General features: G+C 68.2%; 55 protein-coding genes and 1 tRNA gene (1 of these 56 running past the window's edge). 26 read left to right on the top strand and 30 right to left on the bottom strand.

The features are described from left to right. Together QH196_RS30230 and QH196_RS30225 are read right to left on the bottom strand one after the other, a co-directional pair. Positions 1 to 442, bottom strand: the beginning of a protein-coding gene (locus QH196_RS30230; protein ID WP_280419258.1) for an MsnO8 family LLM class oxidoreductase. It extends 527 nt beyond the left edge of the window; only the first 442 of its 969 coding nucleotides appear in the window; it begins with the start codon at positions 440 to 442; its stop codon lies off the left edge, out of view. Between the two features lie 36 nt (positions 443 to 478). After that, a complete protein-coding gene (locus QH196_RS30225) occupies positions 479 to 1,459 on the bottom strand; it encodes an alpha/beta hydrolase family protein (RefSeq protein ID WP_280419257.1) in 981 nt (326 codons plus the stop codon). Positions 1,460 to 1,527: 68 nt separating this feature from the next. On the opposite strand from QH196_RS30225, the gene QH196_RS30220 reads away from it, so the two are divergent. Beyond that, complete coding sequence (locus QH196_RS30220; protein WP_280419256.1) at positions 1,528 to 2,097, top strand: helix-turn-helix domain-containing protein; 570 nt, start codon at positions 1,528 to 1,530, stop codon at positions 2,095 to 2,097. Between the two features lie 59 nt (positions 2,098 to 2,156). Here the strand turns inward: QH196_RS30220 and QH196_RS30215 are convergent, their stop codons facing one another. Beyond that, entirely contained in the window at positions 2,157 to 2,753 is a 597-nt protein-coding gene (locus tag QH196_RS30215; protein WP_280419255.1) for a DUF1707 SHOCT-like domain-containing protein, read from the bottom strand. A 167-nt stretch (positions 2,754 to 2,920) separates the two neighbouring features. Between QH196_RS30215 and QH196_RS30210 the strand changes: the two genes are divergently transcribed. The 6 genes from QH196_RS30210 (at position 2,921) to QH196_RS30185 (ending at position 6,907) form a co-directional block, all read left to right on the top strand. Further along, on the top strand, positions 2,921 to 3,109 hold the full coding sequence (locus QH196_RS30210; RefSeq protein ID WP_280419254.1) for a hypothetical protein: 189 nt from the start codon (positions 2,921 to 2,923) through the stop codon (positions 3,107 to 3,109). Positions 3,110 to 3,158: 49 nt separating this feature from the next. Further along, on the top strand, positions 3,159 to 3,650 hold the full coding sequence (locus QH196_RS30205; RefSeq protein ID WP_280419253.1) for a GNAT family N-acetyltransferase: 492 nt from the start codon (positions 3,159 to 3,161) through the stop codon (positions 3,648 to 3,650). 117 nt (positions 3,651 to 3,767) lie between these two features. Then, complete coding sequence (locus QH196_RS30200) at positions 3,768 to 4,166, top strand: TOBE domain-containing protein (RefSeq protein ID WP_280419252.1); 399 nt, start codon at positions 3,768 to 3,770, stop codon at positions 4,164 to 4,166. 7 nt (positions 4,167 to 4,173) lie between these two features. Then, positions 4,174 to 4,965 (top strand): molybdate ABC transporter substrate-binding protein, encoded by a 792-nt coding sequence (modA, locus tag QH196_RS30195; RefSeq protein ID WP_280419251.1) that lies wholly within the window; start codon positions 4,174 to 4,176, stop codon positions 4,963 to 4,965. 83 nt (positions 4,966 to 5,048) lie between these two features. Beyond that, entirely contained in the window at positions 5,049 to 5,861 is an 813-nt protein-coding gene (gene modB, locus QH196_RS30190) for a molybdate ABC transporter permease subunit (RefSeq protein WP_280419250.1), read from the top strand. Next, positions 5,858 to 6,907, top strand: a complete 1,050-nt coding sequence (locus QH196_RS30185) for a sulfate/molybdate ABC transporter ATP-binding protein (RefSeq protein ID WP_280419249.1) — start codon at positions 5,858 to 5,860, stop codon at positions 6,905 to 6,907. Before modB ends, QH196_RS30185 begins: the two co-directional genes overlap by 4 nt. Before the next feature lie 197 nt (positions 6,908 to 7,104). Here QH196_RS30185 and QH196_RS30180 read toward each other — a convergent pair whose 3' ends face one another. After that, positions 7,105 to 7,566 carry a MarR family winged helix-turn-helix transcriptional regulator gene (locus QH196_RS30180; protein ID WP_280419248.1) on the bottom strand — a complete coding sequence of 154 codons (462 nt, stop codon included), beginning with the start codon at positions 7,564 to 7,566 and terminating at the stop codon, positions 7,105 to 7,107. A 92-nt stretch (positions 7,567 to 7,658) separates the two neighbouring features. On the opposite strand from QH196_RS30180, the gene QH196_RS30175 reads away from it, so the two are divergent. Next, positions 7,659 to 8,231 carry a YceI family protein gene (locus QH196_RS30175; protein ID WP_280419247.1) on the top strand — a complete coding sequence of 191 codons (573 nt, stop codon included), beginning with the start codon at positions 7,659 to 7,661 and terminating at the stop codon, positions 8,229 to 8,231. 20 nt (positions 8,232 to 8,251) lie between these two features. On the opposite strand, the gene QH196_RS30170 is transcribed toward QH196_RS30175, so the two are convergent. After that, a complete protein-coding gene (locus tag QH196_RS30170; protein WP_280419246.1) occupies positions 8,252 to 8,662 on the bottom strand; it encodes a hypothetical protein in 411 nt (136 codons plus the stop codon). Between the two features lie 114 nt (positions 8,663 to 8,776). Here QH196_RS30170 and QH196_RS30165 point away from each other — a divergent pair, with 114 nt between their 5' ends. Beyond that, positions 8,777 to 9,613, top strand: a complete 837-nt coding sequence (locus QH196_RS30165) for a helix-turn-helix domain-containing protein (protein WP_280419245.1) — start codon at positions 8,777 to 8,779, stop codon at positions 9,611 to 9,613. Positions 9,614 to 9,688: 75 nt separating this feature from the next. On the opposite strand, the gene QH196_RS30160 is transcribed toward QH196_RS30165, so the two are convergent. From QH196_RS30160 to cobC, 4 genes are all read right to left on the bottom strand, one after another. Further along, positions 9,689 to 10,912 carry a bifunctional RNase H/acid phosphatase gene (locus QH196_RS30160; RefSeq protein WP_280419244.1) on the bottom strand — a complete coding sequence of 408 codons (1,224 nt, stop codon included), beginning with the start codon at positions 10,910 to 10,912 and terminating at the stop codon, positions 9,689 to 9,691. Between the two features lie 49 nt (positions 10,913 to 10,961). Next, entirely contained in the window at positions 10,962 to 11,699 is a 738-nt protein-coding gene (locus tag QH196_RS30155; RefSeq protein WP_280419243.1) for a zinc ribbon domain-containing protein, read from the bottom strand. A gap of 115 nt (positions 11,700 to 11,814) precedes the next feature. Further along, on the bottom strand, positions 11,815 to 12,936 hold the full coding sequence (locus tag QH196_RS30150; protein ID WP_280419242.1) for a Nif3-like dinuclear metal center hexameric protein: 1,122 nt from the start codon (positions 12,934 to 12,936) through the stop codon (positions 11,815 to 11,817). Positions 12,937 to 13,452: 516 nt separating this feature from the next. Beyond that, a complete protein-coding gene (gene cobC, locus QH196_RS30145; protein WP_280419241.1) occupies positions 13,453 to 14,496 on the bottom strand; it encodes an Rv2231c family pyridoxal phosphate-dependent protein CobC in 1,044 nt (347 codons plus the stop codon). A gap of 43 nt (positions 14,497 to 14,539) precedes the next feature. Here cobC and QH196_RS30140 point away from each other — a divergent pair, with 43 nt between their 5' ends. Further along, positions 14,540 to 15,043 (top strand): low molecular weight protein-tyrosine-phosphatase, encoded by a 504-nt coding sequence (locus QH196_RS30140; RefSeq protein WP_280419240.1) that lies wholly within the window; start codon positions 14,540 to 14,542, stop codon positions 15,041 to 15,043. Continuing rightward, positions 15,043 to 15,888 (top strand): SURF1 family cytochrome oxidase biogenesis protein, encoded by an 846-nt coding sequence (locus QH196_RS30135; protein ID WP_280419239.1) that lies wholly within the window; start codon positions 15,043 to 15,045, stop codon positions 15,886 to 15,888. Before QH196_RS30140 ends, QH196_RS30135 begins: the two co-directional genes overlap by 1 nt. A 168-nt stretch (positions 15,889 to 16,056) precedes the next feature. Here the strand turns inward: QH196_RS30135 and QH196_RS30130 are convergent, their stop codons facing one another. Further along, positions 16,057 to 16,989, bottom strand: a complete 933-nt coding sequence (locus tag QH196_RS30130; RefSeq protein WP_280419238.1) for a cobalamin biosynthesis protein — start codon at positions 16,987 to 16,989, stop codon at positions 16,057 to 16,059. Between the two features lie 492 nt (positions 16,990 to 17,481). Here QH196_RS30130 and sigJ point away from each other — a divergent pair, with 492 nt between their 5' ends. The 4 genes from sigJ to QH196_RS30110 all read left to right on the top strand — a co-directional run bounded on the left by sigJ (position 17,482) and on the right by QH196_RS30110 (position 20,167). Continuing rightward, positions 17,482 to 18,432, top strand: coding sequence for an RNA polymerase sigma factor SigJ (gene sigJ, locus QH196_RS30125; protein ID WP_280419237.1), 951 nt, complete (start codon positions 17,482 to 17,484; stop codon positions 18,430 to 18,432). Positions 18,433 to 18,606: 174 nt separating this feature from the next. Next, complete coding sequence (locus tag QH196_RS30120; protein ID WP_280419236.1) at positions 18,607 to 19,122, top strand: gamma carbonic anhydrase family protein; 516 nt, start codon at positions 18,607 to 18,609, stop codon at positions 19,120 to 19,122. A 170-nt stretch (positions 19,123 to 19,292) separates the two neighbouring features. Then, the gene (locus tag QH196_RS30115; protein WP_280419235.1) at positions 19,293 to 19,478 is read left to right on the top strand and encodes a hypothetical protein; all 186 of its coding nucleotides are present in this window, start codon (positions 19,293 to 19,295) and stop codon (positions 19,476 to 19,478) included. A gap of 65 nt (positions 19,479 to 19,543) precedes the next feature. After that, positions 19,544 to 20,167: a TetR/AcrR family transcriptional regulator gene (locus QH196_RS30110; protein ID WP_280419234.1), complete on the top strand. Its 624-nt coding sequence runs from the start codon at positions 19,544 to 19,546 to the stop codon at positions 20,165 to 20,167. A 6-nt stretch (positions 20,168 to 20,173) separates the two neighbouring features. Here the strand turns inward: QH196_RS30110 and QH196_RS30105 are convergent, their stop codons facing one another. From QH196_RS30105 to aceE, 7 genes are all read right to left on the bottom strand, one after another. Continuing rightward, positions 20,174 to 21,982 carry an Eco57I restriction-modification methylase domain-containing protein gene (locus QH196_RS30105; protein ID WP_280419233.1) on the bottom strand — a complete coding sequence of 603 codons (1,809 nt, stop codon included), beginning with the start codon at positions 21,980 to 21,982 and terminating at the stop codon, positions 20,174 to 20,176. A 253-nt stretch (positions 21,983 to 22,235) separates the two neighbouring features. Beyond that, the gene (locus tag QH196_RS30100; protein ID WP_280419232.1) at positions 22,236 to 23,669 is read right to left on the bottom strand and encodes an acyl-CoA carboxylase subunit beta; all 1,434 of its coding nucleotides are present in this window, start codon (positions 23,667 to 23,669) and stop codon (positions 22,236 to 22,238) included. Between the two features lie 178 nt (positions 23,670 to 23,847). Continuing rightward, on the bottom strand, positions 23,848 to 25,098 hold the full coding sequence (locus QH196_RS30095; RefSeq protein WP_280419231.1) for a KasA/KasB family beta-ketoacyl-ACP synthase: 1,251 nt from the start codon (positions 25,096 to 25,098) through the stop codon (positions 23,848 to 23,850). Positions 25,099 to 25,108: 10 nt separating this feature from the next. Beyond that, positions 25,109 to 25,411 (bottom strand): meromycolate extension acyl carrier protein AcpM, encoded by a 303-nt coding sequence (acpM, locus tag QH196_RS30090; protein WP_033244933.1) that lies wholly within the window; start codon positions 25,409 to 25,411, stop codon positions 25,109 to 25,111. Positions 25,412 to 25,539: 128 nt separating this feature from the next. Next, positions 25,540 to 26,454, bottom strand: a complete 915-nt coding sequence (locus QH196_RS30085; protein WP_280419230.1) for an ACP S-malonyltransferase — start codon at positions 26,452 to 26,454, stop codon at positions 25,540 to 25,542. Between the two features lie 128 nt (positions 26,455 to 26,582). Next, entirely contained in the window at positions 26,583 to 27,917 is a 1,335-nt protein-coding gene (locus QH196_RS30080) for a PucR family transcriptional regulator (protein ID WP_280419264.1), read from the bottom strand. A 10-nt stretch (positions 27,918 to 27,927) separates the two neighbouring features. Next, complete coding sequence (aceE, locus tag QH196_RS30075; protein WP_348538121.1) at positions 27,928 to 30,699, bottom strand: pyruvate dehydrogenase (acetyl-transferring), homodimeric type; 2,772 nt, start codon at positions 30,697 to 30,699, stop codon at positions 27,928 to 27,930. Between the two features lie 283 nt (positions 30,700 to 30,982). On the opposite strand from aceE, the gene QH196_RS30070 reads away from it, so the two are divergent. The 4 genes from QH196_RS30070 to QH196_RS30055 all read left to right on the top strand — a co-directional run bounded on the left by QH196_RS30070 (position 30,983) and on the right by QH196_RS30055 (position 32,725). Then, positions 30,983 to 31,537 carry a hypothetical protein gene (locus QH196_RS30070; protein WP_280419228.1) on the top strand — a complete coding sequence of 185 codons (555 nt, stop codon included), beginning with the start codon at positions 30,983 to 30,985 and terminating at the stop codon, positions 31,535 to 31,537. 130 nt (positions 31,538 to 31,667) lie between these two features. Continuing rightward, positions 31,668 to 32,090: a DUF3052 domain-containing protein gene (locus tag QH196_RS30065; protein WP_033244929.1), complete on the top strand. Its 423-nt coding sequence runs from the start codon at positions 31,668 to 31,670 to the stop codon at positions 32,088 to 32,090. A gap of 64 nt (positions 32,091 to 32,154) precedes the next feature. After that, on the top strand, positions 32,155 to 32,619 hold the full coding sequence (locus QH196_RS30060; protein WP_280419227.1) for a peroxiredoxin: 465 nt from the start codon (positions 32,155 to 32,157) through the stop codon (positions 32,617 to 32,619). 31 nt (positions 32,620 to 32,650) lie between these two features. After that, positions 32,651 to 32,725, top strand: a tRNA-Val gene (locus QH196_RS30055). A gap of 242 nt (positions 32,726 to 32,967) precedes the next feature. Here QH196_RS30055 and QH196_RS30050 read toward each other — a convergent pair. The 4 genes from QH196_RS30050 to QH196_RS30035 form a co-directional block, all read right to left on the bottom strand. Beyond that, positions 32,968 to 34,071 carry a GGDEF domain-containing protein gene (locus QH196_RS30050; RefSeq protein ID WP_280419226.1) on the bottom strand — a complete coding sequence of 368 codons (1,104 nt, stop codon included), beginning with the start codon at positions 34,069 to 34,071 and terminating at the stop codon, positions 32,968 to 32,970. Between the two features lie 222 nt (positions 34,072 to 34,293). Then, positions 34,294 to 37,068: a P-loop NTPase fold protein gene (locus QH196_RS30045; RefSeq protein ID WP_280419225.1), complete on the bottom strand. Its 2,775-nt coding sequence runs from the start codon at positions 37,066 to 37,068 to the stop codon at positions 34,294 to 34,296. A 289-nt stretch (positions 37,069 to 37,357) separates the two neighbouring features. Further along, complete coding sequence (locus QH196_RS30040; protein WP_280419224.1) at positions 37,358 to 38,608, bottom strand: MFS transporter; 1,251 nt, start codon at positions 38,606 to 38,608, stop codon at positions 37,358 to 37,360. A gap of 366 nt (positions 38,609 to 38,974) precedes the next feature. After that, the gene (locus QH196_RS30035; protein WP_280419223.1) at positions 38,975 to 39,592 is read right to left on the bottom strand and encodes a TetR/AcrR family transcriptional regulator; all 618 of its coding nucleotides are present in this window, start codon (positions 39,590 to 39,592) and stop codon (positions 38,975 to 38,977) included. Between the two features lie 98 nt (positions 39,593 to 39,690). On the opposite strand from QH196_RS30035, the gene QH196_RS30030 reads away from it, so the two are divergent. After that, complete coding sequence (locus tag QH196_RS30030; protein ID WP_280419222.1) at positions 39,691 to 40,158, top strand: hypothetical protein; 468 nt, start codon at positions 39,691 to 39,693, stop codon at positions 40,156 to 40,158. A gap of 218 nt (positions 40,159 to 40,376) precedes the next feature. Here the strand turns inward: QH196_RS30030 and QH196_RS30025 are convergent, their stop codons facing one another. The 4 genes from QH196_RS30025 to QH196_RS30010 form a co-directional block, all read right to left on the bottom strand. Beyond that, positions 40,377 to 40,910, bottom strand: coding sequence for a DUF3145 domain-containing protein (locus QH196_RS30025; RefSeq protein ID WP_280419221.1), 534 nt, complete (start codon positions 40,908 to 40,910; stop codon positions 40,377 to 40,379). 95 nt (positions 40,911 to 41,005) lie between these two features. Then, on the bottom strand, positions 41,006 to 41,836 hold the full coding sequence (locus QH196_RS30020) for a serine hydrolase domain-containing protein (protein WP_280419220.1): 831 nt from the start codon (positions 41,834 to 41,836) through the stop codon (positions 41,006 to 41,008). A 352-nt stretch (positions 41,837 to 42,188) separates the two neighbouring features. Next, positions 42,189 to 43,319 (bottom strand): NDMA-dependent alcohol dehydrogenase, encoded by a 1,131-nt coding sequence (locus QH196_RS30015; protein ID WP_062976225.1) that lies wholly within the window; start codon positions 43,317 to 43,319, stop codon positions 42,189 to 42,191. Positions 43,320 to 43,609: 290 nt separating this feature from the next. Then, positions 43,610 to 44,674 carry a phosphotransferase family protein gene (locus QH196_RS30010; protein ID WP_280419219.1) on the bottom strand — a complete coding sequence of 355 codons (1,065 nt, stop codon included), beginning with the start codon at positions 44,672 to 44,674 and terminating at the stop codon, positions 43,610 to 43,612. 78 nt (positions 44,675 to 44,752) lie between these two features. Between QH196_RS30010 and pabB the strand changes: the two genes are divergently transcribed. Further along, complete coding sequence (pabB, locus tag QH196_RS30005) at positions 44,753 to 46,345, top strand: aminodeoxychorismate synthase component I (RefSeq protein ID WP_280419218.1); 1,593 nt, start codon at positions 44,753 to 44,755, stop codon at positions 46,343 to 46,345. Continuing rightward, on the top strand, positions 46,327 to 46,710 hold the full coding sequence (locus QH196_RS30000; protein ID WP_280419217.1) for a hypothetical protein: 384 nt from the start codon (positions 46,327 to 46,329) through the stop codon (positions 46,708 to 46,710). Before pabB ends, QH196_RS30000 begins: the two co-directional genes overlap by 19 nt. A gap of 15 nt (positions 46,711 to 46,725) precedes the next feature. Here the strand turns inward: QH196_RS30000 and QH196_RS29995 are convergent, their stop codons facing one another. After that, complete coding sequence (locus QH196_RS29995) at positions 46,726 to 47,220, bottom strand: hypothetical protein (protein WP_280419216.1); 495 nt, start codon at positions 47,218 to 47,220, stop codon at positions 46,726 to 46,728. A gap of 88 nt (positions 47,221 to 47,308) precedes the next feature. Between QH196_RS29995 and QH196_RS29990 the strand changes: the two genes are divergently transcribed. After that, positions 47,309 to 49,648 (top strand): TerD family protein, encoded by a 2,340-nt coding sequence (locus QH196_RS29990; protein ID WP_280419215.1) that lies wholly within the window; start codon positions 47,309 to 47,311, stop codon positions 49,646 to 49,648. Positions 49,649 to 49,673: 25 nt separating this feature from the next. Here the strand turns inward: QH196_RS29990 and QH196_RS29985 are convergent, their stop codons facing one another. Continuing rightward, the gene (locus tag QH196_RS29985; RefSeq protein ID WP_280419214.1) at positions 49,674 to 50,180 is read right to left on the bottom strand and encodes an SgcJ/EcaC family oxidoreductase; all 507 of its coding nucleotides are present in this window, start codon (positions 50,178 to 50,180) and stop codon (positions 49,674 to 49,676) included. 115 nt (positions 50,181 to 50,295) lie between these two features. On the opposite strand from QH196_RS29985, the gene QH196_RS29980 reads away from it, so the two are divergent. Further along, positions 50,296 to 52,155, top strand: a complete 1,860-nt coding sequence (locus QH196_RS29980; protein ID WP_280419213.1) for a serine/threonine-protein kinase — start codon at positions 50,296 to 50,298, stop codon at positions 52,153 to 52,155. A gap of 20 nt (positions 52,156 to 52,175) precedes the next feature. Here the strand turns inward: QH196_RS29980 and QH196_RS29975 are convergent, their stop codons facing one another. Next, a complete protein-coding gene (locus tag QH196_RS29975) occupies positions 52,176 to 53,624 on the bottom strand; it encodes a DUF1254 domain-containing protein (RefSeq protein WP_280419212.1) in 1,449 nt (482 codons plus the stop codon). Positions 53,625 to 53,721: 97 nt separating this feature from the next. Continuing rightward, the gene (locus QH196_RS29970; protein ID WP_432278162.1) at positions 53,722 to 54,015 is read right to left on the bottom strand and encodes a hypothetical protein; all 294 of its coding nucleotides are present in this window, start codon (positions 54,013 to 54,015) and stop codon (positions 53,722 to 53,724) included. Positions 54,016 to 54,236: 221 nt separating this feature from the next. On the opposite strand from QH196_RS29970, the gene QH196_RS29965 reads away from it, so the two are divergent. Next, a complete protein-coding gene (locus QH196_RS29965; RefSeq protein ID WP_033244913.1) occupies positions 54,237 to 54,515 on the top strand; it encodes a hypothetical protein in 279 nt (92 codons plus the stop codon). A 119-nt stretch (positions 54,516 to 54,634) separates the two neighbouring features. Continuing rightward, complete coding sequence (locus QH196_RS29960) at positions 54,635 to 54,874, top strand: DUF6374 family protein (RefSeq protein ID WP_280419211.1); 240 nt, start codon at positions 54,635 to 54,637, stop codon at positions 54,872 to 54,874. Positions 54,875 to 54,926: 52 nt separating this feature from the next. On the opposite strand, the gene QH196_RS29955 is transcribed toward QH196_RS29960, so the two are convergent. Then, complete coding sequence (locus QH196_RS29955; protein WP_280419210.1) at positions 54,927 to 56,660, bottom strand: BCCT family transporter; 1,734 nt, start codon at positions 56,658 to 56,660, stop codon at positions 54,927 to 54,929. Between the last annotated feature and the right edge of the window lie 387 nt (positions 56,661 to 57,047).

Here is a 57,047-nt window from a genome sequence, read left to right as displayed (position 1 = left end):
CCGTGATATCGGCGTCTCCGTTCAGATAGGAGCGGATCTCCGCGATATCGGCCTCGTACTCGCCCGCACGCAGGGTCGTTCGCCCCAGCGCCCGGCGGACCGGCGCCGTGAACCCGAGCGAACCACCGAGCCCGATATCGACCCGGCCCGGATAGAGCGCCTCGAGCAGTAGCGCCTGCTCCGCAACTACCAGCGGGCTGTGATTCGGAACCATGATTCCGCCCGTACCGACCCGGATGTTGCGGGTGCGTGCCCCGATCGCCGCGAGCAACAGGGTGGGCGCCGCGCCGGCGATCCCCGGTACCGCGTGATGTTCCGCAGTCCAGAAACGCTCGAACCCGAGCTCATCCGCCCGCACCGCCCGCTCCACCGTGGTGGCCACGGCAGCGGTATCGGACTCACCGCTACGTGTCCGTGCCCGATCCAGCAGGGAGATTCGCATCAGTCCTCCTCACCCTCTCTGCTGTGGCGCAACGCATCAGCCGTGCGATCTCATCCAGTCGGCAATATCCGCCACGACCTCCGGGTCCACATGGTGCGGTCGCGTGTAGTCCGCGGGCATCGACGGGCCGGTTCCGGGGAAGAACATGTGGTCGTCGGCCGGATAGGTGCGGGTCGAGACGCCCGGGCGGCCGGCCAGACCGGCCCGCCATCCGGCCAGATCGGCGTCCACGGTGACCTGATAGTCGCGTTCGCCCTGCATGAACAGCATGGGGATGTCCAGTGCCGCGGCCACCACCACCGGGTCGTAGGCACGCATATCCAGCCAATACGGGGCGGGCATCCCGAACGGCAACTTGTCGCTGGGCGTGGTGGGCGAAAGTTCCGGGCTGTCCACCAGTTCCGCGTGTTCGGTGGCGAGCTCCACGGTAGGGAGGGCGGCAGCAGTCGCCGGGTCTACCCGTGTCAGATGGTCGATCACGCGAACCATCGACCACTGGATCGGCACTGTGTCGCCGGCGAGGACGACCAGCCCGGCCACCGCGGGTTCGGCGGCGGCCACGCGCGGCGCGAACCTGCCACCCATGCTGTGGCCGATCACGTACACACGATCACCGTCGACTGCGGCCAGGCCGCGCAGTGTCTCGATCCCTGCGACGGCATGCGGAACGTATTCGTCGGTCGGCGTGAAATCGGGTGTGGCGGCGACCCGGTCGCGGTGCGCGTAGGTGGCCTTGTCGAAGCGCAGCACCGCCACACCACGACTGGCCAGCCCCCACGCAATATCCTTCAGATTCTTGTTCGGACCCGCTGTGCCGTCCCGGTCGAACGGTCCACCACCGGCCAGTAGCACGGCCGCCGGAAACGGCCCCTCCCCGCGGGGCAGGGCGACGGTGCCCGGCACAGCCCACGGACCCGAGCCCACCGTCACCTCCTGCTCGACAAACGACTCCGGGTCCGCATACGCAGGCGGCTGCCACACTCCGGTATCCGCAACAGCCGGTTCGACTGAATCCATGACGGCCTCCACACCGATCTTCAATTCTCAACTTTGCGAACGGTATCATAAGTGAGAACATAGGCATCATGGATTCCCTGGAGCTGCTGGCGCATCCGGTGCGATTACGGATCGTGCACGCCCTGTCCGGCGGACAGACCTGCACCACCACCCAGCTGTGCGCCCGCCTGACCGGCGTATCGAAGGCGACCGTCTATCGCCACGTCGATCTACTCACCACCGCCGGCGTGCTCGAGGTCGCCGACGAACACCGGGTGCGCGGCGCCGTGGAACGCGCCTACCGCCTACGCCGCGACCGCGCCACCATCGACGCGGACACCATGGCATCGGTGACCCCCGACGACCACCGCGCGGTATTCGCCGCCGCCATGGCCACCCTGCTCGCCGAATTCAACTCCTATCTCGACCGCCCGGACGCCGACCCCGGTGCCGACCTGGTGGGATACCGGCAGCACGGGGTATGGCTCTCCCCCACGGAAGTTGCGGAGCTGATCGACGATCTACGCGCGGCAATCCTTCCACGCCTGAGCAATTCGCCCACCCCCGAACGCGCACAATATCTCCTGAGCCCGATCCTGTTCCCGGCCGGCGGGACCCTCGAAATCCAGCCGCAGGAACCGTCCGACCCCCAGAACTGACAACCGCGGCCGACCGGCCGGGCGCTGTCGCCGCAGTAATCCAAGAGTCCGCCGGCGCCTCACCGATTGTTCGCGCGTGCACCGAACGGCCACCACCAGCGGCGCTCGGGATGCCGGACGGTGACCTTCGCGTGCTGGACCACCCCGGAGACCCGCAGCAGTGGCAGACCGGAAACCGGCGGGCCCGCTTTGTTGGCCACGTTGCCCCACTCGCTGGTCACTTCGTCTATATCGACGCTCCAGCCCGGGGGAACGATCAGAACAATCGATCCGTGCGCGGATTTCACCTCCACCCACACCTCCGGTGAGCGCAGCACGGCCTCGGTGAAGTCGAGACGGACGGCGCCGTGTTCGGTTTCGACCACGATCTGCGGCGGTACGCGCCATTGCCCTTCGCGCTTCACCGAGCTGCCGGTGGATCGCAGGACGAGCCGATCGGTCCGGCTTCCGTGGGCGGCCGGTACCAGGTCGGCGGTGAGTGTCTCCAGTTCCGGCACGGTCCGACCGGCATAGACGGCTGCGATCCGCTCATCGAACTCGGCCAGTTCCAGCCGCCCCTCGGCGAACGCAGCCTGAACGATCGAGGCGGCCCGCTCGCGATCGGCATCTCCGGCCCGCAATGCGGGAAGATGTTCGGGCGTCGGCTCGATCGTCATGGGTCTCACGGTAACCGAGTGGGCACGGCGGCACAGGACGGTCGAGGACTGGACTCGTGCAGTCGGCGAGTCTGAAAGGGCTTTCAGCTGGTTTCAGGTGTCTTTCAGCACGCTCCTGCCACTGTGGCGCTCGACATCATCAGCAACGGTGAGAGGGGCGAGCAGGCATGGAGCAGAGCGTACGGATCGACGGGAACCCTTACCGTGTGGTCGGCCGGGCACGGTTGTCGCCGGTATCGCGTGCGTGCTACGGCAAGTATCGGTTCACGCTGCGCCGGATGACCGACGGGACGCTGTGGTCGGCATTCGGAACCAGGATCAGCCCGGTGTCGGAGTTGGTGCGGCAAGACATCTGAAACGAGTAAATCGTTTGCCGCATAGCGCTTTCCGGCGGAGCATTCGGGCATGGTGATACGAACGATCGGGCCGGACGAATGGCCGACAGCGCGGACGGTGCGGCTGGACGCGCTCGCCGGGTCGCCGCCGGGCACCTTCTCCACCACCCATGCCGACGCCGCGCAATGGACCGAACAGCAGTGGCGGGAGTGGACGGCCCGCCGGTATCCGTTCTTCGTCGCCGTGACGGAGTCCGGGCCGGTGGGTTCGGCGGGTGTGATCGTCACCGCCGGCAGGCCCGAGCTGGTGTCGATGTGGACCGCTCCCCCGGCCCGGCGGACCGGTATATCCGATCGGCTCGTGCATGCGGTGGCCGGGTGGGCGCGTGCAGCCGGGCACCGGGAGCTGCGGTTGTGGGTGCTCGACGGCAACCGGGCCGCCGAGCAGTTGTACCTGCGCAACGGGTTCACCCGCACCGGCGCCGGCCGGCCGTGCAGCGCCGACGACCCGCGGCGCGAAAACGAGATGGCATTGTCACTGTCAGCCCTCCACCGGCATTGACCACTGGATACCGCGACCGATTTCAGTCGATCGGAGGGCCGACCGTCGTACGGCTTCTTCGGTCACGTCGGCAAAACTACCGTGAAGAACCGCATATGCGGGGATATAGTCCTTGATGTGACGTATCTGCGGATCAAGGATGCCGCCGGACTGCTCGGTGTCAGTGACGACACCGTCCGGCGCTGGATCGACCAAGGTCGGCTGCCGTCGGTCCAGTTGGAGAACGGGCGCAAGGGAGTCCGCGGGCAGGATCTGGCCGAGTTCGCGCGGGAGATCGCCGACGCGCCCGAACCGGGCGTAACCGTGGCAGCCTCGGCTCGCAACCGGATGCGTGGCATTGTGACCAGGGTGCTCACCGATACCGTGATGGCGCAGGTGGAGATGCAGGCCGGGCCGTTCCGGCTGGTATCGCTGCTGAGCCGGGAATCGGTGGAAGAACTCGGGCTCGAAGTGGGCAGTGTCGCGGTGGCGTCGGTGAAGTCGACGCATGTGGTCGTCGAAATTCCGGAGAGCTGAGGAAACGATGGTAGGTCGCGTATTGCGTCGGCTGGCCCCGGCGGTCGCGCTGGTGGTTGCGCTGGCCGGCTGTGCGTCGGAGGACTCCGGGGGCGAATCCAGCGGCGGGCCGGGTGATGGGCTCGGCGGCACGCTCACGGTGTTTGCGGCGGCCTCGCTCACCGAAGCGTTCACCACGCTCGGTGAGCAATTCGAGGAAGCCCACCCGGAGGTCGATGTGGTGTTCAGTTTCGCGGGCAGTTCCGCACTGGCCGAACAGATCCGGCAGGGCGCACCGGCCGATGTGTTCGCCTCGGCATCGCCGCACAATATGGAACAGGTGGTCGTCTCCGGCGATATCAGCGGCGGGCCGGTGACCTTCGCCCGCAACCGTCTCGAAATCGCGGTACCGCCCGGTAATCCGGGCAGTATCAGTGGTCTCGCCGATTTCGGACGTCCCGAACCGCGGATCGCGCTGTGCGCCGAACAGGTGCCGTGTGGAGCGGCCGCCGATAAAGCCTTCGCCGCGGCCGGTGTCACTCCGCAACCCGATACCCGGGAACCGGATGTGAAAGCGGTACTGACGAAGGTCACGCTCGGTGAGGTGGATGCCGCATTGGTCTACCGCACGGATATCCGAGCCGGGGGCGAAAAGGTGACCGGAATCGAATTCCCGGAATCGGGCGAGGCGATCAACGACTATCAGATGGGGCAGGTGGCCGCGGCACCGAACCCGGCCGCCGCGGCGGCGTTCGTCGATTTCGCGCTGACTCCGCAGGCTCGTTCGGTCTTCGCGACGGCCGGTTTCGACGCTCCGTGAGTGGCGGGACCCCGCAGCGCCCGGCAGTGAGACCGCAGCCGGACCACCCATCGAAGCTGCTGCCGGCAACGCCGCCCTCCCGCATGACCACCCTGCGCCGGCGCCGGGCCGTGCGCGGACGGCGCCCGCTGGTGCTACTGGTGCCCGCTGTGCTGGGCCTGCTGTTCCTGATGGTCCCGCTGGCGGGGCTGCTGATCCGCGCACCGTGGCAGGGGCTTCCGGAACGGTTGTTCAGCGCGGAAGTCGGGCAGGCGCTGCGGCTCTCGCTCGTATGCGCCAGTCTGGCCACGGTGCTGTGCCTGCTGCTGGGGATCCCGCTCGCCTGGCTGCTGGCTCGCGGTGACCTGCCCGGGCGCGGGCTGATCCGCGCGCTGGTCACCGTGCCGCTGGTGTTGCCGCCCGTGGTCGGCGGTGTGGCGCTACTGCTCGTCCTGGGGAGGCGCGGCGTGATCGGCCAGTACCTCTACGACTGGTTCGGGATCGCGCTGCCGTTCAGCACCGCCGGGGTGGTGGTGGCCGAAGCGTTCGTCGCCATGCCGTTCCTGGTTATCTCCGTGGAGGGCGCGCTACGCGGCGCCGACCCCCGATACGAGGAGGCGGCCGCGACTCTCGGCGCTTCCCGCTGGCTCACCTTCCGCCGCGTAACCCTGCCCTCGATCCTGCCCGGAGTGGTGGCCGGAACCGTGCTGTGCTGGGCTCGCGCGCTCGGCGAATTCGGCGCCACCATTACTTTCGCCGGTAACTTCCCGGGCCGCACCACGACGATGCCGCTGGCGGTGTATCTGGCGCTGGAAACCGATCCGGCCGCCGCCATCGTGCTCAGCCTGGTATTGCTGCTGGTGTCGGTGGTCGTGCTGGCGGCGCTGCGGGAACGCTGGATCCGGGGGGCACTGTGACGCTCGCGGCGCAATTGCGGGTCACCCGCGGCGATTTCACTCTCGACCTGGACCTCACCCTCGATCCCGGGGAGGTCGTCGCACTACTCGGCCCCAACGGCGCCGGGAAGAGCACTGCACTGCGGGCGCTGGCCGGGCTGACCCCGCTGACCGCGGGTTCGATCCACCTGAACGAACAAGTCTGGGACGCACCTCCGACCGAATTCGTTCCGGCCGACCGGCGCTCGGTCGGTGTGGTGTTCCAGGACTACCTTCTCTTCGCCCACCTCGACGCCCTCGACAACGTCGCCTTCGGGCCCCGCGCCCGCGGTATGCGGCGGGCAGCGGCCCGCGAACGGGCCGCGCACTGGCTGGACCGGGTGGGGCTGGCCGACTACGCCCGGACCCGGCCGCGCGAACTCTCGGGCGGTCAGGCGCAGCGGGTCGCACTGGCGCGGGCCCTCGCCGTCGACCCGGCTCTGCTGTTACTGGACGAACCGCTGGCCGCGCTGGACGCCGCCACCCGGGTGCGGGTGCGGGCCGAACTGTCCCACCATCTCGGTGATTATCCCGGGCATACGCTACTGGTCACCCATGATCCACTGGACGCGATGGTGCTCGCCGATCGGCTGGTGATCGTAGAAAACGGTGCCGTGGTCCAGCAGGGACCGCCGGCCGAGGTCGCGCGGCGGCCGCGCTCGGATTATGTAGCGGACCTGGTGGGGCTCAACCTGTTCCGCGGGACCGCGGCGGATAACCGGGTGCAGCTCGACGGCGGTGGTGAACTCACCGTCGCCGAACCGGCCACCGGCCCCGTATATCTGACTTTCGCACCGTCGGCCGTCGGCCTGCATCCGGAGCGCCCCGGCGGGAGCCCGCGCAATACGTGGCCGGTGACCGTGGCGGGTCTCGAACAGCACGCCCATACCGTGCGGGTGCGCCTCGATGGCGCGGTGCCGGCACTGGCCGATATCACCCCCGCCACAGTCGCCGAACTCCGGATCACGCCCGGGACGAAGCTGTGGGCGGCACTCAAGGCCACCGAGATCCACACCTACGAGGCGTGACGAGGCCGGGAGCGGGGCACCACCCGTCCACCTGGGCCGAGTACGGCGTTCGCCGAACCGATAACTCACGGTGACGTGTGGCCGGCGGCCCGACGCCTGTGCTGCGCCGGCGCACACAGCTGAGCGACACTTGCGTCGCGGCGGCAAGCCGACGATGGCAGCCGAGACCCCGGCATCGCGCAGATCGGGCAGGTCGTCTATGGCACGTTGTCGAGTCGTTCGAGGATACGGCCGACGATGGCACCGAACGCTTCCACCTGCTCGTCGGTGAGCGCGTCGAAAAGGAGCTCGCGCACGGTTTCCACATGCCCCGGCGCGGCTTGCTCGATCGCAGTGCGACCCTGTTCGGTGAGCGCGATATAGGCGCCGCGGGCGTCGTCGGGGCAGTCCTCGCGACGTACCAGCCCACGCTTCTGCATCCGGCCGAGATGGTGCGACAGCCGGCTCTTCTCCCATTGCATGATCTGCCCCAGCTCGCCTACCCGCATCCGGGGTTCCGGCTCGTCGGTGAGCCGGACCAGTACCTCGAAATCGGAGAGCGACAGCCCGGAGTCGTGTTGCAGCTGCCGGTGGAGCCGGGCGACCAGCTGGGTGTGCATCGTCAGGTAGCCGCGCCAGGCTCGGCTCTCCCGTTCATCGAGCCATCGCGTCTCGGTCATATGACCAGCGTAACCCAGTAGTTGACATATCACCAACCTGGCCGCACCATATGTATGACACATCAACTACTTCTTCGAACCGGAGGACCCCGATGACCAGCGCAACGAACCTGAAAGAACTCAGCGGCACCTACACCCTCGATCCCACCCACACCCGGGTCGGTTTCGTCACCCGGCACGCGATGGTGACCAAGGTGCGCGGCTCGTTCAACGAGTTCACCGGCAGCGCCTACTTCGACAGCGAGAACCCGGCGAACTCCTCCGGTGAGGTCACCATCCAGGTCGCCAGCATCGATACCCGCAACGCCGATCGCGACAACCATCTCCGCGGGCTGGACTTCCTGGGCCTCGACGAATACCCCGAAATCACCTTCCGCTCGACGGCGATCTCCCCCACCGGCGCCGATACCTTCGACGTCACGGGCGACCTCACCATCAAGGGCGTCACCCGGCCGGTCACGATCCCGTTCACCTTCGAGGGACAGGCCAACGATCCGTTCGGCAATGTCCGGGTCGGTTTCGAGGGGTCCACCACCGTCAACCGCAAGGACTGGGGCATCACCTGGAACGCGGCGCTCGAGACCGGCGGCGTCCTGGTATCGGACAAGGTCGTGCTGGAGTTCGAGGTCTCGGCGATCAAACAGGACGACTCGGCCCAGAGCTGACCACCGGGGCGGGCGCCGGTTCAGCCGAGCATCCGGCGCAGCCCCACATATTCGACAGTCGCGAATACCGCAACCACGGCGGCACCGGCCAGCAGGAACACAACCCCCGCGGCGGTGAGTGGAAGCAGTCCGGACCCGGCCAGGGCGAGCATGCCCAGCACGGAGACACCGTTGACCGCGACCACCGCCGTCGCGTGGCGCGGCGAGATAGACGGGTAGCCGGCGATGAGCAGCAGGACCAGCGCACCGCCGAGCATGGCCACGCCGAACGGGATCGACCAGGCGGCCGGTAAACCCAGCGGGTCCTGCAGCGGGACCGCGGCAGCCAGCATCAGAACGCCGAAAGCCCCTGTGCCCCAACCATCGAGACGCAGGGCACGGCGCAACAGATCGTCACGAGCGGCGCGGGCGGGGACTGTCACGGTGTTCATGTTTCTGCCTTCCGGTCCAGAGGTTTCGTCTGCGACTGTTCCCGCCGCGGGTCAGCACCTCAATGACCCCACAGGTCATGGCCTCGGTGCCCGGGCGCCCGATACGCTCGCGCCGTGGAACCTCGTACGGGCACCGGCCCGTCCCGGATCGGCGGACTCCTGCGGGAATGGCGGCAGCGGCGCCGGATGAGCCAGCTGGACCTGGCGCTGGCTGCCGGCTCGTCGGCCCGGCATCTGTCCTGCGTGGAAACCGGGCGGGCAGCGCCGAGCCGGGATATGGTCCTGCGGTTGTGCCGGACCCTGGATGTGCCGCTGCGCGAACGTAATACATTGCTCGTCGCCGCGGGGTACGCTCCGGCGTACCAGGAGAGCAGCCTGGACGACGCTCATCTGGCCTCGGCGCGCGCCGCACTCGACCATATGCTGGTGGCGCATGAGCCCTATCCCGCCGTCGCGGTGGACCGCTGGTGGGATGTGGTCGCCGGAAACGCGGCGCTGGCGGTCTTGATGGACGAGGTAGAGCCGCATCTGTTGACGGGGCAACCCAATGTCTACCGTTTGGTTCTGCATCCCCGGGGGCTCACCGCCCGGCTGGCCAACCCGCGGCAGGTGCGCGAACAACTCCTGGAACGCCTGGCGCGGCAGGTCGACACCACCGGAGACCCACGGTTGCGGGACCTCTACGACGAGGTCGCCGGCTATCCCTCCCCGCCTGCGGACACCGAAACAGCCGGTTCGACCGCACCCGGTCCGTTCCAGGTGCCGTTACGCATACGCACACCCGAAGGCGAGCTGTCCCTGTTCGCCACCATGGCCACCTTCGGCGCGCCTGCCGATGTGACACTGTCGGAACTGGCGATCGAACTCTTCTATCCGCTCGACGATTTCACCGCCCGCTACCTGCGGTCGCGAGATGCGGTGCGTGAACCGCACGCCCCGGTGCCGGCCTGATGCCGCCACAATCGGCCTGGTCTACCACGGTCAGGGGACTGCCCGGTCGGCGACCACCGCCGACGATGGAGCCGGTCAGAGATAGCTCGTATCGTTGACCAGCCGGACCGATGATCCGCCGTCCGGATAGAACTCCGCCAGCGACAGCGATGCCAGGTCCAGATGCAGCCGGTACAGCAGTGACGGGCCGACGCCCAGCGCCAGCTGCAGCAGCGTTTTGATGGGGGTGACATGGCTGACCACCACGATGTTCGCGCCCGGATACCGGGCCACCAGGTCGCGGCGGGTGTCCTCCACGCGTTCGCGGACGGCGTCGAAACTCTCGCCGCCCGGTGCGGGCAGGGAGGGGTCGCCCAGCCAGCGGGCGTGCAGGTCCGGGTCGCGTTCGGCGGCTTCGCGGAAGGTCAGGCCCTCCCACTCGCCGAAATCGGTTTCGGTGAGCCCGTCGATCACCCGGACCTCCAGCCCGAGCGCGGCGGCCGCGGCTTCGGCGGTTTCCCGGGCACGGCCGAGTGGTGAGGTGACCACCGCACCGATATCCCCTTTGGCGGCAAGCATTTTGGCCGCACGCGCCGCCTGCTCGCGACCCACCGCGGTGAGCGGCGGGTTACCCCGGCCCGAATAGCGCCGCTGCACCGAGAGTTCGGTCTGCCCGTGCCGCAGCAGCAGGAACCGGGTGGGGCGGCCGGTCGCACCGGTCCAGCCCGGCGACGCCGAAAGGCGGGCGGAGGCACTGCGGGAATCGGCGACCGGGTCGGCACCCGCGAACCGGGCGGCAGGCCCCGGAGCCTCGGCGCCTGCGGACGTGGCGTCCACCACCGATTTCCCGGCGGCGCCACCACTTCCCGCCGAGGTGGCGGCGACGGCCTCGTGGAGCTCCTCGATCAGTCCACCATCGTCCATGGCCTCGTTCGCGAGCCGGTCGGCGTGCGAGTTCTCGGCGCGCGGGATCCAGCGGTAACTCACCTGGTCGAATCCCGCGGCCAGGCGGCGGGCGCGATCGGCCAGCGGGACCATCGCCGCATGTTTGACTTTCCAGCGCCCCGACATCTGCTCGACCACGAGTTTGGAATCCATCCGCACCGCGACCACCCGCGCACCGAGTTCGGCCGCGGCTTCCAGCCCCGCGATCAGGCCCCGGTATTCGGCGACATTGTTGGTGGCGACACCGAGGGCTTCCTTACGTTCGGCCAGAACCGCGACCCGGTCCGCGTCGAACACCACGGCGCCGTAACCCGCGGGTCCCGGGTTACCCCGCGATCCCCCGTCGGCCTCGACGATCACCTCACGCACGCTCATTCGGCCTCCCGCTCCGCGCCCACCTCACGACCCCGGCCGGGGCCCGAACTCACAATCCGGATTCTTTGGTCCGCACCAGTACCGCACCGCATTCGGGGCAGCGCACCACCACATCGGGTGCCGTTTTGGCGATCCGCGCGATCTCCCCGCGGTCGATTTCGATCCGGCAGGCCCCGCACCGGCGAGCCTGTAGCAGGGCCGCGCCGGTCCCGCGGTCGGTGCGCTGCCGGTCGTAGATGCTCAGCAGCTCCTCCGGGAAGTCACCGACGAGGTTCGCGCGATCGGTTTCGCAGCGCTGCTGGGCGGCGTCGAGGTCGGCCACGGCCGTGTCGCGGCGTTCGCGGGCGGCGACGAGCTCGGATTCGGCCTTGTCCAGCCGGGCGCCCGCGTGTTCGTGATCGGCGGCGGAGGCCTCCCGCCGCTCCATCACCTCGAGCAGTTCGTCCTCGAGTACCGAGCGACGGCGTTCCAGGCTGCCGAGTTCGTGCTGCAGTTCCGACAGCTGTTTGGCGCCGACCGAACCCGCCTCGAGCACCCCGCGGTCGCGTTCCTCGCGTTTGCGGACCGCGTCGACCTCGCCCTCGAGTTTGCGGATATCGCGGTCCAGATCGTCGAGCACGATCTCCACCGCCACGGCCGCGTCCTTCTGCGCATTGCGCTCGGCCTCGAACCGGTCGACCTCCTGCTGTTCGGGCAGAACTTTGCGCCGGTGCGCGATCCGGGTCAGCTCGGTGTCGACCTCGGCGAGACGCAGCAGTTTGGCCTGAATCGATGGTTCGACATTCAACGCGAACGAACTCCCTGCACGCTGTGGACGGATAGAACGTCCACCGTACTCGGTCGCCGGACGGGCCGACCGGCCGCCGGTCCCAACCCCGGCGACCCGATCCGGCCCGGGCGGCTCAGCCGCCGCAGCCGACGGTCCACGGGTCGGTCCGCACCCGCGACACCCGCGTTTCCAGCTCCGGCAGACCCGCTCCGACCACCTCCGCGGCCTGCGCGCACCACGGGAACTCGGTGGCCCAGTGCGCGGCATCGATCAACGCCGGACCCGACCGGCGCAGATGTTCGTCGGCGGGATGGTGCCGCAGGTCGGCCGTGAGGTAGGCGTCGACACCGAGCCGGGCGGCGGCGTCGAGCAGCGAATCCCCCGCACCACCGCAGACCGCGACCCGCCGCAGCACGCGGTCGGGGTCGCCGGCGGCGCGCACACCCCAGGTGGTTTGCGGTAGGGCGGCGGCCGCGCGGGCGGTGAACTCCCGCAGCGTGAGCGGTTCGGCCAGTGTTCCGACGCGGCCGAGACCGAGGTTGCCGGGTAGCTGGGCGCGTTCGGTGACGTGGTAGGCGGGTTCCTCGTAGGGGTGGGCGGCGCGCAGGGCCGCCAGGAGCGCGCTGCGGTCGCGGGGTGCGGCGACGACGTCGATCCGGTCCTCGCTCACCCTGGTCAGCTCGCCCACCGTGCCGACGGCCGGGTTCGCGCCGTCCAGCGGCCGGAACTGACCGGTTCCGGTGACCCGCCACGCCGCCTCCCGGTACTCACCGGACCCGCCCGCCCCGGCGGCGAACAGCGCGGCCAGCACCGCTTCGGCGTGATCGGCCGGCACCTGGATACTCCATTTGTCCACGGCCGGAACCGGTTGGGGTTCGAGCGGTCCGGTGACGGTCAGGCCGAGTGCCGCCGCCAGCGCATCGGAAACTCCGGGGTCGGCGGAATCGGCGTTGGTGTGCGCGGTGAACAGCGCACAGCCCGCACGCACGAGCCGGTGGATCAGCGCGCCCTTCGGCCGGTCGGCCGCCACGCTGTCCACCCCCCGAAGCAGCAGCGGGTGATGCGCCACCAGCGCCTGGGCGCCCCAGGTGACAGCCTCTTCGACCACCGCCTCGGTGACATCCACGGCGAACAGCACCCGCCGCACATCCTCCCCCGGGTCCCCGCACACCAGCCCCACCGAATCCCACGATTCGGCCAGCCGGGGCGGATAGGCCGTCTCCAGCGTCTCGATGAGTTCCGCGAGCCTCGCCACACCACACCTTTCGTCGACTTCCGGCGAACCGGTACCTGTCGGCCGGCCCGCGTCCACTCCGCCGCGTCCGGAGGCGGCAAGCTCCGACGCCCGAGAGCGCGGAGTTCGGTCTCCCCGCGGTACCGGGTGGATTCCCGAACCGGCAACGATAATCGGTCCGGGCGGTATCAGCGTGGCGCGGCCGGTACTCGCAGCATCTGTCGCCGGCGCGGGTGATTTCCGCAGCGGGTACACCCCTCGAAAGCGTCGGAGTCACAACGCGCGACAATGATGGGCGACGCCTGGTGCTCGCCTCGGTGCGGGGAATCCGTATGGGAGAAGCCGTCGACCCGAGATCCCGGTGGCACGCAGGTCACCGACGAGCCGGCCGACCTCCGCGCCCGAGCGCACCGCGACCCTGAGATGATCCGGCCCCAGCCCCGGGAAGGTATCGCACCACCCCCGGGCACAACCCTCGCGGCTACAGCGGGCAGCGCCTCGTGTCAGCGCCGAGCGATCGGTTTGCTGTGAAATCGTTCAACCGGCGATTCCGGCGGCGCGTAAAGCCCCGACAAGGCGATCGACCTCCGCGGCCGAACGCACCGCGACCCGGAGATGATCCGGCCCCAGCCCCGGGAAGGTATCGCAGCGCCGCACAGCGACCCCCTGCTGCCTTAGATGCTTGCGCACCAGTTCCCCGTCCCGGACCTCCAGCAGCAGGAACGGGGCCGCTGCCGGGGAGCCGACCCGGATCCCGGCCGCGGTCAACCGCCCGGCCATTGCTTCCCGGTCACGCGTGATCCGCTGCGCGCGGTCCGCCGTTTCCGCCAGGGCCTGCGGCGATGCCGTCGCGGTGATCGCCGCGAGTTGGAGTGTGCCCAGCGGCCAATGCGCGCGCCCCTGCACGAGTCGCTGCAGCACCGTGGGTGCACCGAGGAGATATCCGCAGCGCAATCCCGCCAGCGCCCAGGTCTTGGTGAGGCTGCGCAGCACCAGCAATCCGTCGCCGGCTTCCGCGGCCAGCGATTCCGCTTCCCCGGGTACCGCGTCCATGAACGCCTCGTCCACCACCACGATCCGCCCCGGGCGCTGCAGCGCGCGCAGGGTCCGCGCCGGATGCAACACCGAGGTGGGATTGGTGGGGTTGCCGACGACCACCAGGTCGGCTTCCTCGGGCACCAGCGCCGGGTCGAGGGTGTAGGGCGGGTCCAGCACGACCCGCGTCACCGGGATCCCCGCCTCCCGCAGGGCGAGCTCCGGTTCGGTGAACGACGGGTGCACCACCGCCGCCAGCCGCGGGCGCAGACGTGGTAGCAGTGCGAATCCCTCCGCTCCGCCGGCCAGTGTCAGCACCTCGGCGGGATCGATCCCGTGCCGGGCACCTACCGCCTCCCGGGCCAGGCGGTCGTCTTCGGCCGACGGATACCGTCCGAGCGAATCCAGGGCCGCCGCCAGCCGCTTCCGCAACCATTCCGGTGGCCCGCTGCCCTGGACGTTCACCGCGAAATCGAGCAGACCCGGCGCAGCTTCCACATCACCGTGATGACGTAAACCGGCGAGATCGACGTGGTCGGCGAGCATGAGACGCACCCTACGTGGCGCTCGCGGGGTGCGACCCGCCAGAATGGCTGTCGTGGGTGAGCTGCACATATCGTTCGTCTGTACCGGCAATATCTGCCGGTCCCCGATGGCGGAGAAGATCCTGGCCGGGCATCTGTCGCGCGCCGGCCTGACCGATCGGGTCCGGGTGAGCAGCGCGGGCACCCACGGCTGGCATACGGGCGCCGATGCCGACCCACGCACCACCGAAACCCTGCGCCGGCACGGCTACCCCACCGGTCACAGCGCCGCCGAGTTCGGTGCCGAACACCACGACGCGGACCTGGTGGTCGTGATGACCACCGACCACGACCGCAATCTCGCCGTCCGCGGGGTGCCCGCGGAGCGCCGGCGCCTGCTACGCAGTTTCGATCCGGACGCCGACGGTACGGATGTGCCCGACCCCTACTACGGCTCGGCCGCCGAGTTCGACCTGGTCCGCGACCAGATCGAAGCCGCGATCCCCGGCCTGCTGGACTGGGTCCGCGCCACACTCGCCGCCCGCGCCGGCGAGCCGGAGCCGGTCTGATGCGCCGCCTGTCCTTCCTGCTGCGCCCCGGCTGGCTGATCCTGGCCGCGGTGGTGGCCGGGTTCGCCTATATGTGTTTCACGGTGCTGGCGCCCTGGCAGCTGGGCAAGAACGATGCCACCTCCGAACGCAACCAGTTGATCGAAGATTCGGTGGACGCCGACCCGGTCGCGGTCACCGATCTACTCGACGGCGGCGACGCGGCGACCGAATGGCGGAAGGTGTACGCCGAGGGCAGCTATGTCCCGGATTCGACCGTGCTCGTCCGCCTGCGGCATCTCGACGGCGCCCCCGCTTACGGGGTGCTGTCGGCGTTCACCCTCACCGACGGCCGCACGCTGCTGGTCGATCGCGGGCTGGTCGCCGCGGTGGACGGTTCCCAGCCGCCGCCGATCGAACCGGCCCCCACCGGCACCCAGCGGGTCGAGGCACGGGTGCGGATCTCGGAGAACATCGACCCCGAACGGGCCCCGGCCGTACAGGACGGGATCCCGCACGTCTACTCGATCGATGTCCCGCAGGAAACCACCGTCCTCGGGCTACCCCTGACCCCGATTCCTGTCGGTGAGCGCGGCGCCTACCTCCAGCTCGCCGACGACCAACCGGGCGCCTTCACCCCCGTCCCCCTCCCCCAGCTCGATTCCGGCCCCTACCTCTCCTATGGCCTGCAGTGGCTGGCGTTCGGCATCATGGCCCCGCTCGGCCTCGGCTACTTCGCGTGGGCCGAGATCCGGGAACGCCGCAAATCACGCGCACCGGCTCAACCCGAACCGGACGCGGCCGCACCCGAGCCCGCCACCAAGGAAGCACGCCTGGCCGACCGCTACGGCCGTACCCCTCGCTGACGACGCCAGGGTGGCGGACCCGCCCGCGAATTCGCCGCGCCGGAATCGCGGCCCGCAACCAGGTACCCGCCGAGGTCCTGGCCGAAATCGTCACCCTCTCCACGGTCGCGGAGTGATACTTCGGCCTGAAGTCGCAGCGGTCAGGACTGATTCGATCGCGGTTCCGGCTCAGGCGGGGGTCGGCGCAGACCGGGCCACGACCAGCACCACGGCCGAGGCGAGCGCCGAATACTGAACCAGTTTCGACAGCCGCACCGACCGTCGCAGATCGGCGACGTCCGGGACCGGGCCGTCGCCCAGTTCGGGGCGCTGTTCGATCCCGTGCCGGTATTCGGTGCGCCCGCCGAGCCGGATACCGAGCGCGCCCGCGGCCGAGGCCTCCACCACGCCTGCGTTCGGGCTCGGATGGCGGCGCGCATCGCGGCGCCATATCCGCACGACGTCACCCGGTCGCCCGCCGACCGCCGGCGCCACCACCGCGGTCAGCAGGCCGGTCACGCGCGCGGGCAGCAGGTTGGCGATATCGTCGACGCGCGCCGCCGCCCAGCCGAACCGCCGGTACCGTTCGTTGCGGTATCCGATCATCGCGTCCAGCGTGTTCACCGCCCGATAGCCCAGCAGCCCCGGGACCCCGGCCACCGCACCCCACAGCAGTGGGGCCACCGCCGCGTCGGAGGTGTTCTCGGCGATCGATTCGAGTGCCGCGCGCGCCAGCCCGTCGGCGTCGAGCGCCTCGGGGTCCCGGCCGCACAGGGCGGGCAGGAGCTCACGTGCCCCGGCCACATCCCCGGATTCCAGCCGCCGCGCCATTTCCTCTCCGGTGCGCTCCAGACTCCGCCCGCCCAGCACGGTCCAGGTCGCCAGGGCCATCGGCAGTGCACCACCGCGGCGCAGTAGCAACCCTGCTCCCACCACCGCGCCGACCAGTAGCGCTTCGTGCACGATCCCGGCCCGGCGCCGATCCGCGTAGGTAACTGTTTCCATCGACGCCGCGAGCATGCCGAATCCGGCCACCGGATGCCGCCGCTGTGGATCGCCGAACACACGATCCAGCGCAAACCCGGCCAGCAGGCCGGCCGCCGTCGAAACACCTCTACGCACCGGCCGAGCGTAGCCATCGGCCGAGCCGCCGGTGCACAGCCGGTCTCCGGTGTGCCCCGGCTCGCCGATGGTCCGGTCGCCGATCGCCGCCGGATGTCGTCATTCCGGTGCGCGCGGCGCCACCTGCCACGGTCTACCTCCGCCGGCCGCGCCAGGTCGTCGCTACCACCGCGCAGATTCCGGAAGACCGGCCGACCTTTGCCTGCCGGATCGTCGGCCTGCGCCCGTAATGTCCGGATAGCGGGCGCGGGGCCGAGCCGTCCGCATTGCGACGATCTCTCCGAATCAATCCGGCGCAGCGCTCGAGCTGGTGGCGACCGGCAGCGGGCCGGATTCGACCGGCAGCGGGCCTGATTGTGGCCGGGCGATCACGCGCTCGACGCGGCGGCAATATCCTGGTGTGTAGCGCGGTTGTCACAGATCGAATTCCGGTTTCGTCATCGCGACGACACCGTTTCGCCCGGCCCACGGGCCCGAGGACAAGGAACCGCAGTGACCGACGGACACGCCCCCACCGACCTGGCCGCTCGTTTCGAGGAACTGCGCCCCTACCTGCGCCGGCTCGCCTACAGCACGCTCGGCAGCCTGGCCGATGCCGACGATGTGGTGCAGGAGGCGTGGCTGCGGCTGCAGCGGCATCACGAAACGGGTGGCGCGTCCATCGACAATTTGCAGGCCTGGCTCAGCACAGTTGTCGGGCGGCTGGCGCTGGATCAGCTCGGGTCCGCGCGGGTGCGGCGCGAGCAGTATGTGGGCGAATGGCTGCCCGAGCCCGCGGTGGCGGACTGGGAGGATCCGGCGGACCGGATCTCGCAGGACGAGCGGGTCACCATGGCGCTGCTAGTGGTGCTGGAATCGCTGTCCCCGGCCGAGCGCACCGCCTTCGTCCTGCAGGATGTGTTCGGTATGGCCGGTCCGGAGGTCGCCGAGGTGGTGGGCCGTACTCCGGCCGCCGTTCGCCAGCTGGCCTCACGGGCCCGCAAACGGGTGGAGGACGGCACCCCGCGATTCCCCGCGTCACCGGACGAACACCGCAAGGTGGTGTCGGCGTTCGCGCTGGCCTGGCGGTCGGGGGATGTGAATGCCCTCCTCGGGGTGCTCGACGACCGGGTGACGCTCACCGCGGACGGCGGCGGGAAGGTACCCGCGATCCGCAAGCCGGTGCAGGGCGCCGAACTCATCGCCAAGATGCTGCTCGGCTGGTATCACGCACCGTCGGCGCCCGGCGGCTGGGGCCGGTCGATCGAGGTCAACGGCGCGCCGGGGCTGCTCGTTTTCGACGGCCGGCATCCGGGGGTCTTCTCCTTCACCGTCGACGCCGGCCGGATCACCGCCATCCACGCCGTCCGCAATCCCGACAAACTGCGCAACCTGCCGGAGGATATCGGCGCGGAATGGTTCCTCAACGAATCACCCGGGAACACCGGACCGGGCGAGGACTAGAGGCGGCGCGCCGGTCACCGCATCGAATCCGCCGGCTCTGACGCCGGCGGCCCCCGTCCTCCCCGGGAAGGAAAGGAGCAGGACAGGGCGGGCAGCCAGGCGCCGCACCGCCGCTGCACCGCACCGCCTGCTCCCCACGGAGGAATCCGGGAGGCTCCGCGTTAGGTTGGCGTGATGAAGATCGAAGTCAGCGGACATCAGCCCGAGATCCACGACTCCGCGTGGATTGCGCCCACCGCGTGCGTGATCGGCAAAGTGAAGCTCGAGGCGCAGGCCAGCATCTGGTACAACGCCGTTCTGCGCGGTGATACCGAGCTGATCACCGTGGGTGAGCGCAGCAATATCCAGGACGGCTGCGTTCTGCACGCCGACCCGGGTTTCCCGACCACGGTCGGCGCCGGTGTGTCGGTGGGGCATAACGCGATCCTGCACGGTTGCACGATCGAGGACGATTGCCTGATCGGCATGGGCGCGACAGTGCTCAACGGTGCTGTGATCGGGCGCGGGAGCCTGATCGCGGCCAATGCGCTGATCCCGGAGGGGGCACAGATTCCGCCGGGTTCGCTGGTGGCCGGTGTCCCCGGCAAGGTGCGCCGGGAGCTCACTCCGGAACAGCAGCGCGGGCTCGAGCTCAATGCCATGGTCTATCTGCACCATATGTCCGAGCATCAGACCGCCAAGGAGCTGTGACGCGCCTCCGGGACACTTTTCTGGACAAGCGTCCAGTTGGTGACTGATACGATGGAAATGACGTATCCGGGGAGACGGGCGAGCTCGAAACCCGCTGTCCTGCAAGACGCCGGCGTTTCGGGCGAGCCCGAGCGTGTAGGCACCCAGGGTGCCGGCAGGAGGTATGACGGGTGGCGTGTGAGCATTCCGAGGCGCGCCGGCCGAGCAGGCGGGTCAGTGTGGCCGATATCGCCGCGCAGCCGGGGGGTATCGAGGCACTACGGCGACGCGTCCACGAACTCCGCTGCAGCGGAGAAGATTTCGCGGCCAATGCGATAGAACGGGAAATGACCGAACTCGACCTGTCCGCGGAGTGACGCCCGGCACGAAACCAATGCGCAGGTCATGTGGTGGACACAGGGTCCGATACAGTGGGGAAACCATGCCACCCGTACCACCGATTCTGCAGCGCATCCTGTCCGAAGCACCCACCGACAGCGTGAAGGTCCTCGACAGCGCGCTCTCGGCATTCCTGGACTTCGGGATCAAACGCACCAGCATGGGCGAGATCGCGCGGCGTTCCGGGATCAGCCCCGCAACCCTCTACCGCCGCTTCGAATCGAAGAACGACCTCGTGGAAGCGGTGACGGTCCGGGAAGCGCAGCGCTTCGTCGCCAAAATCGACGACCGGGTGCGCACGGTGGCCGGTTCCGAGGATCAGCTGGTGGAGATCTTCGTCGCGTTCATCTCCGCCATCGCGGGCAACCCGCTGCTGTCGCGGCTGCTGCGCACCGAACCCGACCTGGTACTGCCCCGGCTCACCACCGAGGCCGGACCGATCCTCGCCGTCGGCCGCACCTACCTGGCCGCGAAGTTGCGCGAACTCGGCGACTACGGTGACAACGCCGAATTCGACCCCGACCTGGTCGCCGAGATCATGGCCCGGCTGGCCCTGTCGCTGGCCCTCACCCCCGACGGCCTCATCCCCATCGAAGACGAAGCGGCCGGACGCGAATTCGCCCGCCGCACGCTACTGCCGATGGTCTCCGGCCCCACCGCCGGCTGAGCGCCCTCACAACGCGAAGGCCCGATCCACCAGATCGTCCAGCTCGTGCTGCGCTGCCGGCGCGGACTCCGGTTCCCGGACCAGCTCACGGACCAGACCGGCGATCGCGACCGCCGGCGCGGTGGCCGGGTCCGGCAGCGGCAGCCGGGACACGTACTGGGTTATCCAGCGGCGGCGGCCGGAGTACAACCGGTTACCGCAGACGGCGTCGTAGAACCGCACCCCGAGCGCGGAGTTCGCGATACCCATCATCAAACAGGCCAGATCCTCGGCCGGGACATCACTGTCCAGCTCGGACAGTGAAATCCAATAGCAGTCACCGTTGACCACCGCCCCCGACCGGTCCAGCGCGAACCGCGGCCGATCGCTGATATCCGGGAAAACCACCTTGGGCGTCCGCCACATATGCGGCCGCTGCGGAACCCAGTGCTCGAACCATTTCCGGCCGGCCTGGGTGAGATAACTTCGTGCGCTCAGCACCTCCCGATGCTCTTCGAGATAGGCGGCGGTCCGTGGATAACTCGCCAGGTCCACCGGTATCCGGCGCGGATGGTCGCGGTCGTACGGGTACAGCACCCGGGATCGGCGACTGCTCTCCACCCGCCAGGGGCGCAGGTCGTGGTGGGTGATGAGGTCGCACAGCAGCTCCGGTTCGGTCCCCGGGTCTCCCCAGTGCTCGGCGATGAAGACGCGGTCCGCATTGGTTTTGATTCCCACCCGGATACGCGCGAGGTCGCCGAATGTCCGCCACATCCGCGCCGATACCGCGTCCAGCCAGTCGTCGTGCCCCACGCGCGCCATCCGCCACCCCACCGACGCCGAACCGGCCGGAATCACCAGCTCCCCCACCGTCACCGCGAACCGCCGCCCCTGCCACCGGATCGTCGCATCGGTACCGGCACCGAGCACGTCGAACAGATCCGCCTCCGCCACGAACGGCCCGCGATCCCCTGCGGGCTCGCCGTTATCCCGGGCCGGTCCGCGGTCGCGGACTGACGGCAACGTCAGCTCCGCTGACACAGGGTCGGGAATCACTGGCGCGGATATCGCTGTGCCCTCCGCCACGCGGCGTTCCTCATCCGCGTCGGTCGCCCGCCCATCCGTACTTTGCTGGTAGACCGAGACATACCGGCACTGCCCATCGCCCCGGCCCCGCACAGCTATGGTCACCGCCGGTAGCACCGCCGCCTCGAACAATCGCGTATCGCCCAGGTCGTACAGCTCCACGGGCGCCAGTTCGCCCAGCAGCACTGCACGCAGATTCGCGCCCGCCTTCGTGGTCAGGAACCGGTTGGCGCACAACAGGCCGAACACCCCGTCCGGTACCAGCAGGCGCGGGACCGCGGCGACGAACGGATGCGTGAGGTCGAACCGGCCGCGTAACCCGAACTGCCCGCGCAACGCCTGCGCCGCTTCGCCGCCCAGTTGCTGGGTCCGCACGTACGGCGGATTCGCGATCACCACATGAAAGGATTGCGCCGGCAGTGCGCCACATTCGGCCAGGAAATCGGCCTGCCGCCAATCGACCGCGATCCCGGCCCGCGCGGCCCGCTCCCGCGCCACCATCAGGCCCTGCGGGTCCAGGTCGTAACCCACCAGCTCGACAGGCACCCTTGGCAGCCGTTCGGCGAGAGCGGCCCGGATCGCGAACAACAATTCTCCGCCGCCGCAGGCCGGGTCCAGTACCCGCAGTCCCGCCCCCGGCGCCGCCACCCGCGCCGCCACCCGTCCGGCAAGGAACTCCGCCAACGCGGTGGGTGTGTAGTGCCGGCCATGCCTTTTACGCTCGCGAGCCCCCGCTCCATCGCGTCCCATGCGCGCATTCTTGTCCACGCAGGCCGCGAACCCGGCCATTTCGGAATTATCAGCTGTGCGGGCGGAACCGGGTCGAGGAACGAGCGAACACTGGTTACGCCCTGCCTGTCCGCCGAATTGATGAACAATGCCCTGGTCTCGTGCACTGCAGCTATTCGGCGGCAGATCCGCGATCGCGGTTCGAAGGCCCGTCACAGGCAGCGAGGGCCCCGGAGCAACTCGCTCCGGGGCCCTCCACAAGGCATCTACCGCGTCACAGCGGGATGTTCTTGTGGTGGCTCGGCCGCGAGGGAGCGGACGCCAGGGCCGCGGCGATCACGCTGCGGGTCTCGGCCGGATCGATCACCTTGTCCACCACACCGATCGACAGCGCCCGTTCGACACCGCCGGCGATGGCCTCGTGTTCGGCGGTGAGCCGTTCGTGCAGCGCGTCGCGCTCTTCTTCCGGCGCGGCGGCCAGGGCCTTCTTGTGCAGGATGCCGACGGCGGCCTTGGCGCCCATCACCGCGACCTCCGAGCCGGGCCAGGCGTAGACCGCGGTGGCGCCGAGCGAGCGGGCGTTCATCGCGATGTAGGCACCGCCGTAGATCTTGCGGGTGACCAGCGTGACCCGCGGCACCCGGGCCTCGGCGAAGGCGTGCAGCAGTTTTGCGCCGCGGCGCACCACACCGTCCCATTCCTGGCCCACACCGGGCAGGTAGCCGGGGACATCGGTGATCACGACCAGCGGGATACCGAACGCATCGCAGAGCCGGACGAACCGGGCCGCTTTCTCCGCACTCTTGGAATCGAGGCAGCCACCGAGCCGCAGCGGGTTGTTCGCCAGCACACCGACGGTGCGCCCGGCGAGCCGGCCGAGGCCGGTGACCATGGAGCGGGCGTAACCGCCCTGCAGTTCTTCGAAGCTGGATTCGCCGTCGACGTTGTCGAGCAGTTCGTGCACGATCGGTTTCACGTCGTAGGCGCGTTTGGCCGATTCCGGCAGCATGGCCTGTAGATCGACATTGCCGTGTTCGGCGGCGACCGGGTCGAATTCGCCCTGTTCGGCGAACATCGAGACCAGGCGGCGCGCCCGGTGCACGGCATCGGCTTCGTCGTCGGCGACGATATGGGTGACGCCGGATTTCTTGCCGTGGGTGTCGGGGCCACCGAGTGTGGCCATATCGACCTGTTCCCCGGTGACGCTGCGCACCACGTCGGGGCCGGTGACGAACACGCGACCCTCGGGCGCCATGATCACGATATCGGTGAGGGCGGGCCCGTAGGCGGCGCCACCGGCGGCGAATCCGAGCACCACCGAGATCTGCGGTACCAGGCCGGACGCGCGGACCATGGCCTCGAAGACCTGTCCGACGGCGTGCAGGGCCTCGACGCCCTCGGCAAGGCGGGCCCCACCGGAATGCCATAGGCCGACCACCGGCACACCGGAGTCGATGGCGGTATCGATGGCGGCGACGATGTGCTTGCAGCCCTCGACACCCATCGCACCGCCCATCACGGTGGCATCCGAGCAGTAGGCGACCGTCCGCACACCGTCCACCTCACCGACCGCGGCGAGCACACCCGACTTGTCCCGCGGATGCAGGGGTAGCACCGTGCCGGGATCGAAGAAGCGTTGCAGCCGGCCGAGCGGATCGCGCGGGTCGGTCGCGGTTTCCTCGTGGCGGGCCGGAGCCATGGTTGTCATCGCGTTCTCTCCTCGATGATGTGTGGCCGAGGCACGGGCCACAGGTGTCGAAACACGAAGCGGGGGGGGGCGCGCCGCCCGCCGCCCCTTTCTCCCCACCACGGCGGGCGGCCCCCCCGGTCGCGCCCCCCCCCCCCGCTTCGGGTCGTCGAACTATTCGATCAGGTCCGGAAGGCCGTCAGGCCCGGCCGAAGGCGAGCGCGACATTGTGCCCACCGAAACCGAACGAATTGTTGATCGCGTACTCGATTTCCTGGCGGCGGGCTTCGCCGTGCACCACATCGAGGTCGATCTCGGGATCCTGGTTGTCCAGGTTCAGGGTGGGCGGCACGATACCGTCCCGGATAGCCATCACGGTGAGCACCGATTCCAGCGCACCGACGGCGCCGATCGAATGCCCCAGCGCCGATTTGGGCGCGTACACCGAGGCGTGGTTGCCGACGGCCTTGTTGATCGCGTTGGCCTCGGCGGTATCGCCGATCGGGGTCGCGGTGGCATGCGCGTTGATATGGGTGATGTCCTGCTTGGACAGCCCCGCGGTCTGCATGGCCCGGGTCATGGCGCGGGCGGCGCCGGTGCCCTCGGGGTCGGGGGCGACCAGGTGGAAACCGTCGGAGGTGATCCCCGCGCCGAGCAGGCGAGCGTGGATGGTGGCACCACGCGCCTTGGCGTGTTCCTCGGTTTCCAGAACCATGAGCGCGCCGGCCTCACCGAAGACGAAACCGTCACGATCCTTGTCGAACGGACGCGAGGCGCCCTTCGGATCGTCGTTGCGGGTGCTCATGGCGCGCATCATGGTGAACGCCGCGATCGGCACCGCGTCGATGAAACCCTCGACGCCGCCGGTGACGACCATATCGGCGTCACCCATGACGATCATCCGCCACGCGTTCGCGATGCCCTCCGAACCGGACGAGCATGCCGAGACCGGAGTGACCACTCCCGCCCGGGCCTGCAGCTCGAGACCGACGACGGCGGACGGCCCGTTCGGCATGACCATCTGAACAGCGAGCGGCGAGATCTTGCGATAACCACCGTTCTTCAGTTTGTCGACCGAATCGATGAGCGCGTCACCGCCACCTAGTCCAGTGCCGATGGCCACACCCAACCGGTCCGGATCGACCTCCGGGCTGCCCGCATTGCGCCAGACCTCACGGCCCAGCACGGTGGCGAGCCGCTCGACGTAGGCCATCCGCCGGATCTCGACCCGGCTCAGCAGGCTGTCCGGCGACACCTTCAGGTGGCCGCCGATACGAACCGGAAGGTCGTATTCCTCGACGAAGGAGTCCTCGAGAACGTCGATACCGCTCTCGCCGTTGAGGAGGCCCTTCCACGTCGCATCGACATCTCCCGCGATGGACGTGGACGCCGCCAGGCTGGTGACGACGACGTTGGGGAAGTTCCCGTTCAGGGTGGAAGGAGTGGTCACGGTGTCGGCCCTACTCGGCGTTGTCGAACTTGGCCTTGAGCTCGGCGGCCATCTCGGAGTTCTCGGCCTCGAGCTTCTGGACGTAGGCGACGGAATCGCCGACGGTCTTCAGGCTGGCGAGATCCTCGTCGGGAATCTTGACGCCGTACTTGTCCTCCATCTGCACCGCGATCTCGACCATCGACAGCGAATCGATGTCCAGGTCATCGACGAAGGACTTCTCCATCGTTACCTCGGAGGGCTCGATACCGGTCACCTCTTCGATGATCTTGCCGAGTTCCTCGACGATTTGTTCCTGGGTCAGAGCGGCCACTTCGTGGCTCCCTTCTTGTTTTTCTCGGGTAGGGCTTTACTTGGTACTTCGGGCCGGGCCGGCGAACGGTTACGCCGCCCGGTGCCGGGTTCCCGCCGCGAACGGGTGGAAACTCGGCCGCAGGCACGCTAGCCGGAGCCCGTGAGCCCGGCCAGCGCGGGGATGTCCTCGGGGGTTTTCAGCGCCAGGTTCGGGGTGCCCTTGAGCTCCCGTTTGGCAATGCCGACGAGGGTTCCCGCCGGTGGCAGCTCCGCCACCGCCGAAACGCCGGCCTGCCGGACGGTTTCGGTGCACAGATCCCACCGGACGGGCCGGGTGACCTGCGCGGCGAGCTTAGCCACCGCGTCGGCGCCGGATTCGACCGGCTTACCGTCGGCGTTGGACAACAGTGTCCGGGTGGGTTCGTGCGGGGTGATCTCGGCGATCGCCGCCGCTACCGCCTGCTGGGCCGGTGCCATGAACTCGGTGTGGAACGCGCCCGCCACCGGCAGGGCCCGCACTCGTGCCTTCTCCGGCGGGTTCGCCGCCAGTTCGGCCAGGGCATCGAGCCGACCGGCCGCGACGATCTGTCCGGTGGCATTGCGGTTGGCGGGCACCAGCTCCAGTTCTTCGAGCCGGGCCAGCACGGCGGCCTCGTCGCCACCGAGCACCGCGGACATACCGGTGGGTTCCAGCGCGCACGCCTTCGCCATTTCGGCACCGCGGATAGCAGCCAGCGTAACCGCTTGGTCGGCGGAGATCACTCCGGCGACCGCGGCGGCGGCGAGTTCACCCACCGAATGGCCGGCCACGATGGTGTCGGCCGGTGTCCGGCTCTCACCGATTTCGGCGAAGGCGAGCAGTGCGGCCGCGACCACGAGCGGCTGGGTCACCGCGGTGTCGGTGATCTCTTCGGCGGTCGCCTCGGTCCCGAGCCGGACCAGATCCAGACCCGATTCCTTCGACCACAGTGCGAGGCGGTCATGCGCGCCCGGCAGGTCGAGCCAAGGCGCGAGCATGCCGGGTGTCTGAGAGCCCTGTCCAGGGGCGAACAACGCGATCACGTACCTAAGAAAACACTGTGAAGCCGCTTTCGCGAGATGTCGACGTGAATAGAGCTTGCGGACGGCTTTTGTATGGTCCCCACAAAAGCCCGCGTGGGGTGTCCGGATCGGCGGAAGGTTCCCAGCCGTTACAGCCCATCTTTGTCCATCGGGACAAAAGATTCCTCTGAGGCGGGTGTTGACGGTTCGTTACGAGTTCGTGTCAACCGACCCACTGTGGCGGCGATTCGCAGCACGTAGGAGTCCCGCGGGTTGAGCGGATCCCGGCCGGTGACCTCGCTGATGCGCTTCAGGCGATAACGCACAGTATTTGGATGAACGTACAGTTGCCGAGCACACATCTCGACCGCACCGCCGCATTCCAGGTAGGCATCGAGAGTGTCCGCGAGTGCGGATCCGGCCGAAGCCAACGGAAGGACAAGGTACTCGACAAGTGCGTCCACCGCAGCTCGATCGCCGAGCAGGGCGCGTTCGGGCAACAGTTCCATCGCATGCACAGGTCGCGGCGCGTCCCGCCACCCGATGACGGCCTCCATACCGGCCAGCGCCTCCAGTGCGCTGCTGTGGGCCGCGCCCAGGGTACGGGTGGTCGGCCCGATCACCACGGGACCGTCGGAGAACGCCTCGGTGAGCAGATCGTCCATGAACGGCGAGGAGTGCGGGGCGTCACCGAGATGGCCGCTCACCACCATCACCAGCCGCGAACCCTGCACGACCGCGAGCGCAGCCCGGCCGTGCCGGGCCGCGATGGTGTGCACCGCCCCGACCACCGAGATGCCCTGATCCAGCGGCGGGGTGCCCACCAGCACGGTGGCGGGCGCAGTGGCGTCCCAGTTCAACGTGGCGGCCCGGGAAAGCATGTCCGGGCCGGTGTCCCCGCGCACCACCGCGTCGACCACCAGCGCCTCCAGGCGGGTATCCCACGCGCCCCGGGATTCGGCGGCACTGGCGTACACCGAGGCGGCCGCGAACCCGAGCTCACGCCCGTACCGCAGCACCGCCTCGGTGAGCGCCACCAGCTGGCGATCGTTACGCGCCAGCGCGGGTAGCCACTGTTCGAAGAACTCCATGGCCACCCGCACCATGTCCACGGTCTGGCGCAGCGTCAGCCGCCGCGCCAGGTCCTGCGGAATCACCTGGAAGGCGTCCAGGCTGAACCGGATATCGCTGTCCGGGTCCTGGAGCCATTCCAGGAAGTTGACCACCGCGGTCTGCACCAGCATCTGCACACCCGCGCGCTGCGCGGCGTCCAGATCGGCGAAGAACGGCAACCGGTCCTGCATCGACCCCACGGCTTCGGTGGACAGCCGTCCGGAGAACTGCTTGACGCGTCGCAGCAGTGTGTCCGGTAAGGGGTCGCGGGTCTGCCGGTTCGGCGACAGGGCGCCGGTCGGCAGGTATACCTCGTTCGCAGCGGAGCCGTCGGTGACCCGGCGAGGTCGCGGTGGTCTGCGTTCGATCATCGAGTTGTCGTCACTCCGCATCTCCTGCCCCGCCGGCGGTGAACTTCTCCGCGGCGGATACATCGTCGATCCGGTACCGGGCCGCGGCCTCGGCGGCCTTGGCCGAATCGAGTTTGCCCATCCGGGCCAGTCCCGCCAACGCGGCGACGGCGATGGATTCGGCGTCCACGTTGAACACTCGGCGCGCGGCCGGGCGGGTATCGGAGAACCCGAACCCATCTGTTCCGAGGGTGGTGAAATCGCCCGGCACCCATTTGCGGATCTGGTCCGGTACCGCCCGCATCCAGTCCGAGGCCGCCACGAAGGGCCCCTGGGCGCCGGCCAGCGCACGAGCGACGTAGGGCTGCCCCGGATCCTCACCCGGATGGTGCAGCGCCTCGATCTCCAACTCCAGGGCCTCGCGGCGCAGCTGACTGTACGAGGTGACCGACCAGACATCGGCGGCCACACCCCAGTGGTCGGCCAGCAGCTGCTGCGCCCGCAGACCGTCGGGCACGGTGACACCGGAGACCAGGATCTGCGCGCGCACATCTCCCGCACCGCCCTTGCGGTACAGGTAGATGCCCTTGAGCAGACCGTCCACGTCCAGGTCCTCGGGCTCGGCAGGCTGCTGGTAGGGCTCGTTGTACAGGGTGAGGTAGTAGAAGATGTTCTCCCCGCCGAACCCGTCCACCCCCGGAGTGCCGCCGTACATCCGGCGCAGGCCGTCGCGCACGATATGGGCGATCTCGAAGGAGAACGCCGGATCGTAGGACACCACGGCGGGATTGGTCGACGCCAGCAGCAGCGAATGCCCGTCGTTGTGCTGCAGGCCCTCACCGGTGAGCGTGGTCCGCCCGGCGGTGGCGCCGAGCACGAAACCGCGGGCCAGCTGATCGGCCGCGGCCCACAGTCCGTCGCCGGTGCGCTGGAACCCGAACATCGAATAGAAGATGTAGAGCGGGATCATCGGCTCGCCGTGGGTGGCGTACGAGGTGCCGACCGCGGTGAACGATGCGGTGGACCCGGCCTCGTTGATGCCTTCGTGCAGGATCTGCCCGACGGTGCTCTCCTTGTAGGCGAGCATCAGTTCCGCATCGACCGAGGTGTAGAGCTGGCCGTTGCGGTTGTAGATCTTCAGCGACGGGAACCAGGAGTCCATCCCGAAGGTGCGCGCCTCGTCCGGGATGATCGGCACGATCCGCTTACCGATCTCCTTATCGCGCAGCAGCTCCTTCATCAGCCGCACCAGGGCCATGGTGGTGGCCACATTCTGCTTCCCGGACCCCTTGCGCACCGACTTGTACGCCTCGTCGCCCGGCAGCTTCAGCGGTGCGATATTCGTCCGCCGTTCCGGCAGGTAACCACCGAGCGCCTTCCGGCGATCCAGCATGTACTGGATCTCCTTGGTCTCCGCGCCCGGGTGGTAGTACGGGGGCAGGTAGGGATCCTTCTCCAGCTCGGCATCGCTGATCGGGATCCGCTGCAGATCGCGGAAATCCTTCAGATCCTGCAGCGTCAGCTTCTTCATCTGATGCGTGGCGTTACGGCCCTCGAAATGCTTACCGAGGGTGTAGCCCTTGATCGTCTTCGCCAGGATCACCGTCGGCTGGCCCTTGTGCGCCAGCGCCGCCGCGTAGGCCGCATACACCTTGCGGTAGTCGTGACCGCCGCGCTTGAGGTTCCAGATCTCCTGATCCGACAGATCCTGCACCAGGGCCTTGGTGCGCGGGTCGCGGCCGAAGAAATGGTCGCGGACGTAGGCGCCGTCGTTGGCCTTGTAGGTCTGGTAGTCGCCGTCGGGCGTGGTGTTCATCAGGTTCACCAGCGCGCCGTCGCGGTCCGCGCCCAGCAGCGCATCCCATTCGCGGCCCCAGATCACCTTGATCACGTTCCAGCCGGCGCCGCGGAAGAACGACTCCAGCTCCTGGATGATCTTGCCGTTACCGCGGACCGGGCCGTCCAGGCGCTGCAGATTGCAGTTCACCACGAAGGTCAGATTGTCCAGGCCCTCCATGGCCGCCACATGGGCCAGACCGCGCGATTCGGGTTCGTCCATCTCGCCGTCGCCCAGGAACGCCCAGACATGCTGATCCGAGGTGTCCTTGATACCCCGATCGTGCAGGTAGTGGTTGAACCGCGCCTGGTAGATGGCGTTCATCGGGCCCAGGCCCATCGACACCGTCGGGAATTCCCAGAAATCGCTCAGCAACCGCGGATGCGGATACGACGGCAGCCCCTTACCGAGGCCGCCGTGACTGTATTCCTGTCGGAAACCGTCGAGCTGATCGGTGGACAACCGGCCCTCGAGGAAGGCACGGGCGTAGATACCGGGCGAGGCGTGACCCTGGATGAAGATCGAATCGCCGCCACCGGGATGGTCCTTACCGCGGAAGAAATGGTTGAACCCCACCTCGTACAGCGCCGCCGAGGACGCATAGGTCGAGATATGCCCGCCCACGCCGATACCCGGGCGCTGCGCCCGGTGCACCATGATGGCCGCGTTCCAGCGGATCCAGGCCCGAAAGCGCCGCTCGGTCTCCTCGTCGCCGGGGAACCAGGGCTCGTTCTCGGTCGGAATGGTGTTGACGTAATCGGTGGACGTCAGCGAAGGAATCGATACCCGGCGCTCACCGGCGCGTTCGAGCATCCGGAGCATCAGGTAGCGGGCGCGGCCGGGACCTTCGCGGTCGAGCATCTCATCGAATGATTCGAGCCATTCGCTGGTCTCCTCCGGATCTATATCCGGTAGGTAAGAGGCCACTCCTTCACGAATCACACGGACTCGGCCACCGGGCGGCACGCCGTTGGCGTTGCCAGGGGTGGGCGCGGAACCCGGCTCAGCGGATTCCGCCGGGACGCCAGAGTGGATCAGATCGGTCAAAACTGCTCCTCGTACAGGGGGTGGTCGAGCTGATGGCTTCGGTGACCCCGGATGGCCCGCTGGTGTGCAGGTCACCCGTGACGACTAGTTCCGGGCGCGCCCGCGTCCTTGCGTGGCGCGTCCCACATCATCATGTCAGCCGCCCATCCAGTACCGTTCGACAGGCAGGGCTACGCAGTGGTAACCGAGGAGTCGGAGGACGATGCAAGGGCTGGACCCGCGCCGATTCGGGCTGATTTGCGCCGCGGCGGCACTGGTCACCGGCGCGACCCTGGCGGGTTGCGCGAACCAGATCGAAGGCGTCGCGACACCCAACGCCGCCGAAGCCACCGCCTACCGCAGTTTCGCCTCCTCTTCGTCCGCTGCCGCCACGTCCTCGCAGATCGCGGCCGCCCGCGACAAGGCCATCGCCGACAACTGCGGCCTGTTCCCCGGCACCACCGGCACCGGCGTCACCAAGTACAACGAGTTCGTCGACGCCCACGACAGCAACGCGCCCGACTACGACGCCAAACGTGACGCCGCGGTCACCGCACTCGACGGTGCCGCCGATCAGGTCGAAGGCGGCGTGAACGCCGCCGGCACGAATCTGCCCGAGGATCTGAAGGCGAAATTCACCGACTACGTCAACGCGGCCCGCGCCCTGTCCCAGGCGACCCGGGAGATGACCTATACCTCCCCCGTCGGACCGCTCAACGATGCGAGCAAGCGCGTGAACGACGCGCGCAACGCGGTACGCGATGCCTGCCCCGGATGACCTCGAACGCCCGTCACCAGGCTTTTGTCGCGACATCAGAAATTCGATCTACCCGATCGGCTTGCGTTAGGGCCGATAACCATGTTCGCTTGCAGATATCTTGTAGTCGGGAGTTGAGGAGGACGCCACCGTGGTCGCCGCGGCGGACGATCAGAATTTCGCTCAGAAGCTTGGCATCACCCACGGAATGGTTGTCCAGGAGCTGGGCTGGGACGAGGACACCAACGACGACCTACGGGCCGACGTCGAGGAGACCGCCGGCAGTGAACTGCTGGACGAAGATTCCGACGAGGTCATCGATGTCGTCCTGCTGTGGTGGCGGGACGGCGACGGCGACCTGGTCGACGAACTGATGGAGGCGATCGGCCCGCTGGCCGACGACGGCTTCATCTGGGTGCTGACCCCGAAAACCGGTAACGACGGGCACGTCGATCCCAGTGAGATCGCCGAATCCGCGCCGACGGCGGGGCTCACCCAGACCTCGGCGATCAAACTCGGTGAATGGTCGGCCAGCCGGCTGGTGCAGCCCAAGGCACCGACCAAACAGCGCTGAGCCGCCCACAGCTGTGCCGCGCACCCGGGTAACAGGTGCGCGGCAGGAGATTCGGAGGATACCCATGCCCCTCGAGGTAGGCACACAGGCGCCGGAGTTCACCCTCAAGGACCAGAACAATCAGGAAGTCTCGTTGTCGGATTACCGCGGCAAGAAGAACGTCCTGATCGTGTTCTACCCGCTCGCCTTCACCGGCATCTGCCAGGGCGAGCTGTGCAAGGTCCGCGACGAACTGCCGCGCTTCCAGAACGACAACGCCGAGATCATCGCGATCTCGGTGGGCCCCCCGCCGACCCACAAGATCTGGGCCGCCGAACAGGGCTACACCTTCCCGCTGCTGTCGGACTTCTGGCCGCACGGCAAAATCGCACAGGACTACGGCGTCTTCAATGACGTGACGGGCTTCGCCAACCGCGGCACCTTCGTCGTGGACCGCGAAGGAATCATCCGTTTCGCGGAGATGAACGGCCCCGGAGAGCCCCGTGACCAGGCGGCTTGGGAGAAAGCGCTCGCCGCGCTAGATTCATAGACCGTTCCCCCGGAAATGTTCCGGGGGATCCGGGCGTATAGCTCAGCGGTAGAGCTCTGGTTTTACACACCAGCGGTCGGCGGTTCGAACCCGTCTGCGCCCACCAGGTAGGCACAGGACAAGGCCTGCATTCCTGCCAGGAAATCGGCCCACGTCGGATTCTTGGGGCAATGTGGGGCAAGCGGTATCCCGGCCGGAGACACCGGCCCCACGGTCGTACACCCGATCTGATCGGGTCCGCCGCCCATGTGGAGCGATCGGGTGATCGCAACCGTTCCACCGACGCGGAATTCGTAGTAGTCGTCAACTGTGAACACAACAGGTGTCAGCGCCTTCTCGAGGTGCGCGTTACCCGGGCACCGGATGGCGGTGATCCTGTGGTGGGGTGAGTTCGTCTACGACTACCAAGTTTCCGCCGGACTGTTTGGCCTGATACATGGCGGCGTCGGCGGAGTGCAACAGACGGTCCGGGGTGGGCCGCGGGCATTGCGGGCATACGGTCGCATCGAAGACCGCGACCCCCACGCTCGCGGTGACTTCCACCGCGGTCGCCGGTGGTTCGGCGACCGCGAGGCGCAGGCGTTCGGCTTCGGCGTATGCATCGGCGGCGAGGACCGGTGCGGCGACCACGAACTCCTCCCCGCCCGTGCGCGCCACCACCGCCTGTTCCCCCGCGGCGTCGCGCAGCCGCCCGGCGGTTCGCACGAGGACGGTATCGCCGACGCGGTGACCCCAGGTGTCGTTGATGTTCTTGAACCGGTCGAGATCGAAGGTCATCACGCAGATCGCGGGATACCGCTCCACGAGCCGCGGTAGCCGGATTTCCAGGCCGCGCCGGTTGAGGAGTTCGGTGAGCGGGTCCGACAGCGATTCGGTGCGCAGCAGCCAGTAGAGGATCTGCAGGGCGGGTACCGCGCTGACCACCGAGACGAACAGCACCAGCGCGACCGCGATGGCCAGGCGAATATCCCCGCCACCAGTGACTATGCGTACCGAGAACACGATCACCGCAAGGAATGCCCACACCGAATGGACGGCGAGGACGCGCGCACTGTGGAAACCACCCAGATAGCTGCCGCTGACCACGAGCAGCGCCGTGCCCATCGCCCCGAACAGCCGGTCCGGTACCTGGAGGAACTCCACGATGAACAACACGTCGGCGAAGGCCATCAGCGCCAGGGACTCGTTCTTACTCGGCCAGGGCAGCAGCCACCAGCGCAGCGCCCACAAGATCCCGGACAGCACCCCGAACGTCGAAAAAATCCCCGGACTGCCGGGTGGCCCCACCGGCGTCCCGGTGATCACGGCACCCATCATGGCTATCAGCGCACCCGCGACACCGATCAGGATCTTCAGTGGCAGCAGCGCCGACCGGGCCTTCAGGGTGGCCACCAGCCAGCGGTAGTCGACCGGGTCGTTCCACCAGGCCCGCAACGTCTTGACGTTGTTCATCGACTCACCTTTGGTCCCGGCCGCGTTGCCCACCACCGCTCGTACCGAATGCGAGTTCCGGGAAATCTCACCGGCTCGTGCGGAGCAGTCTAGACCGAACGCATTCATAACCGACGGGCGAGTATGTGTTGTACCCCACGACCAGACCGCTGGGTTGATAACCCGAGCCCACGACCAGCGGTAAGCGCGCGATCGGCGTGCCGCAACGACGGTGTCCGAAGGCTACGGTGTCTCCCCGGACCACCCACCGGGCGGTGGCAGCACATAGGAGAACCGCCGTACCAGCGGAAGCCAGCGCTGTAGTTCGGTGAGATCGGTCAGCGCGGTCATCCGGGTGACCCGGGCGAGACCGACGTGCAGCCGGCGCCACTCACCCGTTTGGGCCTGCGGGATCGCACCGGCGATCGGGGTGGCCCAGCCGTCGGCCGCGGGCCGGGGCTCGAGGTCCATGACGAAGCGGTACAGCGGCGTATCGGACGGGCGCCGGGTGAGCCCACCGGCGACTTCCCGGCCCGTGTCGGGCGGACCGTCCAGAACCACACCGAGCAATCGAGTACCGGCGGTGAGCAATCCCAGCAGCACGATGATCGCCTGGTAATCACCGGGCCGGCCGGATCGGCCGAGAAATGGCGACCCCTCGGACGCGTCTCTGATGGCCCGAATCATCCGATACAGGTTGACCAGGCGTTTGGCTTCCCGTGGGGTGTCGATCAGCACGTCCAGCGCCCCGAGCAGAGTCAACTCCGGCTCGGTCAGGGGATGAGGTGGAGCAAGCGCCACCCCCGCCCGTTGTTGCCGGTCGACCTCGGACCCGCGTTCCACCCCGATAACTGCAGTATCCGCCGCATCGACTGCGGGACCGGCCGACGCGCTAGAAATCTCCGGCGACGGATCGGCGATCGCGTCCCGGGACGCGTCGGTTCCGGCAAGCGAGCGAAGCAGACGTTCCAGACTGTCCGACGTCATACCCGGCAAGACGAGCGGAATGTTCAGGATCTTCTCCAGATAGTCCTCCGGCGTACGGTGCAGTTCCTGCGGATCATCGTCGCCGCCGGCGATAAGCAGGTCGGCGTAACTGCTGCGCAGCGAATGCAACAGCCACCGCGGATCCACGCCGACAACGACCACGAACAGTTCGAAGGCCAGCAGCAGATGCACCGCCTGCAGCACCTCGACCACCTGGTCGGGTTGGCATCGGTCCAGGTCGTCGATGTACAGGACGATACGGTCCACGGGCCGACGGGAGTGGTCCCAGTCCTGGCCGCCGCTCTGCCATTCCACCATCAGTTCCGCGAGTTGCTCGAAATCCTTACGCACCGTGGAGATGAGCCCCAAGTTCCCCGAGTAGGCGTCGCTGCGCGCGCGTTCGGCAATGAAATTGTGCAGTCGGCGGCCCGGCGCGAGCGCCGCGAGTTGCCGGCCGAGCTCGCCTACCTGGGTGACGACCTCGTCCAACTGGGCTTGTGCGATGTTCTGTTCGGCCTCGGCCGCCCGCAACCGGTCCAATGAATCCGACATCTGTTCGGTCACCGCCGCGTCCGCCGCATCGCGCATCCCGGCGTGTAGATCCTCAGCGACCTCGCGAAGTCTCTGCACGCCGCTGCGCGCCCGGGCGAGCCAGGTGACCCCGGTCCCGGCGAACAGGCCGAACAGACCGGCCAGACCGATCAGCCATTCGCGCAGCGCCGGAGCCAGTAGTGCACCGAGTACGCCGGTCAGCAACACCACCACCGCCGCCGCCAGCGCGATCCGGCCGCGGCGGTCGGACGGGACCCGCCGCAGTGCTTCGGCTTCGGTCAGGGTGCCGTGCATTTCCTCGGCCAGCAATCTCGCCTGCGCCGCCTGGTCCGCGATACCCAGGTGCCGCCACAGGTTGTCGATCCGCCCCCGGAACTCGCCGGAATTCCGGAGCGCGGAGAGGAGATCGCCCGCCGTCGTTTCGCGCGCAGCGGTCGCGCGCTCGATTTCGGCTCGGAGCGCTGCCGCGGTTTCCCCAGCTTCCCGGGTGGCGAATTCGAGTTGTCTGCGCTGTTCCACGCGCTGGGCCAACTCCCGGCGGATATGTTCGGCGCGCTCGCGCGAGCCCGGTTCGGAGCCGGCGAGCTGGCGGAAGATCTCGTCCCCCAGGCTGGCCCATAGACTGCTGTCGGTGTAATGCCATGCATTGAAACCGATCTGCACGATTTCGGTGCAATACCGCTCGCCCGTGCCGGCCAGGCGATCGATCCGCTCGCGCAGCATGGCCATGAAGTAGCTCTTACCCGAACCCCATGCGCCGAAGATTCCCACCGAGAGCGGCAATGGTGTCTCGCGGTCCGCGATGACGGTGGCCAGCATGGAGACGTACGGGGCGACACCGAGTTGGTCCCGGCTCAGGGGGATGCCGGCGTTCGGGTCGACCAGGTCGCTGGTCAGTCCACCGACCGGTCGTGCGGGCATATGAGGCAGGGACCGCGCGAACTCCGCAGTGATGAGCTGCGCCTCCTGCGGGTCCATGCAGAAGAAAACAAGCCGGTCCACTTGGGGCTCTGTTGTTCCCGCCGCATATTCGATCGCAGCGGAGACGAGATCCTCGGCTGCCTCGACGACCGGGTTGTTGAGCATACCCGCCGTGAGGAGCGGTAACCCCAATGCTCGTGAACCGCCTTCGGCCGCGACCCGAATCGCTTCCCGGGTGGCGAGCCGCAGGACATTGCCGGAGGGGCCGGAGCCGTCGCCGCCGTATTCCCGGGGATTCACCAGCAGGGCACGCCGGTCGGGGGCCAGTTCGAAGAACCGGGGGTGGCGGGCATCGACCAGTTCGAACTCGATCAGATTCCATGCCGCATCCGGGAAAGCCTCACGCAGGGTGTTTCCCAGGATTCCGACTCCGGCGCCCACCGACACCGCAATGGTGTCGATATCCAGCTCCCAGGGGGTGCTGGTCTCTGCCACCACGAACCGGGTTGTGCCGACGGTGCCGAGTTCGGTGATCGTCGCCGCCTCGGATGTGGTCATGCCGACCTTCCCCCATTCGTTTACTGCCCGTACGCCCGTTCTGCGGTACTTCACTCATCGGATCCAGAGCATCGGCGATGCCAGGTAGGTCCGCTGCGCGCCGAGGAGGCCAAGTATCCCACCGCTACGCAGTTCATGCATGAGAGGCCGTCCAGCACAGTATTTCTCGACTGAGCGGAGCAGTATATCGACGGGCCACCGACCGACTTTCGAGATCATCCACCAGCGACTTGGTGCCCTCCGCTGAAAAACGGCCCGGGCACCAGGTCGGTGATACGGCAGCCGGAACTCAGCCGGCATACATGGGCTGTTCCTCTCGCGTGGCCCCCTTCGGCTCGGCCGCGGTTGCGGGGCGCGGTCGCGGATCGCGTAGGGCCGGGAGGATCGCGGCAACCGCGAGGACCGCGAGGACGACACCGAGGATGACCGGGGCGCGGAGTCCGTATTCGGCGAGGAGGCGGGAGCCTAGTGCGGAACCGAGGACCACACCGAAGGTGATGAACGAGGTGTGGACGGTGTTCACGAGGACGCCGGTGCCGCCGGCGCGTTGGACACGGACGGCCATTGCGGGGTTCATTGTCACGCCGACGAGGCCGATACCGAGCATGAACAGGACGGCGAGCGGCTGCGAGCCGGTGGCAAGTGCGAAACCTAGGAGGAAGACGATGTTCAGGAGTGTGCCTGCCAGAAGCGTGGGCACGGTGTGGCGATCGGCGAGGCGGCCTACGACGAAATTGCCCACCAGGGTCGCTGCGCCGTAGGCGAGCAGGAGCAGCGGAACCGAGCCTTCGGCGAAGCCACTGACCTGGGTGAGGATGGGGGCGAGGAAACTGAAGACGGAGAAGGTTGCGCCGATGATCAGGGTGCTGGAGACCAGTGCCAGGAGGAGCCGGGGGCTGCGGAAGGCCCGTAGTTGCTGGGTGAACGTTGCGGTTTCGGCGCCGGCTTCGTCCGGGTCGCGGGGGTTGCGGACCAGGGCCAGGGTGAGTGCGGCCCCTACCGCGGTGAGGACGGCGACTGCCCAGAAGGCGGACTGCCAGCCGAACCGGCCGCCGATGAAGGTGGCCAGCGGTAGGCCCAGGAGCGTACCCAGCATCAGGCCGCTCATGGCGACACTCACCGCGCGGCCGCGGACGCTCGCATCGACGATGCGCATGCACATCGAGACCGCCAGGCCGAAGAACGCTTGCGCGGCAATACCGGTGACGATCCGGGCGATCACCATCACGGAGTACGAGGAAGCCAGCGCCGCGAGCAGGTTACCGGCGAAGAAGATCGCGAAGACCACCATGATCGCGGTTTTCGGGGGGATCCGCAGGAGAGCCAGGATGAGCAGTGGTCCGCCGAAGGCCATGGCGAGGGCGAAAATCGTGACCAGATAGCCGATCTGTGCGATATCGGTGTCCAGGCTCTCGGCCAGCTGCGGCATGAGGCCGGCGACGGCGAATTCGCTGGTGACCATGGCGAATACGCCTGCGGCGAGGACGTATACAGCGGCGGGTATCGCAGGTGCGCGGCTGCTGGACGGGGTGGGTGTCAACAGAAGTCTCCTGGCTAGTTTTGAAATGAATGTTCTAAAACTGGAACAGTTAGAGGTATGAAAACCTCGCCGGAGCGAGGCCCTCCGTCGATCCCGGCGCCGCCGTCCGGCATCGCCGCTCGCAGAGCAGGCAAGGGCAGGAAATCGGGCGCTCGCAGCGTCCGGTCGAATCGGCCGTATGGGCCGCGGAGAGGCCGGGGCACGATGGGCGCGGACCCACTCGGATAACACCAGGCGGAGCCCGCGCCAGGACCATCATCCCTGCGGCCGGTAGATCACCACCACAGCGGCGTGGTCGCGAAGAAGCATTCTGTAACGGATTGTCCAAAACTTGCAGACACAGCCGGACCTGTCCACCCATATCGCTCAGCCGTCCAGCTGCTGAGGCCGCAGACTCCGCAGCGTCGCCGCAATGATCTCGTCCGACCACGGCGCCGCGACCCGCCCCTGCGAAGCCACCCGCAACCCGGCGACCGCCGAGTTCACGAAGGCCGCGAGCCCCTCGGCGGAAATGCTCGTCGTCACCTCCCCCGCCGCCTGGCCCGCCCGTAGCACGGCCGCGAGCAGCTCCAGACGCGCCGTGGTGTCCCGGCCGATGCGCTCGACGCAGGCATCGTAAGCGGGATCGCCGCCGAGTTCGGTCACCGTGTTCACCGCCAGACAACCCCGCGGCGCGCCCGAACCGGCGCGTTCGGATTCCTCGTCCGCGACCCGCCGGAGCAGCGTCTCGATCCGGTCGACCGTCCCCCGCGCGGTATCACCGATAACGTCCTCGGCGCGCGCCAGCGTCCGGTCCAGATAGGCGTCGAGGCATTGTACGAACAGTTCGTCTTTGCTGCCGAATGCGTTGTAGAGACTGCTGCGCCCGAGACCTGTTGCGCGACAGAGGTCTTCCGCACTGGTGGCATGCAGCCCGGATTGCCGGAACTGACGCGTAGCGGCCTCGATGACCTGTTCGCGGTCGAAGCTCCGTGGTCTTGCCATGCCGGCACCCTAACCCATTTTGTAACGCACTGTCCATAACTATGGCCCGGATCCGGCCGGGCATTGCCCGGGCCGCCGGCTTTCGCGATGATGAGCAGATGAGCATGGTCCGGCTCTCGACCGAACTGCCCATCCCCGCACGTGACGCCTGTCTGCTGGCGCAGCGTCCGGAACTGTTCGAATACGTTGTCGCACCCCTGCTCCGTACCCCGGATCTCGATTTCCCGGACCCGATCGCGCCGGGCGTCTCGGGTTCGGCGCGACTGTGGTGGTTCGGCGTACTACCGAGCTGGACCCATCGGCTGACGCTGATACATCTCGGCCCCACCGAGATCTACACCAACGAGAGCGGTGGCCCGGTCCGCGTCTGGAATCATCGCCTCACCTTCACCCCGATCGATGCGACCAGCTGCCGCTACACCGATGAAATCGAGGTCGAGGACGGCTGGCGCGGCCTCGGCGTCCGGCTGTTCGCCGAGCTGATGTTCCGCCACCGCCAGCGCCGCTGGCGCGAACTGACGCACGTGCTCGCGGCCGGCGGCTGGGTGCGCGGCGAACGCTTATGACGCAACCACCCCGGCGGGCCTTGTACCAGCGACATGGGAAGGTCCTGGAAAGTCGCCCGCCGGGGAGTGTCGGTGATCAGCCAGTACGCCATGCTGCCCCGGAGCAGCGCCGGAATCGCCTCGGGTAGGAACATCGCCCGAGGCCGCACCACCGCCGGATTTGCGAGGTACTCGCCGCGAGCACCTCATGCGCGGGCCTGCGAAACAGAGCGCGGCGATCAGCCCACGTCGCGACGCAACCACGTGATCTCGGCGCCTTCACTACCCGTGCGGTAGACCTCGAGGTCCTCGTCCCAGGCGGTACCGAGCGCGCGGTCGATCTCGGCGGAGAGATCGTAGGCCGAATGCCGGCCCAGTTCGCGGGCGGCCTGCAGCATGACCCGCAACCGCATCTCGCTCACCATCACATCCCCGTTGGCGCTGGTCGCACCATGCCACAGGCCCAGGTTCGGGACGAAGCTGTAGCGTTCGCCGTCGACCCCCTCGCTGGGATCCTCGGTGACCTCGAATCGCAGCACCGGCCATGAGCGCAGGGATTGCGCGATCCGGGCAGCGGTACCGGCCGGTCCGATCCATTCGGAGGTGGCGCGCAGTTGCCCCGGGGCCGCCGGCTGCGCCGTCCAGCGCAGGCCCGCGGGGCTACCGAGTGCGGCCGCGAGCGCCCATTCGATATGTGGGCACAGCGCGGTGGGCGACGAGTGGATGTAGACCACACCCGCCGTCGTCTCCGCGTATCGGGTCGATGCGCGCACCACGTACACCTCCGGTTTCGACGATGCTCGTCTTCCCCAACGGTCCGTCGAAAAGGCGTTGCCCGAGTGTACTCGAGTGCCCGGTGTTACAAGTGTTACTGCACAGCTGTGTTGCGGGCGAGTGTGGCCTCATCGATCACCGAATCACTGAACGGAGGCCATACTTCGCGCGACCAATCCCCGAAATTCTCGTCGCTCAACGCCACACAGGCGAGGTCGAGCTGCGGATCGACCCAGAGGAACGTACCCGACTGCCCGAAATGACCGTATGTCCGTGGCGAGTTCGCGGTCCCGGTCCAATGCGGTGATTTACCGTCGCGGATTTCGAAACCCAGCCCCCAGTCGTTGGGCCGCTGCGAACCGAACCCGGGCAGCACCCCGTTGCTGCCGGGAAACTGGACGGTGGTCGCGTCGGCGTGGGTTTGCGCCGAAATCAACCGCGGCTCGAGGAGTTCGGCGGCGAACCCCAGCAGGTCGGCCAGCGTGGAATGGGCGCCGTGCCCGGCCGAACCCGTCAATTCGGAGGACTGCATGCCCAGCGGCTCGAAGACGGCTTCGCGCAGGTACTGCGGGAACGGGATACCGGTGTGCTCGGCGACGAAATCGGCCAGCAGTTCGAAACCGGCGCTCGAATAGATCCGCTTGGCGCCGGGCCCGGCGAGGATATCGGTGGTGTCGAACGCGACCCCGGAGGTGTGCGCGAGCAGATGGCGGACGGTCGAACCGGGTGGGCCCGCGGGCTGGTCGAGTTCGACGGCGCCTTCCTCCACGGCGATCAGCGCCGCATACGCCACCAGCGGTTTGGTCACCGAGGCGAGGCGGAAAACCCGGTCGGCGTCACCGGCCGACCACTGCCCGTCCCGCGTGACCACGCCCGCCGCGGCATGCCGGACCGGCCATTGCTTGATCTGCTCGAGTGCGCGCACATCTCCGAGGTTACGAGACCGTGCCGTTCGCGCGGAATTCGCCCGAGTCCTCGCCCGGACGACAGACCCCGGTACTGCGCATCAGGCAGGCCGGCGGTTCCGATACCCGGAAGACCGGACGCGCACAGAACTGCGCAGACGGACGAGAACCTCAGAAACTCGCGGCCGCCCACCCCGGCGGTCGAACGCGGTATCGGTGCCGACCGAACCGACGAGCCCGGCGCCGCTGTGCACGGTCGCGAACACGCCATCCGACCGAAACCGGGACTGCCGGGCCGGTACCCCCCCCCCCCCCCCAGTCCCGGAAAACGCGATATCCGCAAAAAATCCGGCCGGTTGTCCCGGCACAGGATCAGCGGTCGGCGTCGGTGTACTTGATGATGCCGCGAATGTTCTTGCCGTCCAGCATGTCCTTGTAGCCCTGGTTGATGTCCTCGAGCGCGTAGCTGCGGGTGACCATATCGTCCAGGTTCAGCTGGCCCGACTTGTACAGCGAGAGCAGCTTCGGAACATCCTGGCGGGCGTTGCCGCCGCCGAAGATGCAGCCCTTGACCGTTTTCTGCAGCATGCAGAGCAGGAAGTTGTTCATCTTCACGTCGAAGGCGTCCATCCGGCCCATGGAGGTGACCACCAGGGTGCCGGCCTTCGCGGTGAGGATCAGGCCCTCTTCGATGTAGGAGCCTTCCATCTCACCCATGGTGAGGATGACCTTGTCCGCCATCCGGCCCTCGGTGACCTCCATCAGCGGGGCGATGGCCTCGGTCATGCTGGCGTAGGCGTGGGTGGCGCCGAACTTGATGGCCTGCTCGCGCTTCCACGGGTTCGGGTCGATGGCGACGACCTTGCGCGCACCGGAGAGCACCGCGCCCTGCAGCGCGCTCATCCCGACGCCGCCGACACCGACGATGGCCGCGGTCTCCCCCGGCATGACGTTGGCGACGTGGGTGGAGGATCCGAAACCGGTGGGCACACCGCAGCCGACGAGGCAGGCCACCTCGAACGGGATCTCGGGGTCGATCTTGACCACCGAGGTGTGATGCACCGTCATGTACGGGGAGAACGTCCCGAGCAGGCACATCGGGATGACGTCCTTGCCGCGGGCCTGGATGCGGTAGCTACCGTCGCTGACCGACTGCCCGGACAGCAGGCCCATACCGAGGTCGCACAGGGCCATGTTCCCGGAGACGCAGGCCGGACAGCGGCCACAGGCCGGGATGAACGACAGCACCACGTGATCGCCGACGGCGAGATCGGGCGGGGTGTTGGGGCCCAGTTTGGTGATGACGCCCGCGCCCTCGTGGCCGCCCATCGCCGGGAACGACGGCATCGGGGTGGCCCCGGTGACCATATGGTGGTCCGAATGGCACATACCGGCGGTTTCCATCCGGATCTGCACCTCGCCGCCGCGGGGGTCGCCGAGTTCGATTTCCTCGACGGACCACGGCTCGTCGATCCCCCAGAGGATCGCGCCCTTCGTCTTCATTCGTGTCCGACCTCTCGCATGCGCGGGCTTTCATGTGACAGCCTCCACACTACGATACGAACTGGAACACGTTCTAGTGGGTTGGCAAAGAATTTCCGCGGACAACTGGTCGATCGACCACATCGCCACCGGTGACGCCCCACATGCAGCGGAGAATACACCCGAATCGTCCGCTTCCACCGTCGATACCGCAACAGCCGATGCCCGCACACCACCGCGGCCGAAAACACGACGGCGACCCCCGGACACAACCGGGAGCCGCCCTCTGCGCTGAAGAGTGAAACTTGTTCCTACTCCATGAGGCCGCGCGCCTGCGCGAACAACTCCAGGGTGTTCGCATGCAGGAAATCGCCGACCTTCTTGGGCGCCTTACCGGCGAAGGCACGCGCGTAGGTACCTTCCAGCACGATGCCGAGCTTGAAACAGGCCAGCACGGTGTACCAGGTGACCGCGCTCAGGTCGCGATCGGAGAATTTCCCGTAGTGCGCGATCATCTCCGCACTCGACGGCAGACCGCCGGCCTCCCCCAGCTTGCCGATGAGCGCGGCGCCGGAGGTGCCCGGTTCCGGCCGGGTGGCGATCTGCCAGCCGAGATCCAGCAGCGGATCACCGATGGTCGACATCTCCCAGTCCACCAGCGCCGCCACCTCGGGGCGTTGGTAGGAGAACATGATGTTGGCGAGATGGCAGTCGCCGTGCAGGATGCCAGGCGTCCAGGTGGCGGGACGGTTGCGCTCGAGCCAGTCGGCCACATCGTTCAGGCCCGGGATCTGCGGGCCCGGGTAGCCCTCGTTGGCCGAATACGAGTCGAGTTCGTGCATCCACCGGCCGACCTGACGTTCCAGGAACCCCTCCGGTTTGCCGTAGTCGGACAATCCGAGCGCCTGGTAGTCGAGCGCGCCCAGGCGGGCGATGGCCTCCACGGCGGACAGTCCCATGGCGTGCCGGGCGGCGGCGTCGGCGGCGAATTGCGCCGGTAGTTCGGTCTGCGGGTTGTATCCCTCGATCGGTTCCATCAGGTAGAACACCGCACCCAGAACCGATTCGTCCAGTTCGGCCGCGATCACCCGCGGCGCCCGCACATCGGTACCGGACAGCGCGCCCAGTAGCCGCGCCTCCCGGCGGATGACTTCGTTGCTCTTGGGACGAAGATGGGCCGGCCCGCGGCGCAGTACATAGTCGCGGCCGCCGCGGGTGAACCGCAGCATGATGTTCTGGGTGCCCCCGCCCAGGGCCTTCACCTCCTGGAACTCGCCGCCGGTGAGCCCGCGCTCATCCATCCAGTTCCCGACCACGGTGAAATCGACGTGTTCACGATCCACGCCTACCGGCTGCGCAACAGACATGCCTGACATTGTGCCCCACTTGGCCCCCACAACTGCAGGCAACCGACAACAGTTCGGGACGCCCACCCGGCGTAGATTCGGACCACCATGTCCGATTCCGTCACCGTCCAGCACCGGGTGCTCGACCGCGCCGTCGACACCGAGGCGGCGTTCCTGCGGCTCTACGGCACCTCGGCCACCGCGTTCTGGCTGGACAGCGAACATGTGGAACCGGGACTGGACCGTTTCTCGTTCCTCGGCGACGCCGCCGGACCATTGGCCGAAGTGGTGCAGTACCGAGTCGGCAGCGGGTACGTCACCGTCACCGGATCCGGGGGCCGGGTCCGGCGCGAACCGGGCACCGTCCTGGATTATCTGGCCGCGGCGCTGCACACCCGGTTCCTGCCGCTACCCGCGCAGCTGCCGTTCGATTTCGCCGGGGGCTACGTCGGCTATCTGGGCTACGAGGTCAAGGCCGATTGCGGCGGCACGGCCGGACACCGCGCCACCACGCCCGATGCCCAGTGGATCTTCGCCGATCGACTGGTGGTGGTCGATCATCTCGCCGGCCGGACTCATCTGGTGGCGCTCACGGGCCCAGAGGAAGCGGCGCGGCAGGCTTGCGAGAGCTGGCTGGGAAGTACGGCCGCGATGCTGGAGCAGTTGCCCACCTGGACGAATCCCGAGCCCCTCGACACCGGTCCCGGCCACCCCGCGGCCGGCTCCGATCCCGCCGGATCCGCAGTCGAAGATCTGCTCGCCCGCGGCCGCGGCCAGTACCTGCGCGATATCGCGGCCTGCCAGGCCGCACTGCGAGCCGGGGAATCGTACGAGATCACCCTCACCGACCAGCTCACCCTGCCCGCCACGGCCGGCGGCCTCGACACCTATCGGATCCTGCGCCGCGTCAACCCCGCACCGTATTCCGCCTACCTGCGATTCGACGATCTGGAAATCGTCTGCTCCTCCCCCGAACGTTTCCTGAAGGTCGACCGCACCCGCACGGTCGAGACGAAACCGATCAAGGGCACCGCCCGCCGCGACCCGGACCCCGCCGTGGACGAGCAGCTGCGCCGCGCCCTCACCGAGGATCCGAAAACCCGCGCGGAGAACGTGATGATCGTCGATCTGCTGCGCAACGATCTGGGCCGGGTCTGTGAGATCGGCAGTGTCCGGGTGCGCGATCTGCTGGTCACCGAAACCTATTCGACTCTGCACCAACTGGTTTCGACCGTGCGCGGGACGCTGCGCGCCGATACCGATGTCATCGCCTGCCTGCGCGCATGTTTCCCGGGCGGTTCGATGACCGGCGCGCCGAAGATCCGCACCATGGAGATCATCGATGAACTGGAAACCCGCGCGCGCGGGGTCTATTCGGGCACCATCGGGTTCCTGGGCCTGGGCGGTACCGCCGATCTGAATATCGTGATCCGAACCGCCGTACGCCACGGCGGCCGCTGGCAGATCGGTGCGGGGGGAGCGATCGTGCTGGATTCGGTGGCCGCCGACGAATACGACGAAATGCTGCTCAAAGCCCAGGCGGTGTACCGGGCCGTATCCGCGGTCGAAGCCGGGCAGTTCCGGCCGTCGCGCGATATCCCGGCGGGTATCCGAGCAATCCCGTGCGGCCGGGACTCCGGAGAACCCGGGCCCGATCACGCGAACAGCGCAACAATGGAGCGATGGCACAGCTCTGGGTGAAAACGCATGGTGGGGACTGGCTTCGGGCCGACCAGATCATCGAAATCGGTATCGAAACGTCGCGCGCACCGAACGACAGTCCGGATGCGACGGAAGTCATCGCCCGGCTCGCGGTAGCCACCGGCAGCGGGAACTGGGATGACGCCCGGGGCAACAGCACCGTCGGGCCGAGCGCCCGGGTGCTGGGCCGCTATCCGGACGGTGCGACCGCGCAGCGGGTCGCGGATCGACTGGTCCTGACCCTGCTCAGCGCCGAACGCAACGCCCAGATCACCGTCGAGGACGACGATGTGCTGGTCCGGCCGGTGCACGACCGCACCACGTTCGACACCCCCTACAACGGCCGGGCGCTCGACCGGCACTGACGTACCGGCCGCCGATCAGGATTTCCGCCGCGGCCGCTTCCGGGGCGGTTCGGGTTCGGGTTCGGCGGGCGCACCGAGACCGGCCATCCGGCCGATACGACCGACCCCCGGTAACCGGGACAGTGCACCGAACAGATCCTCGCCCAGCGCGATCAACGCCTCCAGCCGGGGCAGCAACCGGTCGTAGGCCGCGAAGGCGGGGTCGGCGAGAGCCAGCGTGCGGTCGAGCCGGTCGACCGTGGCATTGAGGCGGTCTATGGCGCTGGACAGGTTGTCCAGCAGATCGGGTAACTGCGCGGCCAGTTGCGCCGAGGCCGGCGGTAACCGCACCGCCGTATCGAACGCCTGACCGGCGGTGAGCTGCGCGGCCTCCAAGGCCTGCCCGGCCGCGGACTGCGCCGCATCGACCGCCGACTGCGCGGCGGCCAGCACATCGGCGGGTGAGGGCACCCGGCGCGCTCCCGGCCGGTTCGCCGCCTTCCCGCTCCCCGGCTGTCCCGGATCGGCCATGGGACAACTCTGCCGCATCCACCCCGGACAACGCCATGACCTGCGCGCCTGCGGGCGTGTCGGCATCGCATGGCATAGTGCGACGACGATGGAACTCAGCAAGGGCGCCAATACGCCGATACCGACATCTCTTCTGGCCGTGGTGATTTCCTGGCGGTCCGAACATGCGGTGGACGCGCACGCCCTGCTGCTGGACAGCACCGGGACCGTCCGCGACGACAAGGACCTGGTGTTCTACAACGCGCCCCGGCACATGTCCCAGGCGGTCACACTCGACCAGGATCCCGCGCCCGGGACCGCCCGGCTCAGTGTGTCGCTACCGCGGACCGAGGCCGATGTGGATCGCATCGTGGTGTCGGGGTCGGTGGAGGACGCCGAGTTCACCCGCATCGAGGATCTGCGGGTCACGGTGTATGCGGTGGACGGGCCGGTCGCCGAATTCGCGGTCACCGATTCGGAAGCGGTGACGGCCATGATGTTCGGGGAGTTCTACCGCCGCGACGGCGGCTGGCGGTTCCGCGCGGTAGGCCAGGGCTGGGCCACGGGAATGGAAGGCCTGGTGACGGAATTCGGTATCCAGGTCGACGACCCCTCCGTACCGGATACGAGCAGTGCACCGCCCGCGTCCCGGCGTGGCCGGCCGGCAGGGGCCGCACCGGCAGGCCGGCCCCCCAGCCGCACACCGGGTACCGAGCCTGCGCACGACTCGACCGGTGATTCGGGCACTGCCGTACTGACCAGAGCACACAGTTCCCCGGACGACACACCGCGCCGCCACGGCGACCGCATAATGTCCGGCCGGCACGGCGCGGCCACGGAGTCCGCACGCGAAGCGCCGAGTACCCAGCGTCCGGCGTCCGGCGCCGCCGGACAAGGACCTCGACCGGCCGCCGCCCGGGAACACCCGGTGCCGGCAGCGGCCCGCCCGGCCCGTAACGATGCGCCATCACCCCGGAGTGACCGACTGCCGCGGGCCGGCGCACCGAGCGACGAACCGGACACGAGGGAGACCCATCCGGCAGCCCGCAGCATGGAATCCGGGCACGAATCCCCGCGCCGCACCGCGTCGGCCACCGGCGACGCCCGGCGGGATCGGCCGAGCCCCGCGGCCCGGAGCGAAGGGGCGGTCGCGGAGGGCCGGGAAGGCGCCGGAACACACAGCGCCGCGGCCGAGTCCCGCGCGGTGGCCGAGGCTCATCCGGGTAATGCGCATTACCGGCTCGACGAACGGCCGGGTTCCGCTACCGCGGCAGCAACCGCGCCATGGGACCGTTTCGATACCGCGCAGCCCGCCCGCCGATCACCGGGGACCGTCACCCTGCGCCGGCTCACCGTGCCGGAACCCACTCCCGTCGAGCCGCCGCCCGGTTCGGGTCGCGCCGACTGGTACCGCGACCCCACCGAGCCGACGGTGCTGCGCTGGTGGGACGGCGAGCAGTGGACCGCCGACACCCGGCCGACGGCCCGGCCGCATCCGCACGACTGTGCACGCTGCGGCGCCCGGCGCCGCCGTCGCGTCTTCGGCGGGCACCACCCGTGTGCCGCGTGCGCGGCGGAGACCGAGGAGTTCTTGACCCACTGGCATACCCGGGCCACCCGGGTACTCGCGGCCTCGGGTCCGCGCGGTGCCGAATGGGAGGCACTGTGGGCGTCGCTGCGCTATCAGCGGATCGACGAATCCGCCGCGCGGGCCACACTGGAACCGGCGGCATTGCAGTATGTGGAACGGCGGGTCGCGTTCGCCTTCGCCGACGGCCAGATCTCGGCCGAGGAATACGACGATGTCGAGCACGCCATCACCGAACTGTCGCTGGCGGGCCGGTTGATCGACGATCTGCGGGCCCGGATGGGGCGCGGTCGGGCGCTGTCCCGGCTGCGTGAGGGTGATCTGCCCACCGTCCGCACTCCGGACCTGCATCTGGACGCCGAGGAACTGGTCTACCTCGATATCGGCGCGACCCATATCCGGGAGCTGGCCCGCGGCCCTAAACATACCGACGGCCGGTTGATCGTGAGCACCAAGAAGTTACGGTTCGTCGGGCCGGGAACCGGTGTGGAGATCCCGTGGTCGCGGATCGTTTCGGTGGCGGCCGAACTCGATACGGTCGTCGTCGCGGCCACCTCGGCCCGCGGCGGGGCGAGTTTCGCGGTGGCCGACCCGGAGTATCTCGCCGCCGCTTTGGAGGGCGCGTTGCGCGTCGCCAAACGGCTCGTGCTGGCGCCGGGACAGCGTGATTCGCGCAGTATCCCGCAGGAGGTCAAGGCCGAGGTGTGGCAGCGCGACGGCGGAAAGTGCGTGGAATGCGGGGAAAGCCACTACCTCGAATTCGACCACATCATCCCGCTCAGCCGCGGCGGCGCCACCAGCGCCTCGAATCTTCAGATCCTGTGCCGCGGTTGCAATCGCGAGAAGGGGGCGAATATCTGACCGCCGCACCAGGCCCCGGCGCGGATCAGCTCTGGCCGGTCAGTGTCCGGGCGCGGTCGGTACGCCGTCGTACGTAGCGGGCGAACAAGCGGCCGAATGGGCTGTTGTCGCCGGGTACGGGCCGGACCCGAGTGTTGTGGAAGGCCGCGACTTTCCATTCGCCGCCGTCGCGGTGCAGCACCCAGGTGTTGCGGGACAGCCGGCCCCGCGGGATCCCGGCCTGCCAGGCGAACACCACGGATCCGGTCATATGCGCGACGGCCACATCGCCGGTGAGGAAACGGACCGATTCGATCTCTCCCTCGAGGCGGGTGCCGTACAGCGGCCCCTCGAACAGTCCGGCGTGCAGTGCGCGGTTCGCCTCGCGCCCACGCACGTGGGTGCCGTCGAAGGCCACATAGTCGCTGTCGGCGGTGAATTCCCCCGCATAGGCCGCCGCGTCGTTATCGGCCCACGCCACCGTGGCCCGGCTCAGCACTTCCCGGATCTGCTGTTCGGCCTCGGCCCTGGTACGCATATCCTGCTCGGTCATCGTCCACATCCCGTTCGTCGGATCCAATAGTCCGATGCTGCGCCGTCGGGCTTGCGCGGCGGTATCGGGGAACACCCGGAACCGACCAGGAGATTCGCCGCGATAGTCTCGGGCAATGCTGCAACCCGGGGCGAGATTCGCCGGCTACCGGATCGTGCGCCGGATCGGCGCCGGCGGGATGGGCATCGTCTATCTCGCCGAACATCCCCGGCTGCCCCGGCAGGATGTGCTGAAACTGCTACCGGGCGACCATCTGGCCGACGCCGGGTTTCGTGGCCGGTTCGATCGGGAGGCCGAGCTCGCGGCCCGGTTGCGGCATCCGAATATCGTCACCGTGCACGATCGCGGTGTCACCGGTGGACAGCCTTGGATCGCCATGGAATACGTGCCGGGCACCGATGCCGCCGCATTGGCCGGTTCGCCGCAGCTCGGGCCGCGCCGGGCGGCGCATATCATCGACGACGCCGCCCGCGGACTGGACCACGCCCACCGCAACGGGATGCTGCACCGGGATGTGAAACCGGCGAATATCCTGGTCACCGCGGATCCGGACCGGGAATTCGGCGAACGGGCCCTGCTCACCGATTTCGGGATCGCCCGCCTCGCCCGCGAAGGTACGGACCTGACCCGTACCGGCGATGTGATCGCGACCGTCTCCTATGCCGCACCCGAACAGTTCACCGCCGGCCCGGTCGATCACCGCGCGGACGTGTATGCCCTGGGCTGCACGCTTTTCGTCCTGCTCACCGGCGAGAAACCGTTCCCCGTGAACAGTACCGCCGCGGTCGTCAACGCCCATCTGCACACCCCTCCCCCCGCGGCCTCCCGGCGCGCCCCCGGACTGCCGCCGGCCATCGACGCGGTGCTGTACCGGGCGCTGGCGAAGAACCCCGCGGACCGCTACGACTCGTGTCGCGCCTTCAGCGAAGAGGCCTTGCGCGCACTCCGATCACCGCATCCGGCCCCGGCATCCGCTTCGGAGGGCACGGAACCGGTTGCCCCGGCGGCCCCCTCATTCCCGGCCGCCCCGACAACGGAGACCAGGGTCTCCGCTCCCGGACCGCACGGCTCGCGATCACGCCACGATTCGCCTCCACCCGGCCTGCCGCCGGCGACACGGTCGCTCACGTCCGTCGGCTCGGCCTCATCCGCAGACACCGGGCAGCGGCGCGTACGAAAGCGACCCATCGTGGCCGGCGCCGTCGCCGTCCTGCTCGCCGCAGTATTGGCGGCCACCGCGGTATTCGCTACCGATAACGCCGGATCGGAGGTGCCGGGCACTGCGGATCCCACCGCGCCCGGCAGCGACGCCGGTACTCCCGTGTCGTCCGCGCCGGTCTCCGCCACAGGCACCACACCCTCCGGAAGTGGCTACACCCGGGCGTGGGCCCAAGTGCAGGGCGATAAAGGCAACGTCAGCTGGAACGTCCGGATACCGCAGGTGAGTGGCGGAACGGCGGCCGTCGCGGATCGGTTCAACAATTCGGTGCGCGCCGCGCTGCAGGACCAGATCGACAACGCTCCCGCCTCGGCCGAGCTGACCAGCGGACCGCCCGATGACCTGCATATCGGGCCCCGGGTACTGAGTGCGCTGCTGACGACGGCCCGCACAAGCGGTCCGTCGCCCGACGAACCGAAGAAACTGCTCGCCACCATTACGATCAACGCCGACAACGCCGAACCGATCACGCTGCGCGATCTCTTCCCGGACCTGGATGCCGGTCTGACCCGATTGTCCGGCGAGGCGGCACGACTACTGCCGGAGACGGCGGCGGGTCCGGATTTCGACCGCCGGGAGATCCAGCCGCGGACCAAGAACTTCCATCACTGGGTGGCCACCGATAAAGGTATGGCCATCCATTTCGAGGAAGACAGTGTGGCACCACCGGGGAAGGGGCTGATCAGTATCATCGTCCCGTGGCGTGCCCTCGCCGATGTGCTCGATCCGGCCCTGGCAGAGGTGGTGCGCGGCTGAGCACGGGATCCGCGGTGGTGTCAGGGCATCAGCGGGGGTGGGAACCACTCACCGGCCAATACCTGCTGACCCGGTTCGTACAGTCGCATGACCAGGGAGAACTGGCCGCGCTCCGGGATCGGCAGCCAGTTCGCTCGCGGCACTCCCGGGCCGGGATCGGCAGCCTGGACGGTGAACTCGAGTGAACCGTCCGGCGCGAACACCGGCGGGACCGGATGGCCTACCGTATGCAGATCCGCCGCGTTCGGTACGAGGTACCCCTCGCTGCCGTAGGCGGTGAGCGACCAGAACGCGGCCACCGGCGGCGCCTGGCCGGGCTCGAACCGCAGCGTGAACTCGATCGGGGTGCCGTCGTCGTCGGCCTGGTCGAACATCGCCGGATACACCACCACCGCAGCGAGGTTCGCACCGACTCCCCGGCGCGCTGTCGCGGCCCGCAGCAGGTAGTTGGTGCCGTATCGCCCGACGTTCAGGTCCAGCACCCAGCCGTTGCGGAGGATGCTGCCGGGGTCCACGTAAGCGGCGATCTTGCGTTTGGCGGCGTCGACCCCGGCGGACAGTTCCCCCGTGCTCACGCCTTCGGGTGAACCACCGGGCCGGATCCCGATGGTGGCGAAGCGCGCCATCGCGGGCTCGTCGTCGGCGGCGGGCGGGTTCTCCTCCATGAGTTCACACATGCGCTCGAAGAAATCGCGAGCCGGCATCTCGTCGAGGGTGTCGAGCCCGGCCGATTCCGACCAGTCCTGGTTCTCCGGTATCGAATCGGCTTCGGCGGCCGCGGGGGTGGTCCAGGCACTCAGTGGGGCGAGCCGCAGACGGGACTGGATATCGCGCACCGCCGCAACATCGTCCGGGCCGCGCACCTCGATCCGCCCGTACAGCCAGGCGTCCGCGGTGGGCACCGGTAGCTGGACCGCACCGGGCGGCAGTGTTCCGGTCCAGCCGGGTCCGGTGACGGCGTAGACGAACGGTGCGGAGGCGCCGGGCTCGGCGTGGGGTTGCACGCTGGTCGGGGTGAAGGCGGTGTTGGACCAGGCGTCGAGCACCTGCATCACCCAGTAGCGGTCCTCGATCTGCGGTACTTCGAACAGCACCGGCTCCTCGCGCAGGTCCAGCCAGGCCACCGAGTACAGGTTGTCCAGATCGATCCGGACCACGGTGCGCTGGCTCGATGCGGGAAGTGAGGAGGTGTGCTGGAACCGGTTGACCGACGTGTATTCGAGGGCGCGGCGGCGGATCGTATCGATCAGCATCAGCGGGTAACCGAAAACATAGGCGTCGGTGGCCACCTCGCGCCGCTCGGCGGGCGTACCCGACGGCTCGACCGCGGTGTCGTCGTTCTCGCCGCCGCAGGCTGCCAGCCCGGTGACTGCGATCAGCCCCAGCAGCGAACGCCTGGACAACCGGAACCGGTCGGACGCCGGCCCGCGCCGCGAGTTACCGGGTACCGCTGCCGGGCTGTCGCCCATGGGCATTCTCCCTGCTCATCGCTGTCGGATGGACTGCTACGCAGGATACGCCCAGGAATAGCCGAACGGTTGCCGCCACGGTCGGCGCGGCCGGTTCTCAGATGGTGAGCACCGTATTCATGATCGTGCCGGCGCTGGTGGCGACCACCCCGCCGATCATGGCCCCGGCCACCATCTTCGGCGATTGCAGCGCCCCGCCGGACCATTTCTCCCAGGCGAATTTACCGCCGGCGAAGATGATACTCACCGTGCCGGACAGGATGGCCAGCCACGTCGCGTACTGCACGAACTGCATGATCTTGTCCGCCAGCGGTGGGGCCTCCGGAGTGGGATCGCTGACCTGTGCGTATACCGATACCGCGTCGACAATCGACGCCGCGATGATGCTCACCGTCTGCTCCCTCGCCTAGAGTTCGGGGCATTGCGGCCCCGCCTCCATCATCCAGACGATGCCGGGCCCGGCGCAACTTCTTGCCGCTCAGCGTCTTTCGCGCTATAACCGCTGGTACCCCCGAATCCCTACCGGGAACCGGGATTACTGCGATCACCCCCGGCGAGCGGTTACGATGCGTGTGCGTTCCCGCCCACCCCGAACACAGAGTGAGCTGCGAGATGATACTGGCCGCCGTCACCGATACGCTGCTGGCGCAAATCGGCAACCCCACCCCCGAAGCACCCCCGCTGGCCGACAAGATCACGCAAATGGTCCAGTACCTGACCTGGTTCGTCTTGCTCGCCGGCATCACCGCGATCATCTACGCGGGCGGCAAATTCGCCTGGGAGAAGTGGTCGGGCGGTTCGATGGAATCACCGAAGATGGTGGCCGGTGCCATGATCGGCGGGGTGGTCGCCACCAGCGCCGGCACCATCATGAACGCCGTCATCGGCTGAGCGGCGGCACCTCGCGGCATCCCCGCGGCACCATCCGGGCCGGGGTCACTCACCGTCGTGCGGGGAACACAGCAAACCAACTATCGAAAGTATGTTCGAATTCGGGTACGGTAGCCCGCATGCCCGAACTCGCCCCCATCCCGTTCGCCCGGCTCAACCTCGAACAGGTACGGGAACGACTCCTCGCCGCGGCGGCCTTCGGCGAGGCCCTATCGCCCGATCAGCTCGAGGCCTTGGCCGGCAAGCTCAGCACCGGTCTCAGCATCTACATCGAGGCCACCCAGAACAGCTCGCCGCGACTCCCCCGCCCGGCACCCACCGGACGGGCCTGCCTGGACTTCCGGGGGCATCGACGCTGAACCCCGGCCCGCGGCGGACGCGGACCGGGGTTCGGCGGGGCGGCCCGCAGCGCTAGTCGCGAGGGGCCTGTTCGTCGTCGGCCGTTTCGATCGGCGTCGTGACCAGCTCGAATTCGCCTTCGTGCTTGACCACACCCTGCGCGACCGCACCCTCCACGAGTTCCACACCCAGGTTGGCGCGCAGGATGATCGGATCGGTGCGCACATCGCGATACAGCGAGATACACATCATCACCATCACGACCATGAACGGCAGGGCGACCACGGTGGTCAATGCCTGCAACCCGTCCAATGCGCCCCCCAGATCATCCGAATCGGCGATCACCAGCATGATCGCGGCCACCGCGCCGGTGGCGGTACCCCAGAAGATCACCGTCAGCCGTGAAGGTTCGATACTGCCGCGTTCGGACAGCGTGCCCATCACGATCGACGCCGCATCCGCACCGGAGACGAAGAAGATACCCACCAGGATCATCACCAGCACCGTGGTGATCGCGGTGATCGGGTACTCGTCGAGCAGATGGAAGAGGGCGAAATCGGGGTTCACGCTGCCGTCTGCCTCGTCCAGGCTGCCGGTATCGGTCTGCTGCCGGATCGCGGCGCCGCCGAACACGGCGAACCACACCAGACTCACCAGGCTGGGCACCAACAGCACACCGGCGACGAACTGGCGGATGGTGCGGCCGCGGCTGATCCGCGCGATGAACATACCGACGAAGGGGGTCCAGGAGACCCACCAGGCCCAGTAGAAGATGGTCCAGCTCGACAGCCACGCCTCCATCTCCTCACCACCGGCGATACCGGTCCGCGAGGCCATCGTCGGCAGATCGGCGATGTAGTCGCCGATGGCGGTGGGCAGGAAGTTCAGCATGAACAGGGTGGGCCCGGCGATGAAGACGAACACCGCCAGCACCACCGCCAGCACCATGTTGATATTCGACAGCCACTGGATTCCGCGGGCGATACCGGAGACCGCGGACAGGATGAAGGCGATGGTGAGACCGGTGATCACCAACACCAGGCCCAGCTTGGAGATGGCGTCGACGTAGCCGTTGAACTCGAGCCCCGCGCCGATCTGCAGGGCGCCGAGCCCGAGCGATGCGGCGGATCCGAACAGCGTGGCGAAGATCGCCATCATGTCGATGGCCTTCCCACCCAGACCGTCCGAGTACCGACCCAGCAACGGCCGGAACACCGCCGAGATCAGCTGCGAGCGACCCCGGCGGAAGGTGGCGTAGGCGATGGCGAGCCCGGCGACCGCGTAGATCGCCCACGGGTGCAGGGTCCAATGGAACAGGGTGGTCGCCAGCGCGACCTCGCTCGCCTCCGGGCTGCCCGGCTCGGCGGTGCCCGGCGGCGGGGAGGTGAAATGGGTCAGCGGTTCGGCGACGCCCCAGAACATCAGGCCGATTCCCATACCGGCGCTGAACATCATCGCGATCCAGGAGACCGTCCGGAATTCGGGTGTTTCGTCGTCGGCGCCGAGCGGGATCTTGCCGTAGCGGCTGAGGGCGAGCCAGATCACGTAGACGACGAACGAGGTGGCGACGAGAACGAAGAGCCACCCCGTGTTGGCGATCACCCAGGACTGCGCGTTGGAGGCCACCCGCGCGAGGCTTTCCTGGTCGATGATCCCCCACAGTACGAACGCCACCGCGCCGAGGGACGTGATGCCGAAAATGAGCCAGTCCACCCCGCGCCCCCGCCGCAGGGCGGGTCTTCCTTCCGGGGAGCCCGGCAGGCCGCCCTCGGGCGTCGCGGGGTCCTTACCGGTGTCGATCACCATGGACTAGTCCTTTCAGATCGCACTGTGCGCTCCGCATTGCGACCGCACGCACGACGGGGACCAGCCGTTTTTCGGTCCCCGCCGGCGCCCGCGACCGCGCCGCCGAACGGATGTACCGGGAAAAACCGTACCGCCCCGGTGCACGGACGACGTATCGAACACGTCCTGGGACCGATTCGTGGGGGGGGGGGGGGGGGGGGCCCCGCGCCGGGGGGGGCGCCCCCCCCCCCCGGGCGGGGGCGGGGGGGGGAGTGGTAACCCCAAAATCGGTGGCGTGTTTGAATTTGGCCTCAATTTGTTTCGGGTTCGTCTCCAGGGGAATCCCCGGCACAGTCTTTACCCCGGGGCCAAGCGGTTGGCTGCCGCTGGCTTCGACGGCGTCCTCGG

The sequence above is a fragment of the Nocardia carnea genome (genome assembly GCF_029868325.1).
Lineage (GTDB): Bacteria > Actinomycetota > Actinomycetes > Mycobacteriales > Mycobacteriaceae > Nocardia > Nocardia carnea_C.
Note: the sequence above shows the minus strand (reverse complement) of the source record. Positions and strands in the feature narration are given on the sequence as shown.

Excerpts from the sequence above, each read along its gene's own strand:
- QH196_RS30050 (WP_280419226.1), bottom strand. The coding sequence starts at position 34,071 with ATGAACAACGTCAAGACGTTGCGGGCCTGGTGGAACGACCCGGTCGAC.
- QH196_RS30220 (WP_280419256.1), top strand. The coding sequence starts at position 1,528 with ATGGATTCCCTGGAGCTGCTGGCGCATCCGGTGCGATTACGGATCGTG.
- QH196_RS29955 (WP_280419210.1), bottom strand. The coding sequence starts at position 56,660 with ATGGTGATCGACACCGGTAAGGACCCCGCGACGCCCGAGGGCGGCCTG.
- QH196_RS30035 (WP_280419223.1), bottom strand. The coding sequence starts at position 39,592 with ATGGCAAGACCACGGAGCTTCGACCGCGAACAGGTCATCGAGGCCGCT.
- QH196_RS30015 (WP_062976225.1), bottom strand. The coding sequence starts at position 43,319 with ATGAAGACGAAGGGCGCGATCCTCTGGGGGATCGACGAGCCGTGGTCC.
- QH196_RS29975 (WP_280419212.1), bottom strand. The coding sequence starts at position 53,624 with ATGGGCGACAGCCCGGCAGCGGTACCCGGTAACTCGCGGCGCGGGCCG.
- pabB (WP_280419218.1), top strand. The coding sequence starts at position 44,753 with ATGTCCGATTCCGTCACCGTCCAGCACCGGGTGCTCGACCGCGCCGTC.
- QH196_RS30110 (WP_280419234.1), top strand. The coding sequence starts at position 19,544 with ATGCCACCCGTACCACCGATTCTGCAGCGCATCCTGTCCGAAGCACCC.
- QH196_RS30175 (WP_280419247.1), top strand. The coding sequence starts at position 7,659 with ATGACCAGCGCAACGAACCTGAAAGAACTCAGCGGCACCTACACCCTC.
- modA (WP_280419251.1), top strand. The coding sequence starts at position 4,174 with ATGGTAGGTCGCGTATTGCGTCGGCTGGCCCCGGCGGTCGCGCTGGTG.
- QH196_RS30170 (WP_280419246.1), bottom strand. The coding sequence starts at position 8,662 with ATGAACACCGTGACAGTCCCCGCCCGCGCCGCTCGTGACGATCTGTTG.
- QH196_RS30135 (WP_280419239.1), top strand. The coding sequence starts at position 15,043 with ATGCGCCGCCTGTCCTTCCTGCTGCGCCCCGGCTGGCTGATCCTGGCC.
- QH196_RS30100 (WP_280419232.1), bottom strand. The coding sequence starts at position 23,669 with ATGACAACCATGGCTCCGGCCCGCCACGAGGAAACCGCGACCGACCCG.
- QH196_RS30030 (WP_280419222.1), top strand. The coding sequence starts at position 39,691 with ATGAGCATGGTCCGGCTCTCGACCGAACTGCCCATCCCCGCACGTGAC.
- QH196_RS29995 (WP_280419216.1), bottom strand. The coding sequence starts at position 47,220 with ATGGCCGATCCGGGACAGCCGGGGAGCGGGAAGGCGGCGAACCGGCCG.
- QH196_RS30010 (WP_280419219.1), bottom strand. The coding sequence starts at position 44,674 with ATGTCAGGCATGTCTGTTGCGCAGCCGGTAGGCGTGGATCGTGAACAC.
- QH196_RS30080 (WP_280419264.1), bottom strand. The coding sequence starts at position 27,917 with ATGATCGAACGCAGACCACCGCGACCTCGCCGGGTCACCGACGGCTCC.
- QH196_RS30045 (WP_280419225.1), bottom strand. The coding sequence starts at position 37,068 with ATGACCACATCCGAGGCGGCGACGATCACCGAACTCGGCACCGTCGGC.
- QH196_RS29985 (WP_280419214.1), bottom strand. The coding sequence starts at position 50,180 with ATGACCGAGCAGGATATGCGTACCAGGGCCGAGGCCGAACAGCAGATC.
- QH196_RS29980 (WP_280419213.1), top strand. The coding sequence starts at position 50,296 with ATGCTGCAACCCGGGGCGAGATTCGCCGGCTACCGGATCGTGCGCCGG.
- QH196_RS30140 (WP_280419240.1), top strand. The coding sequence starts at position 14,540 with ATGGCTGTCGTGGGTGAGCTGCACATATCGTTCGTCTGTACCGGCAAT.
- QH196_RS30060 (WP_280419227.1), top strand. The coding sequence starts at position 32,155 with ATGCCCCTCGAGGTAGGCACACAGGCGCCGGAGTTCACCCTCAAGGAC.
- QH196_RS29965 (WP_033244913.1), top strand. The coding sequence starts at position 54,237 with ATGATACTGGCCGCCGTCACCGATACGCTGCTGGCGCAAATCGGCAAC.
- QH196_RS30000 (WP_280419217.1), top strand. The coding sequence starts at position 46,327 with ATGGCACAGCTCTGGGTGAAAACGCATGGTGGGGACTGGCTTCGGGCC.
- modB (WP_280419250.1), top strand. The coding sequence starts at position 5,049 with ATGACCACCCTGCGCCGGCGCCGGGCCGTGCGCGGACGGCGCCCGCTG.
- QH196_RS30205 (WP_280419253.1), top strand. The coding sequence starts at position 3,159 with ATGGTGATACGAACGATCGGGCCGGACGAATGGCCGACAGCGCGGACG.
- QH196_RS30180 (WP_280419248.1), bottom strand. The coding sequence starts at position 7,566 with ATGACCGAGACGCGATGGCTCGATGAACGGGAGAGCCGAGCCTGGCGC.
- QH196_RS30120 (WP_280419236.1), top strand. The coding sequence starts at position 18,607 with ATGAAGATCGAAGTCAGCGGACATCAGCCCGAGATCCACGACTCCGCG.
- QH196_RS29990 (WP_280419215.1), top strand. The coding sequence starts at position 47,309 with ATGGAACTCAGCAAGGGCGCCAATACGCCGATACCGACATCTCTTCTG.
- QH196_RS30215 (WP_280419255.1), bottom strand. The coding sequence starts at position 2,753 with ATGACGATCGAGCCGACGCCCGAACATCTTCCCGCATTGCGGGCCGGA.
- QH196_RS30105 (WP_280419233.1), bottom strand. The coding sequence starts at position 21,982 with ATGGGACGCGATGGAGCGGGGGCTCGCGAGCGTAAAAGGCATGGCCGG.
- QH196_RS29960 (WP_280419211.1), top strand. The coding sequence starts at position 54,635 with ATGCCCGAACTCGCCCCCATCCCGTTCGCCCGGCTCAACCTCGAACAG.
- cobC (WP_280419241.1), bottom strand. The coding sequence starts at position 14,496 with ATGCTCGCCGACCACGTCGATCTCGCCGGTTTACGTCATCACGGTGAT.
- QH196_RS30210 (WP_280419254.1), top strand. The coding sequence starts at position 2,921 with ATGGAGCAGAGCGTACGGATCGACGGGAACCCTTACCGTGTGGTCGGC.
- QH196_RS30160 (WP_280419244.1), bottom strand. The coding sequence starts at position 10,912 with ATGAGCGTGCGTGAGGTGATCGTCGAGGCCGACGGGGGATCGCGGGGT.
- QH196_RS30070 (WP_280419228.1), top strand. The coding sequence starts at position 30,983 with ATGCAAGGGCTGGACCCGCGCCGATTCGGGCTGATTTGCGCCGCGGCG.
- QH196_RS30225 (WP_280419257.1), bottom strand. The coding sequence starts at position 1,459 with ATGGATTCAGTCGAACCGGCTGTTGCGGATACCGGAGTGTGGCAGCCG.